Annotated in this window: 61 protein-coding genes (1 of these 61 running past the window's edge); 15 read left to right on the forward strand and 46 right to left on the reverse strand. The window is 33.0% G+C overall.

Annotated elements, in window-relative coordinates; translation table 11 throughout:
• Window positions 1–705: 705 nt before the first annotated feature.
• The 6 genes from ACWCL1_RS07670 to ACWCL1_RS07695 all read right to left on the reverse strand — a co-directional run bounded on the left by ACWCL1_RS07670 (window position 706) and on the right by ACWCL1_RS07695 (window position 7,461).
• On the reverse strand, window positions 706–1,080 hold the full coding sequence (locus ACWCL1_RS07670) for a DUF956 family protein (RefSeq protein WP_454546323.1): 375 nt from the start codon (window positions 1,078–1,080) through the stop codon (window positions 706–708).
• A gap of 30 nt (window positions 1,081–1,110) precedes the next feature.
• Window positions 1,111–2,037 carry a PTS system mannose/fructose/sorbose family transporter subunit IID gene (locus tag ACWCL1_RS07675; RefSeq protein WP_454546324.1) on the reverse strand — a complete coding sequence of 309 codons (927 nt, stop codon included), beginning with the start codon at window positions 2,035–2,037 and terminating at the stop codon, window positions 1,111–1,113.
• A gap of 22 nt (window positions 2,038–2,059) precedes the next feature.
• Entirely contained in the window at window positions 2,060–2,866 is an 807-nt protein-coding gene (locus tag ACWCL1_RS07680) for a PTS mannose/fructose/sorbose transporter subunit IIC (protein ID WP_454546325.1), read from the reverse strand.
• 15 nt (window positions 2,867–2,881) lie between these two features.
• The gene (locus ACWCL1_RS07685; RefSeq protein WP_454546326.1) at window positions 2,882–3,880 is read right to left on the reverse strand and encodes a PTS sugar transporter subunit IIB; all 999 of its coding nucleotides are present in this window, start codon (window positions 3,878–3,880) and stop codon (window positions 2,882–2,884) included.
• A 52-nt stretch (window positions 3,881–3,932) separates the two neighbouring features.
• Window positions 3,933–4,436, reverse strand: a complete 504-nt coding sequence (locus ACWCL1_RS07690; RefSeq protein ID WP_454546327.1) for a PTS system mannose/fructose/N-acetylgalactosamine-transporter subunit IIB — start codon at window positions 4,434–4,436, stop codon at window positions 3,933–3,935.
• Between the two features lie 214 nt (window positions 4,437–4,650).
• Complete coding sequence (locus ACWCL1_RS07695) at window positions 4,651–7,461, reverse strand: sigma 54-interacting transcriptional regulator (protein WP_454546328.1); 2,811 nt, start codon at window positions 7,459–7,461, stop codon at window positions 4,651–4,653.
• Window positions 7,462–7,665: 204 nt separating this feature from the next.
• On the opposite strand from ACWCL1_RS07695, the gene ACWCL1_RS07700 reads away from it, so the two are divergent.
• The 3 genes from ACWCL1_RS07700 to ACWCL1_RS07710 all read left to right on the forward strand — a co-directional run bounded on the left by ACWCL1_RS07700 (window position 7,666) and on the right by ACWCL1_RS07710 (window position 11,621).
• Window positions 7,666–9,429 carry an ABC1 kinase family protein gene (locus ACWCL1_RS07700; protein WP_454546329.1) on the forward strand — a complete coding sequence of 588 codons (1,764 nt, stop codon included), beginning with the start codon at window positions 7,666–7,668 and terminating at the stop codon, window positions 9,427–9,429.
• Window positions 9,430–9,525: 96 nt separating this feature from the next.
• A complete protein-coding gene (locus ACWCL1_RS07705; RefSeq protein WP_454546330.1) occupies window positions 9,526–9,957 on the forward strand; it encodes an Hsp20/alpha crystallin family protein in 432 nt (143 codons plus the stop codon).
• Between the two features lie 143 nt (window positions 9,958–10,100).
• Window positions 10,101–11,621, forward strand: coding sequence for an MFS transporter (locus ACWCL1_RS07710; RefSeq protein ID WP_454546331.1), 1,521 nt, complete (start codon window positions 10,101–10,103; stop codon window positions 11,619–11,621).
• A gap of 43 nt (window positions 11,622–11,664) precedes the next feature.
• Here ACWCL1_RS07710 and ACWCL1_RS07715 read toward each other — a convergent pair whose 3' ends face one another.
• The 3 genes from ACWCL1_RS07715 to ACWCL1_RS07725 are packed head-to-tail and all read right to left on the reverse strand — an operon-like array spanning window position 11,665 to window position 13,498.
• Window positions 11,665–12,303, reverse strand: a complete 639-nt coding sequence (locus ACWCL1_RS07715; protein WP_454546332.1) for a TMEM175 family protein — start codon at window positions 12,301–12,303, stop codon at window positions 11,665–11,667.
• A 41-nt stretch (window positions 12,304–12,344) separates the two neighbouring features.
• On the reverse strand, window positions 12,345–12,692 hold the full coding sequence (locus ACWCL1_RS07720) for a DsrE family protein (RefSeq protein ID WP_454546333.1): 348 nt from the start codon (window positions 12,690–12,692) through the stop codon (window positions 12,345–12,347).
• Window positions 12,693–12,706: 14 nt separating this feature from the next.
• Complete coding sequence (locus ACWCL1_RS07725) at window positions 12,707–13,498, reverse strand: TSUP family transporter (RefSeq protein ID WP_454546334.1); 792 nt, start codon at window positions 13,496–13,498, stop codon at window positions 12,707–12,709.
• Window positions 13,499–13,675: 177 nt separating this feature from the next.
• Between ACWCL1_RS07725 and ACWCL1_RS07730 the strand changes: the two genes are divergently transcribed.
• The gene (locus ACWCL1_RS07730) at window positions 13,676–14,683 is read left to right on the forward strand and encodes a D-2-hydroxyacid dehydrogenase (protein WP_454546335.1); all 1,008 of its coding nucleotides are present in this window, start codon (window positions 13,676–13,678) and stop codon (window positions 14,681–14,683) included.
• Between the two features lie 262 nt (window positions 14,684–14,945).
• Window positions 14,946–15,314 (forward strand): iron-sulfur cluster biosynthesis family protein, encoded by a 369-nt coding sequence (locus ACWCL1_RS07735; RefSeq protein WP_454546336.1) that lies wholly within the window; start codon window positions 14,946–14,948, stop codon window positions 15,312–15,314.
• A gap of 55 nt (window positions 15,315–15,369) precedes the next feature.
• Here the strand turns inward: ACWCL1_RS07735 and ACWCL1_RS07740 are convergent, their stop codons facing one another.
• The 12 genes from ACWCL1_RS07740 to ACWCL1_RS07795 form a co-directional block, all read right to left on the reverse strand.
• The gene (locus ACWCL1_RS07740) at window positions 15,370–16,731 is read right to left on the reverse strand and encodes an MFS transporter (protein ID WP_454546337.1); all 1,362 of its coding nucleotides are present in this window, start codon (window positions 16,729–16,731) and stop codon (window positions 15,370–15,372) included.
• A 14-nt stretch (window positions 16,732–16,745) separates the two neighbouring features.
• Window positions 16,746–17,816, reverse strand: a complete 1,071-nt coding sequence (locus ACWCL1_RS07745; RefSeq protein ID WP_454546338.1) for an ABC transporter substrate-binding protein — start codon at window positions 17,814–17,816, stop codon at window positions 16,746–16,748.
• A 4-nt stretch (window positions 17,817–17,820) separates the two neighbouring features.
• Window positions 17,821–18,630: an ABC transporter permease gene (locus ACWCL1_RS07750; RefSeq protein ID WP_454546339.1), complete on the reverse strand. Its 810-nt coding sequence runs from the start codon at window positions 18,628–18,630 to the stop codon at window positions 17,821–17,823.
• Complete coding sequence (locus ACWCL1_RS07755) at window positions 18,627–19,427, reverse strand: ABC transporter permease (protein WP_454546340.1); 801 nt, start codon at window positions 19,425–19,427, stop codon at window positions 18,627–18,629. The genes ACWCL1_RS07750 and ACWCL1_RS07755 overlap by 4 nt, the downstream gene beginning before the upstream one ends.
• 2 nt (window positions 19,428–19,429) lie before the next feature.
• Window positions 19,430–20,530 (reverse strand): ABC transporter ATP-binding protein, encoded by a 1,101-nt coding sequence (locus ACWCL1_RS07760; RefSeq protein ID WP_454546341.1) that lies wholly within the window; start codon window positions 20,528–20,530, stop codon window positions 19,430–19,432.
• 135 nt (window positions 20,531–20,665) lie between these two features.
• Window positions 20,666–21,331 (reverse strand): hypothetical protein, encoded by a 666-nt coding sequence (locus ACWCL1_RS07765; protein ID WP_454546342.1) that lies wholly within the window; start codon window positions 21,329–21,331, stop codon window positions 20,666–20,668.
• 108 nt (window positions 21,332–21,439) lie between these two features.
• Window positions 21,440–23,257 (reverse strand): LPXTG cell wall anchor domain-containing protein, encoded by a 1,818-nt coding sequence (locus ACWCL1_RS07770; RefSeq protein ID WP_454546343.1) that lies wholly within the window; start codon window positions 23,255–23,257, stop codon window positions 21,440–21,442.
• 349 nt (window positions 23,258–23,606) lie between these two features.
• Window positions 23,607–24,209, reverse strand: coding sequence for a DJ-1 family glyoxalase III (locus ACWCL1_RS07775; protein ID WP_454546344.1), 603 nt, complete (start codon window positions 24,207–24,209; stop codon window positions 23,607–23,609).
• Between the two features lie 43 nt (window positions 24,210–24,252).
• Window positions 24,253–24,741 carry a DUF805 domain-containing protein gene (locus ACWCL1_RS07780; protein ID WP_454546345.1) on the reverse strand — a complete coding sequence of 163 codons (489 nt, stop codon included), beginning with the start codon at window positions 24,739–24,741 and terminating at the stop codon, window positions 24,253–24,255.
• Window positions 24,728–25,378 carry a DUF805 domain-containing protein gene (locus ACWCL1_RS07785; protein WP_454546346.1) on the reverse strand — a complete coding sequence of 217 codons (651 nt, stop codon included), beginning with the start codon at window positions 25,376–25,378 and terminating at the stop codon, window positions 24,728–24,730. Before ACWCL1_RS07785 ends, ACWCL1_RS07780 begins: the two co-directional genes overlap by 14 nt.
• 89 nt (window positions 25,379–25,467) lie before the next feature.
• The gene (locus tag ACWCL1_RS07790) at window positions 25,468–25,917 is read right to left on the reverse strand and encodes a DUF805 domain-containing protein (protein WP_454546347.1); all 450 of its coding nucleotides are present in this window, start codon (window positions 25,915–25,917) and stop codon (window positions 25,468–25,470) included.
• Between the two features lie 83 nt (window positions 25,918–26,000).
• The gene (locus tag ACWCL1_RS07795) at window positions 26,001–27,341 is read right to left on the reverse strand and encodes an MATE family efflux transporter (RefSeq protein WP_454546348.1); all 1,341 of its coding nucleotides are present in this window, start codon (window positions 27,339–27,341) and stop codon (window positions 26,001–26,003) included.
• A 108-nt stretch (window positions 27,342–27,449) separates the two neighbouring features.
• On the opposite strand from ACWCL1_RS07795, the gene ACWCL1_RS07800 reads away from it, so the two are divergent.
• Complete coding sequence (locus ACWCL1_RS07800) at window positions 27,450–27,830, forward strand: type II toxin-antitoxin system RelE/ParE family toxin (protein ID WP_454546349.1); 381 nt, start codon at window positions 27,450–27,452, stop codon at window positions 27,828–27,830.
• Window positions 27,831–27,833: 3 nt separating this feature from the next.
• A complete protein-coding gene (greA, locus tag ACWCL1_RS07805; protein WP_454546350.1) occupies window positions 27,834–28,304 on the forward strand; it encodes a transcription elongation factor GreA in 471 nt (156 codons plus the stop codon).
• Between the two features lie 7 nt (window positions 28,305–28,311).
• Here greA and ACWCL1_RS07810 read toward each other — a convergent pair whose 3' ends face one another.
• Window positions 28,312–30,228 (reverse strand): heavy metal translocating P-type ATPase, encoded by a 1,917-nt coding sequence (locus tag ACWCL1_RS07810; protein WP_454546351.1) that lies wholly within the window; start codon window positions 30,226–30,228, stop codon window positions 28,312–28,314.
• A 170-nt stretch (window positions 30,229–30,398) separates the two neighbouring features.
• On the opposite strand from ACWCL1_RS07810, the gene ACWCL1_RS07815 reads away from it, so the two are divergent.
• Window positions 30,399–30,710, forward strand: coding sequence for an ArsR/SmtB family transcription factor (locus tag ACWCL1_RS07815; RefSeq protein WP_454546352.1), 312 nt, complete (start codon window positions 30,399–30,401; stop codon window positions 30,708–30,710).
• Window positions 30,711–30,735: 25 nt separating this feature from the next.
• Here ACWCL1_RS07815 and ACWCL1_RS07820 read toward each other — a convergent pair whose 3' ends face one another.
• Window positions 30,736–31,278 carry a TetR/AcrR family transcriptional regulator gene (locus tag ACWCL1_RS07820; RefSeq protein ID WP_454546353.1) on the reverse strand — a complete coding sequence of 181 codons (543 nt, stop codon included), beginning with the start codon at window positions 31,276–31,278 and terminating at the stop codon, window positions 30,736–30,738.
• 222 nt (window positions 31,279–31,500) lie between these two features.
• On the opposite strand from ACWCL1_RS07820, the gene ACWCL1_RS07825 reads away from it, so the two are divergent.
• Both ACWCL1_RS07825 and ACWCL1_RS07830 read left to right on the forward strand, forming a co-directional pair.
• Window positions 31,501–33,012, forward strand: coding sequence for an MDR family MFS transporter (locus ACWCL1_RS07825; RefSeq protein ID WP_454546354.1), 1,512 nt, complete (start codon window positions 31,501–31,503; stop codon window positions 33,010–33,012).
• Complete coding sequence (locus ACWCL1_RS07830; protein ID WP_454546355.1) at window positions 33,012–33,779, forward strand: DUF4811 domain-containing protein; 768 nt, start codon at window positions 33,012–33,014, stop codon at window positions 33,777–33,779. Before ACWCL1_RS07825 ends, ACWCL1_RS07830 begins: the two co-directional genes overlap by 1 nt.
• A gap of 209 nt (window positions 33,780–33,988) precedes the next feature.
• On the opposite strand, the gene ACWCL1_RS07835 is transcribed toward ACWCL1_RS07830, so the two are convergent.
• Window positions 33,989–34,144 carry a hypothetical protein gene (locus ACWCL1_RS07835; RefSeq protein WP_454546356.1) on the reverse strand — a complete coding sequence of 52 codons (156 nt, stop codon included), beginning with the start codon at window positions 34,142–34,144 and terminating at the stop codon, window positions 33,989–33,991.
• Between the two features lie 1,169 nt (window positions 34,145–35,313).
• Between ACWCL1_RS07835 and ACWCL1_RS07840 the strand changes: the two genes are divergently transcribed.
• Entirely contained in the window at window positions 35,314–35,550 is a 237-nt protein-coding gene (locus ACWCL1_RS07840; RefSeq protein ID WP_454546357.1) for a hypothetical protein, read from the forward strand.
• 95 nt (window positions 35,551–35,645) lie between these two features.
• Here ACWCL1_RS07840 and ACWCL1_RS07845 read toward each other — a convergent pair whose 3' ends face one another.
• The 6 genes from ACWCL1_RS07845 to ACWCL1_RS07870 form a co-directional block, all read right to left on the reverse strand.
• Complete coding sequence (locus ACWCL1_RS07845) at window positions 35,646–35,990, reverse strand: hypothetical protein (RefSeq protein ID WP_454546358.1); 345 nt, start codon at window positions 35,988–35,990, stop codon at window positions 35,646–35,648.
• A 21-nt stretch (window positions 35,991–36,011) separates the two neighbouring features.
• Window positions 36,012–37,007, reverse strand: coding sequence for a zinc-ribbon domain-containing protein (locus ACWCL1_RS07850; RefSeq protein ID WP_454546359.1), 996 nt, complete (start codon window positions 37,005–37,007; stop codon window positions 36,012–36,014).
• Between the two features lie 168 nt (window positions 37,008–37,175).
• Window positions 37,176–37,670, reverse strand: a complete 495-nt coding sequence (locus tag ACWCL1_RS07855; protein WP_454546360.1) for a hypothetical protein — start codon at window positions 37,668–37,670, stop codon at window positions 37,176–37,178.
• Window positions 37,671–37,746: 76 nt separating this feature from the next.
• Window positions 37,747–37,992, reverse strand: a complete 246-nt coding sequence (locus tag ACWCL1_RS07860; protein WP_454546361.1) for a PspC domain-containing protein — start codon at window positions 37,990–37,992, stop codon at window positions 37,747–37,749.
• An 11-nt stretch (window positions 37,993–38,003) separates the two neighbouring features.
• Window positions 38,004–38,969, reverse strand: coding sequence for a DUF4097 family beta strand repeat-containing protein (locus ACWCL1_RS07865; protein WP_454546362.1), 966 nt, complete (start codon window positions 38,967–38,969; stop codon window positions 38,004–38,006).
• Window positions 38,966–39,601: an HAAS signaling domain-containing protein gene (locus ACWCL1_RS07870; protein ID WP_454546363.1), complete on the reverse strand. Its 636-nt coding sequence runs from the start codon at window positions 39,599–39,601 to the stop codon at window positions 38,966–38,968. The genes ACWCL1_RS07865 and ACWCL1_RS07870 overlap by 4 nt, the downstream gene beginning before the upstream one ends.
• A gap of 248 nt (window positions 39,602–39,849) precedes the next feature.
• Here ACWCL1_RS07870 and ACWCL1_RS07875 point away from each other — a divergent pair, with 248 nt between their 5' ends.
• Complete coding sequence (locus ACWCL1_RS07875; protein ID WP_454546364.1) at window positions 39,850–40,104, forward strand: hypothetical protein; 255 nt, start codon at window positions 39,850–39,852, stop codon at window positions 40,102–40,104.
• Between the two features lie 40 nt (window positions 40,105–40,144).
• On the opposite strand, the gene ACWCL1_RS07880 is transcribed toward ACWCL1_RS07875, so the two are convergent.
• From ACWCL1_RS07880 to pnuC, 6 genes are all read right to left on the reverse strand, one after another.
• Complete coding sequence (locus tag ACWCL1_RS07880) at window positions 40,145–40,669, reverse strand: MarR family winged helix-turn-helix transcriptional regulator (RefSeq protein ID WP_454546365.1); 525 nt, start codon at window positions 40,667–40,669, stop codon at window positions 40,145–40,147.
• 56 nt (window positions 40,670–40,725) lie between these two features.
• A complete protein-coding gene (jag, locus tag ACWCL1_RS07885) occupies window positions 40,726–41,472 on the reverse strand; it encodes an RNA-binding cell elongation regulator Jag/EloR (protein WP_454546366.1) in 747 nt (248 codons plus the stop codon).
• Window positions 41,473–42,025: 553 nt separating this feature from the next.
• On the reverse strand, window positions 42,026–43,411 hold the full coding sequence (gene dnaB / locus ACWCL1_RS07890; RefSeq protein WP_454546367.1) for a replicative DNA helicase: 1,386 nt from the start codon (window positions 43,409–43,411) through the stop codon (window positions 42,026–42,028).
• A 16-nt stretch (window positions 43,412–43,427) separates the two neighbouring features.
• Window positions 43,428–43,877, reverse strand: a complete 450-nt coding sequence (gene rplI / locus ACWCL1_RS07895) for a 50S ribosomal protein L9 (RefSeq protein ID WP_454546368.1) — start codon at window positions 43,875–43,877, stop codon at window positions 43,428–43,430.
• A gap of 12 nt (window positions 43,878–43,889) precedes the next feature.
• On the reverse strand, window positions 43,890–45,917 hold the full coding sequence (locus tag ACWCL1_RS07900; protein ID WP_454546369.1) for a DHH family phosphoesterase: 2,028 nt from the start codon (window positions 45,915–45,917) through the stop codon (window positions 43,890–43,892).
• 212 nt (window positions 45,918–46,129) lie between these two features.
• A complete protein-coding gene (pnuC, locus tag ACWCL1_RS07905; protein WP_454546370.1) occupies window positions 46,130–46,888 on the reverse strand; it encodes a nicotinamide riboside transporter PnuC in 759 nt (252 codons plus the stop codon).
• Between the two features lie 207 nt (window positions 46,889–47,095).
• Between pnuC and ACWCL1_RS07910 the strand changes: the two genes are divergently transcribed.
• From ACWCL1_RS07910 to ACWCL1_RS07920, 3 genes are all read left to right on the forward strand, one after another.
• Entirely contained in the window at window positions 47,096–47,260 is a 165-nt protein-coding gene (locus ACWCL1_RS07910; protein WP_454546371.1) for a hypothetical protein, read from the forward strand.
• Between the two features lie 49 nt (window positions 47,261–47,309).
• Window positions 47,310–47,576: a DUF1002 domain-containing protein gene (locus ACWCL1_RS07915; protein ID WP_454546391.1), complete on the forward strand. Its 267-nt coding sequence runs from the start codon at window positions 47,310–47,312 to the stop codon at window positions 47,574–47,576.
• Window positions 47,577–48,000: 424 nt separating this feature from the next.
• Entirely contained in the window at window positions 48,001–48,438 is a 438-nt protein-coding gene (locus ACWCL1_RS07920) for a hypothetical protein (RefSeq protein ID WP_454546392.1), read from the forward strand.
• 59 nt (window positions 48,439–48,497) lie between these two features.
• Here ACWCL1_RS07920 and ACWCL1_RS07925 read toward each other — a convergent pair whose 3' ends face one another.
• From ACWCL1_RS07925 to ACWCL1_RS07970, 10 genes are all read right to left on the reverse strand, one after another.
• Window positions 48,498–50,792, reverse strand: coding sequence for a SpaA isopeptide-forming pilin-related protein (locus ACWCL1_RS07925; RefSeq protein ID WP_454546372.1), 2,295 nt, complete (start codon window positions 50,790–50,792; stop codon window positions 48,498–48,500).
• A 340-nt stretch (window positions 50,793–51,132) separates the two neighbouring features.
• Entirely contained in the window at window positions 51,133–51,780 is a 648-nt protein-coding gene (locus ACWCL1_RS07930; protein WP_454546373.1) for an LPXTG cell wall anchor domain-containing protein, read from the reverse strand.
• 30 nt (window positions 51,781–51,810) lie between these two features.
• A complete protein-coding gene (locus tag ACWCL1_RS07935) occupies window positions 51,811–52,143 on the reverse strand; it encodes a hypothetical protein (RefSeq protein WP_454546374.1) in 333 nt (110 codons plus the stop codon).
• Complete coding sequence (locus ACWCL1_RS07940) at window positions 52,088–52,300, reverse strand: hypothetical protein (protein WP_454546375.1); 213 nt, start codon at window positions 52,298–52,300, stop codon at window positions 52,088–52,090. The genes ACWCL1_RS07935 and ACWCL1_RS07940 overlap by 56 nt, the downstream gene beginning before the upstream one ends.
• Window positions 52,301–52,314: 14 nt before the next feature.
• Complete coding sequence (locus ACWCL1_RS07945; RefSeq protein ID WP_454546376.1) at window positions 52,315–52,800, reverse strand: M60 family metallopeptidase; 486 nt, start codon at window positions 52,798–52,800, stop codon at window positions 52,315–52,317.
• Window positions 52,801–52,808: 8 nt separating this feature from the next.
• The gene (locus ACWCL1_RS07950) at window positions 52,809–53,585 is read right to left on the reverse strand and encodes a hypothetical protein (protein WP_454546377.1); all 777 of its coding nucleotides are present in this window, start codon (window positions 53,583–53,585) and stop codon (window positions 52,809–52,811) included.
• Window positions 53,586–53,760: 175 nt separating this feature from the next.
• Window positions 53,761–55,722 (reverse strand): PTS fructose transporter subunit IIABC, encoded by a 1,962-nt coding sequence (locus ACWCL1_RS07955; protein ID WP_454546378.1) that lies wholly within the window; start codon window positions 55,720–55,722, stop codon window positions 53,761–53,763.
• 21 nt (window positions 55,723–55,743) lie between these two features.
• Window positions 55,744–56,658, reverse strand: a complete 915-nt coding sequence (pfkB, locus tag ACWCL1_RS07960; protein ID WP_454546379.1) for a 1-phosphofructokinase — start codon at window positions 56,656–56,658, stop codon at window positions 55,744–55,746.
• A complete protein-coding gene (locus ACWCL1_RS07965) occupies window positions 56,655–57,410 on the reverse strand; it encodes a DeoR/GlpR family DNA-binding transcription regulator (protein WP_454546380.1) in 756 nt (251 codons plus the stop codon). The genes pfkB and ACWCL1_RS07965 overlap by 4 nt, the downstream gene beginning before the upstream one ends.
• A 104-nt stretch (window positions 57,411–57,514) precedes the next feature.
• Window positions 57,515–57,671 carry the end of a Cof-type HAD-IIB family hydrolase gene (locus ACWCL1_RS07970; protein WP_454546381.1) on the reverse strand. 656 nt of this gene lie beyond the right edge of the window, so 157 of the gene's 813 nt are visible here — the last part of the coding sequence; its start codon lies off the right edge, out of view; it ends in the stop codon at window positions 57,515–57,517.

Raw genomic sequence — 57,671 nt, forward strand, 5'->3', positions numbered from 1 at the left:
GACTCATTTACTAGCGAATTGACTTCGCAAATATGTTTGCATTTCATTTTCATGAATTGCCCTGCACATTTGTTTATCGAAACGTTATTCAGTTTTCAAAGATCTACAACTTATTGTTATCTTAGTAACAACTCTTAAAATTATACTCTTTTAAAATTAAATGTCAACACCTAATTTTAAAAATATCAAAAACAAATTTTTAAAAGTTATGTCATTTCCTGACAACGATATTTATTTTACCAACTGAAAACACTATCGTCAAGGCGTTTTTTCAACTTTTTCAAAAAACATTTTTATCCAAACATTAAAGATTATCTAGTAACATTTTTTCGTTTTTTACTTTTTATAACAAATTTTAATAACTTTAAGTCCCATTACTAAAGTTAATTTCACGAATAATACTAAATACACATGCAATGTTAATCACTATCTTCCAATTCCTTAGGATGAAGACAAAGGCACTAGTTTTATTTAAAACTCCAGAAGATGCATTAAAAGCAATTGAAAACGGTGTTAATATTAAATGATTCAATAGCTCAAAGTTGCAGTTAACAAAGTGCTTTAAGACATATGACAAGTTATACGAAATGGGAGGTCCGTAAGACTCCAAGCGACTCTCCAGAAAATATGATGGAACTTGTTGATAAGGCACGTAAAGAATTTAAAAACAAAAAGCAGATCTTGATTTTCAAGACCTGCTTTTTGTTACTTATCTCTTTTAATTACACGTTTGATATTGCGCTTTAATACTTGGAAGAATGTAAGAGAGCGAACGATATTTTGAGGATCTACGTAATTTCTGCAAGCACGTAGTACTTTTTTTGGTTCTCTAGATGAAAAGATGTACATCCGTCCATCTTTAGTTTGAATTGCGTACCGTGGAATGCACTTTCCTTTGCGATAAATTGAAGCAATAATTTTATCAACTTCATCCCAGGGAATCTGAAGATAGTGATTAACATTGTCACCATAAAACTCGAAAGCTTTATTCCCGACCATTAACTTTCCATATGTACTTAGCCCATGATGGTACACTGCTTTTTCAACTACATCTGCTTTTGAATTTAACGATTGAACCATATATTTCCCTTTCTACATTCTTAGATTTTATTAAAGTAAGCCAACTGCGTGACCTGCAATACCTAAAGCGAATAATGCAATGATAATCCAAATTGGTGAAACTTTCTTTTTAAGTAACCACATGCAAAGCAATGTAAGAAGAAGACCTGCTAAACCAGGAATTAATTGATCAAACACATTTTGTAATGTTGTTACTTTTATATGAGATAATGCTAGACCATTACCATTATCATAAAGTTCTAACGCCTTTTGAATACCTGCATGACCTGATGGAAGTGAATTCCAATCAATATATGCACCTTTTTGTAATTCAACCTTTGAAATAATTGGTTTGAAATCAATTTTTACCCATCGTTCAATCAATGAGCCTAAAACGAACATCCCTAACATTGAAGCTCCACGAGTAACGTCTTGCATCATTGTACCGGACATATCATCTGTAATTGCTGAACCGGCTTTATAACCAAATTCTTGGGTATACCACATAAAGCCCCAACGGAACAAGTTCCAAACAACAAAGAATAAAATTGGTCCTAAAAGGTTTCCACTCATCGCAAGTGAAGCGCACAAAGCACCTAAAATTGGACGAACTGTAAACCAAAAGACTGGATCACCAACACCAGCTAAAGGTCCCATCATCCCAACTTTAACACCGTTGATTGCTTCATCATCAACCGCACCACCATTAGCACGTTCTTCTTCTAAGGCCAATGTAACCCCAAAGATTGGCGAAGCCATAAATGGTGTAGTGTTAAAGAATTCCATGTGACGTTTTAAGGCTGCTTGACGATCTTCATCTGTTTTGTAAAGTTTCTTGATTGCTGGAATCATTGAATATGCAAAACCACCATTTTGCATTCGTTCATAGTTCCATGAACCTTGCAAGAATTGAGAACGTGCAGCAACTTTAAGCCGCGTCTTTTTATCAAGTTTAATTCTGTTCTTTTCTTCAGCCATCTTTACTCACGCTTCCTTTCTATTAATAATCATCTAAAATGTCGCCAAGTGGATCGCCAGTATTGCTTGAGCCACCATTGTTACCACCGTTGCCACCTTTTTTGTCAAGGTTCAAGTAAATCAATGTGAAGGCAACAGCCAAAGCACCAATAGCTAACAATGTTAAATTACTTAAAGCTGCAATAACAAAACCGATAATGAAGAATGGCCATGTTTCTTTTGTAGCCATCATGTTAATAACCATAGCGTAACCTACAGCAACAACCATTCCACCACCGATTGTCATTCCATCTGATAATACAGGAGGAATTGCATTTAACATGTGTTGAACTGTACTTGTTGGGATGATTAATAATAATCCACAAGGAATAGCAACACGTAAACCTTGTAAAATAATAGCAATAATTTGCCACATGTTCATTTTTTTAAAGCTAACTTCTTCAGCTGCTTTATCCATAGCGTGGCTAATACCAACACAGATTGTTCGCACGATCATATTTAAAACTAGACCAGCAACCGCAAAAGGAACTGCCATTGCAACCGCCGTCATAACTCCTTTAGTACCTAAATTTCCCATTGCTAACACAATTGCAGAAGCAGTTGAAGCAAAAGCGATATCAGGAGCAACCGCAGCTCCGATGTTGGCCCATCCTAAAACAATCATTTGTAATGAACCACCAAGAATAACCCCAGCAGTCAAATTCCCTGTTACTAAACCAATCAATGTACAAGTAACTAATGGTTGATAAAATTGAAATTCATCTAAAATTCCGTCCATACCTGCTAGAAAGGCAATGATAAGGACTAAAATCGCTTGAATTGCAGACATATGATTTCCTCCTTACTATTTCTTTTCGGCTAATTCTTTACGAGCCTTATCAACAAGTTCCATCATATTTTCTGGAGAGTCACTTGGAACTTTACGTACATCAAACTTAACTCCCATTTCGTGTAACTTGTCATATGTCTTAACGTCTTCTTCATTAAGTGAAAGTACTTTGTTAACCGCAACTTTACCTTCAGAGTGAGCCATTGAACCGATGTTAAGAGTTTTAATATCAACACCGCCTTCAATTGCTTTTAATGCATCTTCTGGAGTTTCAAATAAAACTAATGCTTTCGTTGCACCGAAGCGAGGGTCTTTTGCAACTTGAATCATCTTCTTAATTGGAACAACATTTGCTTTTACTCCAGGAGGAGCAGCTTGAATAATCATGTTCTTTCTTAACTTGTCTTTTGCAACGTTATCTGAAACAACAATGATTCGATCAGGGTTAACTGATTTTGTCCATGCAGTTGCAACTTGACCGTGAAGTAAACGACTGTCGATTCGAGCTAAGCCATACTTGATATGGCCATCACCTAAAACAGTTCCTTCTGGAATGGTACTAGTTGGTTGTTTACTTTCTTCTTTAGCAGGTGCTTTTTCTGTCTTAGGTTGTAAACTCTCAGGTAATGTCTTGATACCATCTTTTCCTGAGTTTACGATTTGAGTGGCAATTTCACGAGCAGTGATGCCATCTTGTAAGCGTGCACCATAAGCTTCAATTAACATTGGCAAGTTCATACCTGTAACGATTGCCCATGTATCTTTGTGTTGTTCAAATAAGTTACTTGCTTGATTAAATGGAGTACCACTCCATAAATCAATCAAGAACAATACTTGTTCTGGATCATCAAAAGACTTAACGGCATCTTCCATTTTCTTGCGAATGTCATCTGGTCCTTCGCTAGGCTTAAGAACACAGGCTTTAACATTTTCTTGTTTACCGAAAATCATTTCACCTGATTGGTAAATACCTTCAGCGAAGCCACCATGGCTAGCAAGGATAATCCCTACCATAATATCTTCCTCCTTAAAATCGTGTCATTTCTTTGTTACAAAATAAATTAAACTACTCAACAGTAACCAAATGCTTATCAAGCATCAGTTTCCATAAATCCTTAGCTGAATCACTTGAAACTTTACGAATTTCAAGTTTGATTCCGTGTTGATGCAAGCGACTGAATGTTTCAATATCGTCTTTGCTAACCGATATAGCATCACTGATCATTTGTTTTGAACTATCAAAACTAAGCGAACCAACATTGATTTGAGAAACGCTGATTCCATTCAAGATCAGCCGCAAAGCATCCTGGGGATTTTCTACCAGTAACATGACTTTCGTTCCGTCAAAGCGACCGTCGCGGTTAATTTGAATCACTTTTTGCAGTGGAACAATATTAGTTCTAATTCCTGGTGGAGATGCTTGCTTAATCAAAGTCTTTCGAATATCATCATGTGCAACTTGATCAGAAGCAATAATAATCCGATCGATCTTCAAAACACGCGCCCAATTAGTTGCGACTTGTCCGTGAAGCAAACGGCTATCGATTCGAAGTAACTGAACTTGTAACATCTAAACCATACTTTCATCTATTAAGGTATCCGCTTTCAAAAATAATAATAAATAATTGCCATCACTCATACAGAAAACCGATACCAATTTATTTTGATTACACCTTACATGTAGCAAGAAGCGTGCCAACTTTGTGTATACCTCCGAAAACACCATCATATAAAGAAAAAATCACACTTATACACTATTTTTTAGTGTATAAATGTGATTTGTATTACTCAATTTCTTTTTGTGTATCAATTAATTTCTCAATGTAATAAACTTCTTCATCTGGGAGTTGCAAATTTAAGCTATCACTCAGCATTTGATTGGCCTTTTTAACTACACCATATAGTGGATGAGTTTGAATTTCATCCATATCAATTTGCGAGTGAATCGCAAGCGAACTGTTAGTTAAGATTCTTTCAATAACTCCTGCTAAGTGCATACTTAAATTAATTTTGAGAGTATTCCGTAATTCAAATGGCACTTTGCGTTCAATAATTCCACAGTATTCCCATAAAACATCACCGACTTTTTGTGGATTTAAAAATGTGAAATACTGTCCTAAATATTGATAAATTCGTTTTTTTGCTTCTTGTGGAGATGCCTCTAGCTCCATTCGAGCAGTCGTATTATTAGTATAATTTTCAACAATGGTAACAAACTGTTCGCCACCACCTTGAAGTAACTTTTCAAGTGAAATAAATGGTACACTTAATTTCGGCCGAACAATTCCAGTTACTGCAATTACTTGATATTCTTGTTGAATTTCAGCAATCGTTTGTTCCAAATTAATAACTGAAATTGGAAGCACTACAATGTCATCAATTAAATGATCTAACAAAATATTATCTAGCATCTTCTTAATTTTTACAGCAGTACCTTGCCCTGTGGAACAAATTGCCAAAATCGCCTTAGGTTTGCCATCAATTTTTTCAGGAATTGTGGGTGATAATACCTCTTTTTCATCTTGTTCTGAAGTTCGCGAATAACCGTTAAACTCAGATAATTCACGGTATACATTTTCAAGAGTACTATCAATTAATGCCGTCTTACGTGCAGTTTCTAATACTAGTGCGGTTGTAACCATATCAATTGTTTTAACTTTAATTCCAGTATGACGGGTAATTTTTTCGTCAAATGTACTTAGTGATCCCATATCAACAAGTAAAATTACTCCATTCCCATGATTTAACTGGCGTACTTTTTCTTCAATTCCTTTAAGTGCCTCTTCTGGATTCATATCCAATGACATATCAAAAGCACCTAAATTATCAGTATCCAGTAACTGATTGACTACTTGCACCATTGAAGAAGCCGTACTATTACCGTGTGCTGCTACTAAAACGCCCACTTTGCCATTTTGCTTTTCATCTTTTAATGAAATTAACAAAACTGCTAAGTAATATAATTCAGATTCTGGAACTGGCATATGGTAGTAGTTTTCAATTTCCTCTTTAACTGTTTTAGCATATTCAAGTTCTTGCGGATAATCTTGTACCATTGAAATCATATTAGGTTCGGCTTTACGCAACGGTTTACCAGATTCGATTCGCTTTATAAAGGAACTAATATGCAAACTCATCGCATATAAAAAGTTCCCTGTACTTGTGTATCCACTTACAACTAACTGTTTTTCCAATTTTTTAGTTAGTTCAATTACATCTTGATCAACAATGTCATGTAAATCATTTTGCCCTTTATCAAAGTGCTTGTCAGCATAAAAGCTTTTCAAGTGAACATTAATATCAGTCATTATAAAATTATTAATTGCATCATGATCCAATCCTTCTTCACTTAGTAAAGCTGCCTTGTCGCCAATAATTTCATACAAATTATATGGTAATTCATAGTTATCTCCATCTTTAGCACTAGTAGAATTATCCGGATCAATGATCATTTGAGGTTGTAAAATTTTAGCTAACTCTCCTAGTTGCTTTCGATCATTTGCTAACCGGGATAAGCCGTCTTTAATATTAGGCGGCAACTGATCAAAGCGTAAATGAATTGAATTGTGATCATCAATACTATTTAAAAAACCTTGAGCACACACTAATTGAACATTTGATTTTAACTGTCCCACATTTCCATAGGTAACACTTCCTAAAAGCGAGCGAACCACATCTTCATCTAAATAAATTCGTTTTTGAATTCGGTTGGCTTCGATCGTTAACATTTCTTTTAGTAACTTCAAACGTTCATGCATGGTACGCTCATTAAATCCTGGCATTTGAACTACAATGGGAATTCGCCGGACAAAAGTTGCTAATAAAGAACTTTCGGGATCTTCAGTGGTTGCACAAATTAACCGTACATTGGCCTTATGCGTTTTATTTGTTTCCCCTAACCGCGAATAAGTCCCATGATCCATTAAGTAAAAAATCATTTCTTGACCTTCTGGAGGTAGCCGGTGAACTTCATCTAGAAATAAAATTCCGCCGTCAGCCTTTTGAATCAATCCTTCTTGATCTTCGTTTGCTCCCGTAAATGCTCCTTTCACATAACCAAATAAATGTGACATTAACAATTGCGGATTATGAGCATAATCAGCACAATTAAATGTTGTTAAATTTTGTTTAGCAATAATCTTTTTATTCCATGCGAATTGATTCATTGCATGTGCAAAGTATGTCTTCCCTGATCCAGTTGGTCCTGTGATTAATACATTTAATCCATGGGGAGGATATAAAATTGCCGCTTTCGCCTGTTCCACTTGATTTTTCAACGTTCCTTCACGTCCAATCAAATGATCAAAAATTATTTTTTGTTTCACTATATTTTGAGTTGGACTCTTAGATTTTTTAGGAACACTTTGAGCAACTGTTTTAGGAGAAGTTGAAGGTTTTTCATTGGCAAAAAAGTATTTAACTGGTCGCGTAGCACTCTTGGCTAATTTTCCTTCTTTTACAAGGATATTTAATTCTTTACTTACATTAGTTCGTACTAAATTTAAATCCATTGCAATTTTAGAAGTCGTCAATCCATTTTCAGATTGCGGTAATTCTCGTTTTAAATACTTCCAAATTTCCTCTTTGCGTGTCATTAAATATGCTCCTTATCTTTTGTGTATTATTTATTCTGTATTATTACTATTTCCAATAATGATAGCGTTTCACTATGTAGTGTATCATTGTTACTTTCAGATGAAAAGGCTTTATTTTAAATTGTGTATCATGCTTCTTTTTTCACAAACTTATTTTTCAAATGTTAAAATGAAAGTAAATCTATTAAACGGAGTGGACATTTTATGACAGAAACAGCAGTTACCATTACACGCAAAGATAAACGTACACGTTTGCTGCGAATCATTCGGATCATCCGCAATTATAATATGATCCATGATTTCGTCCACCAAACAAATCCTAAAGAATTCCGGATGGCTTTAGAAGAGCTTGGACCGACATTCATTAAAGCGGGACAAATTTTATCAACTCGTCCGGATCTAGTTTCTCCAGCATACATTCATGAATTGCGCTCTCTTCAAGATAATGTACCAGTTGATGACTACGCAACTGTTGTTCAAACTTTTGAAAAGCAAACCGGTCATACTATTGAAGAGACTTTTAAAACCTTTGACAAAAAGCCATTTGCTTCGGCTTCGATTGGCCAAACTCACCATGCTACTTTAAAAGATGGCACTAAGGTAGTCGTTAAAATTCAACATCCTGCAGTTGAAGAACTTGTACGCACTGATTTGGCATTATTTCGCAAAGCCTTAAGTATCATCAAATTTGTTCCTGACATTGAAGTAATTGATGCTAAGGAAACTTTAGAAGAAATTCGCACAGCACTTCTCAATGAAATTAATACAGAAGTAGAAATTAAAAATGGAATCGAATTTTACAAGTTAAATAATAATGATGACATTATTCAAGTTCCCAAAGTTTACCAAGAATATTCCGCACAAAAAATACTTGTAAATGAGGCAATGGAAGGTAAAAGTATTAAGTATTTGATTCAACAAAAAGCGAATCCTGAAACTAAAGAAGCAAAAAAACTAACTAAAACTAAAAAATATGTGGCTCGGATTTTAATTCAAAATTTTATTAAGCAAGTTTTTGTTGATAACTTCTTCCATGCCGATCCTCACCCGGGAAATATTTTATTTCATGAATTAAGTTATTCTGAAGAAGTTAATGAAAAACACAATTATGAAACCATTCATTCCTATGCACAAAATTTAGGGCCAAATGAAATTGAAGTTAAAACTGAAAAAAAACTTCCGCCTTATCGGTTAGTGTACCTTGATTTTGGAATGATGGGACGCCTTTCTCCTGGACTGATTGATGGCATTGCTAATATGGTAATGGCTTTAAATACACGTAATCCACGCACAATTGGCGAAGCGGTTTTAAGTGTATGTAACCGCACTGGCGAAGTTGATGAGGAAGATTTTTATGAAGACTTAGGTTTATTTATTACTCCCTACTTAAAAATGGGAGTGGGCCAAATTGATTTTGCCGAAGTTTTATACCGGATGATGTCACTTTGTCATCAAAATAATTTACAAATCAAACCTGAAGTCACCTTACTTTTTAAAGCCTTTGGAACCCTTGAAGGAATCGTGGCTCAATTAGATCCAGATTTATCTTTAATGGATGTAGCTCGTCCCTTTGGCAAACAATATTTAAAAAGAAAATTTAATTGGCGCTCTTCACTTGATGATATTGAATGGCAACTATATTCAAACGCTAAAGAACTACCTAGTATGCCACAAAAAATTGGTCAATTACTTGATATCATGAATGCAAGTCAAGCACGTTTAACATTAAAACTAAAAGATCAAAATAAAATCATGTATCGCATTGATCAAATTGTGAATCGGATTATGGTAACGATTATCCTTGCTGCAGTAATTTTAGGCTCATCCATGTTGGTCCAAGGCAGTCACGAGCATTCCCCTGTTTATAATATTGGAGTGGCTGGATTTATTATTTCTTTAATCGTAATTTTTCTAATGTTAATTGGCGCAATTCACCGACACTTAAAAGATAAAAAACACTTAAAATAACCCAAGATATTTGCAATCAAATTTTTTGAATTTAAGTTCTTCTGGCGCTATGATAATAAGTGTAAGGAATGTGAATTATAGAAAGGGAGAAATACCATGAGTAATGATTTAATGGATCGTTTTAACAAACTTGCTAATAGTGATGATTTCTTCAATCACTTCGGTCGTTCATTTTTCAATAGTTGGAATAATGAAATGAAACCACTCAAAAGTGATATTAAAGAAACTGATAAAGAATTCATCATCAAAGTTGATATGCCAGGTGTCGACAAAAAAGACATCGCTGTTAATTTCAAAGATGATGTGTTAACAATTGATGCTAAACGCGAATCATTTAGCGATGATGACGACAAGAAAGGTAACGTAATTGCAAGTGAACGTGATTATGGCACATATAGTCGTTCATATCGCTTACCAAAAGTTGATAGTAAGAAAATTTCTGCTAAATACGAAGACGGCGTATTAACAGTGATCTTACCTAAAACAAAAGAAGAAATTGACAGTAACCATAGTATTGAAATTAACTAGTAACTTTAGTTTTTAAATTTAAATCTGACTTGGAAAACGAGGTTGCGACATTAGTCGCAACCTTATTTCTATATATGAATTTCAAAATCATTATTTCAATGACTTTGAAATTTTTTACTTTAATTTGAAAAGAGACACTATTTATGAGTAAAACAAAAGCAAAACAAAATAGCTGGATGGTTTTAATTGCAATTGGAATGGGTGTTTTAATGGCAATGCTTGACGTTACAATCGTTAATGTCGCTTTGCCAACAATTCAACGTGAATTTCATACCAGCTATGTAAATACACAATGGGTAGTCAATGCATATACATCAACTTATGCCATTTCAATTTTATTGATTAGTAAGTTGGGCGATATGTACGGTAAAAAATTATTTTTCATCTTATCAATGGTTGTTTTTACTGCTGGATCGTTACTTTGTTCAATCGCCCCTTCAAGTTTAATTTTGAATATTTCTCGTGGAATTGAGGGAATTGGTGGTGCTGGAATTTTAGGACTATCAATGGCATTAATTGGTGATAACTACGAAGGAAAACAACGGGCATTTATTCTCGGCATTTGGGGAAGTATTGTTGGTTTTGGAACCTCTGTAGGTCCACTAGTCGGTGGAGTTTTAGTTCAATTCTTTAATTGGCGTTCAATTTTCTTGATCAACATTCCAATTGGAATCATTGCAATTTTAATCGGAATTAAATTCATTACTGAAAAACATCATGACGTTGATCATCACATCGATATTTTAGGAATGATTCTAAGTACTGCCATGGTCTTTTGTTTAGTCTATGGACTTTTAAATAAAGAAAATAATATTAATGCAAGTTGGTTTACTCCTAATATTATGGGATGGCTTGTCAGCGGAATTATTTTGTTATTGATTTTTATTCTCTGGGAAAAACATACTGCTCATCCAATGATGAACTTAGCTTTATTTAAAAAATCATCATTTGTAGGTTCTTGTGTGGCTGCTTTCACCATTACGTTAGGTTTATTTTCATTTTTTACCTACTTAACCATTTTGCTTCAAGATTATATGGGATATACACCTCTTGAAGTTGGCTTACAACGATTACTAATCAGTATCTTTCCACTTTTCTTAGGTGCATTTGTTGGTTATTTAGTTGGTAAAATTGGAAGCAAAATCGTTACAACAGGTTCCTTATTCCTTGAAGCTATCGGAGTTTTAACAATGAATTTAATGCTTGGCTATCATTTAAACTGGGAATTTTTAATTCCCGCATTTATTTTTATGGGATTAGGAAATGCTGGAATTAACCCGGCAATTTCAAATGCTGCATTATTAGATATTGAACCTGAAAATATGGGAATGGCATCTGGGATTAACAGTGTTTTTCGTCAATTTGGGAATTGTTTAGGAATCGTCATTCAAGGATTAATCGTAGGAGATGGTTATCGGAGAAGTTTATTGCAAAATCTTGGAAACAATCATTTAAGTCAACAAATTATTAAAGCAGGACCATTTTCAGGAATGGAAATCGCTTCAAAATTACATCCCATTCCTCATATTATTACAACCATTCAACATGCATATTATGACGGAATTCATGAGTTACTTTGGCTTTCGTTAATTTTATTCATTGTTGCTGGAATCATTTGTTGGCTCCTAATTAAAAATCCCGTAAGTAAAGACGTTAATAATTAAAATTTAAATAATGATATAAAAATAGACTGTGATTATACACAGTCTATTTTTTGCGTAAATGAATTCGAGTTTCGGCAGGAAAGAAGAAATGAATTGCCGGTAGCGAAAGATATGCATAAATCATAATTTTCGGAAAGTTAAATGATAACACAATATAAAAAACATTGATCACAAATAGAATCATGGATCGGATACGCACAGATTTGCTTTCACGCTCTTGAATATCCTGATCTTCACTAACAATTAGTTGAAAAACAAAATGCCGAATAATTAAGCCAACCAACTCAATTATCATGTACATTACACCATAGTTAATGACCGCTAATGAACTTGGATTTTCAATGATCCATTTAGTTAAAATTGGCATAACTGATAAACTAACAAGATAAAGTAAGTCTGAAATAATGATTCCTTTAGTAGCATATTCAATGCTTGCATATATCTTGTTTAATTCATACCAAAAATCTGCAACAATAAAAAAACTAATGATGAATACAACAATAGAATTTAAAAAGTTCCAGTAATCACCAATTCCATGCGGTGCCGGAATTTCAAGCACCAAAATTGTCATGATAATTGCAATTACTCCCTCATTTAAAGTTTCTAAATGAGTCATCATCTTGCGTTGACGTTGCTCATTTAACTTTTCAAGTTCTTCTTTGCTATATGTTTTATTTGGCAATTAAATCCCTCATTTTATATTTACTTTCACTTCATTTTACATTAAGGCTTAACGTATGCAAATCCTTCTTCTTGCTTAGTTGCAATCTCCAATAAACCTGCTGGGACAATTTCAACAAATGAAAATACATCATCTGGCGCAATCTTGAAATGATTTAGTGAATTATTGCATCCCATAATCTTAAAACCTGCTTGCGTTGCTTCTTTTAATTGTTGATACAATTTTTCATCACTTAAACTATCAACTAAATCACGAATTGCTTCACCAGTAACTACTACTTCAATTTCTAAATCTGGACGAATATTTTTTTTAGCATCTGCCATATTTTTCAAATTACTTGTAACTGCATTCCATCGTTCAGATTGATCAATATGAATTAAAATTTTCATGAAAATCACTCTTTCTATAAAATTCCTGCATAATGAGCGGTATTAAATAGTGTTACCCCCACTAACGCAATTAATAAGATATTATATATTCGATTTAAAACTTCACAAGAAGCATGGCGATTAATCCATGTTCCTGCTAGTGCACCAATAATTGCAGCAATAATAACTGCAATCATTACTGAAATACTAATAGGTGGTTTAACACTTTCAAATGCAATCGTACACATTTTAGTCAGTTGAGCAAAGAAAATAATTCCAACTGAATAAACCGCAGCTTCGCGCAATGAAAATGAAAATAAAAACATTGTGATTGCTACATTAATTGGTCCACCACCGATTCCTAAATAAACTGAAAAAGTTCCTAAACCAACTCCTACAATAAAAATCAAAAAAGCGTTATTAAGGTGAAAACTAACAAGGCGTTTTTTCTCAAAGTTATAAATCAATACAAAAAGAAGCATTAAAAAAAGCATTAGTGATTGAATAACTTTAACTTTACTTTCAGGCAAACTTTGAACTGTTAGTAATAATAGTTTTTGTCCTAAAAAACCACCCAAAACTGATCCAAGTGAGATGGTGATTAAATCTTTAAAATTAAACTTAAATTGTTTTTTTAACTGGCGGTATAACGCTACAATTGACATTACAAAAACAGCTAATGATGAATAAAAGTTGATCGTTGCTGTTCCTGCACTACTCACAATGTCAAAAAGTGGTTTAATAACTACACCACCACCTAATCCAGTTGATGAACCTGATGCAGTTGCAATAAACACAATTAATGCATAAATAATTAACTCTCCCATTTTAACACCTCCTTTAATTTCAGTATATCGACTTGGTCCGTTAAATACATAATGCTTTGCTTACTAAAATGCTTGGTTTATATTTTGTATAAAAAAAACGCAATATCTTTGTTTTATGGTTTTAAAAAAGTGTATAATCGAATTTGTACAAACAAGTTTTGAATTGGAGGATTCATTATGCCAAAAATTTTTGCTTACAGTATTCGTAAAGATGAAGCTCCTTATGTTGAAGAATGGAAAGAAGCTCATCCAGAAGTCGAAGTTGAATATACAGATGCTTTATTAACACCTGAAAACGCAAATCTTGCTCAAGGAGCAGATGGGGTCGTTACATACCAACAACTTCCATATAAAGCTGACACTGTTCAAGCTTTACATGATGCTGGAATTGACAAATGGTCATTAAGAAATATCGGAATTGATAATATTGATTTGAAAAAAGCTAAGGAACTTGGATTTACTCTTACTAATGTTCCTGTGTACTCACCAAACGCAATTGCTGAACACGCAATTGTTCAAGCTGCCCGCATTTTACGCCAAGATAAACGCATGGATGATAAAATGGCACGTGGCGATATGCGTTGGGCACCAACAATTGGACGCGAAATTCGTGATCAAACGTTCGGAATCATTGGTACTGGTCACATTGGACGGGTATTTATGAACTTAGTTGAAGCATTTGGTGCTAAAATCGTTGCTTATGATAAGTTTCACAATGATGAAATTGAAAAGAAAGGTTACTACGTTGATTCACTTGATGAATTATACGCACAATCTGATGTGATTTCATTACACGTACCATCATTACCTGAAAACATTCATATGATTAACGATGACACTATTGCTAAAATGAAAGATAACGCGGTTATCATGAATGTGTCACGGGGCGATTTAATTGATACAGATGCATTACTGCGGGGCTTAGATAGTGGTAAATTATTTGGTGCTGTCCTTGATACTTATGAAGATGAAGTGGGAATTTTCAATGAGAATTGGGATGGTAAAGGTGTTCCAGATGCCCGCTTAAATGACTTAATTCACCGTGATAATGTCTTAGTAACACCTCATACTGCTTTTTACACTACTCATGCTGTGCGTGAAATGGTTACACAAGCATTTGATAACAACCTTTTAATGATCGAAGGTAAGGCTCCAAAGACTCCTGTTGACTTATCAAAATACTAAAATAAATTAAATTTGGAAAAGACTGTGACATAAGTTGCAGTCTTTTTTATATACGCTTGTTTAAGTGCTTTTTCACATCTTATTTAGAATCGGGCTCCAAAAGCAACAAGCTAAGCATAAGTACGAAACGCTTTGGATGGTTATGCATCCATGCGCATTTCTCGCTTATGCTACGCTTGTTTGAATGCTTTTTTCACACCTTATTTATACCCAACTTACAAAAAGTAAAGTATAATTTATACTATACAAGGAGGAATTTACTATGGAATTAACAGTTACTCCGACAGCTCAAATGCGGTTGGCAAAATATTTTGATGATCCGAATGCAATTGTTTTACTTGATTTTGATGATGGCGTTGGTTATCAACCCGAAGTTGCCGTTTCATGTACGTTAAATCAAGAATTTCGCTTACTGGTAGTTAATAAAAATAGTGATCACCATGAATACAACAAAATTTTAAAAACAGATTTGGGAGATTTTTATTACAAGGATTATTCCGAAACTTTTATGGATGAAAAAATGCGCATTGATGTTAAACCTAATGGCCAACTTACTCTTAAAGGCATTTATCGCGGCGAACTAACTCCTGCTTTAAACGTAATCGATTTAAGAAAAGAAAAAAATGATTAAAAAATAGCAAAAGCTTTTCTTAATAAGGAAGCTTTTGCTATTTTTATATAATAATTTATCGACTTTTAACTTTTAAATACTTAATAAATAAGACCATCATTACTAGCGTTAAGATCAATGTGATCCACATTGAAAGTTGCATTCCTAAAACAAATGAATGTGGAATTTCACTCACAACGATTAATAAAGTAACTGATACAGATCCAAAAATTTGTCGTAATGAATTATTTAGTGCAGTTGCATGACTAATTTCTTTAGGTGCTAAGTCATTGAAAACTTCTGACATTACAGGTGAAAATACTAATGCATTTCCCATCATTCTAATTGTGTATGCAACTGTCATTAACCATACTGGCATTGATGCTTGAATGAAAACAAATGGAACGGTTCCTAAAATCATTAAGGAAATTCCACTTAAAACCAAATGCCGGGGACCCAATTGGTCATATAATCTTCCTACAAAAGCCGCTGTAATAGCATTGATCGCTGCTCCTGGAAGTAATACCATTCCGGCTTGCATACTAGATAAATGCGTTACATCTTGTGCAAAAATTGAAACCATTTGTTCTGTTCCAAGCAAAACCATAAATGCTAGAATTGCAATTAAAGTCATTAAACGAAATGATTGCACTTTAAAGATTGTGACTTTCAACATCGGATTTTTCAATTTCAATTGCCGTTTAACAAACACATAAATTAAAAGTACGCCCACAACTAACATTGCTAATCCTAACACTAACTGTTGTTGCATTATTGTCAAACTTGCTAATGCTAAAGCAGATCCTATTAAGGAAATTATAACCGATGCCATATCAATTTTAATGTCGCGGGGGTTTGAAAAGTTTGGAAACATTAAGATTCCAATCACTAAAATAATTAACATGATTGGTAACACTAAAATAAACAAATACCGCCAACCTAACCAACTTAAAACAAATCCAGCTAAAGTTGGTCCAATTGCAGGTCCAAAAGCAACTACTAAACTAGAAATCCCCATAATAGTACCTCTTTTTTCAAGGGGATAAATTGTTACCATCGTCGTCATTTGAAATGACATTAAAATTCCACCAGCAGCTGCTTGAACTAACCGAGCAAGTAAGAGCATCCAGAAATTTTGGGCAATACATCCTAAAATCGTCCCTAAAGTAAATGTACTAATTGTTCCAATAAAAACTTGCCGGTTAGTAAATTTTTCATACATATTAGACGATAACGGAGTGACAATCCCAATTAAAAGGGTATATCCGGTTGTTAACCATTGAATCGTGGTCATTGCTTGATGCATTTCGCTTTGAATCACAGGCAAGGCCGTTACCATCATTGTTTGACTCATTAAACAAATAAAATTTGAAATCAACAGAATTGCTGAAACAATAATCCTTTTTTTAGGATCAATCGTATGTGCAATATCTTGCATTTCACCATCCCTTTCTAATGTTTCATTTTCAATTCTAAAAATAAATCATTGTATTTTTGAAGCATTTTTGCATCTAAATTTTGATAAACTTCCATTTTATCAAGCTGAGCTTCACTTGGATAAAAAGCTTGATTATTAGTAATGGTTTTACCAAGCAGTTGCTTAGCTGCTTGATTAGGTGTGGAATAACCAATATACCGTGCATTTTGAGCAGCATTTTGTGGTTCACACATAAAATTAATAAATGCATATGCTCCATTAATATTTTGCGCATTTTTAGAAATTACCATATTATCAAACCACAAGTTGGTTCCTTCTTTTGGCAAGACATAATGTAGATGCTTATTTTGACTTACCATATCATGTGCTTCACCAGAATATGTTACTGCAATTTGAGCTTCTTCAGTGATCAAATAATTTTTGATTTCATCTGAAACAATTGCTTTAATATTAGGCATAAGCTTCAATAATTGGTGGTAAGCTTGTTGCAACTGATGGGGATCTTTACTGTTAATTGAATTTCCATTATAAGTTAATCCAATGCCCATTAATTCACGGGCACCATCAATCATCATAATTTTATCTTTAAACCATGGTTCCCATAATTTCTTCCATGAATCCACATCATTTTTAGTATACTGTTTATCATTATACACAATTCCAAGAGTTCCCCAAAAGTATGGAATTGAATATTGATTATGTTCATCAAATGAAAGATTCATAAAGCGCGAATCGATGTACTTTACATTGGGAATTTGCGTCAAGTCAATTTTTTGTAATAATCCACTTTCTTTGAGCTTTTGAATCATATAGTCACTGGGAATAACAACATCATAATGAGTACCGCCTTGTTTTAGTTTTGTGTACATTGCCTCATTAGAATCAAAGGTTTCATACTCAACTTGATATCCTGTTTCTTTTTCAAACTTTTTAACCAAGTCAGGATCAATGTAATCCCCCCAGTTATAAATTGTTACTGTATTTTGGGTAGTTTTATTTTGTTTCTTTTGAATTTGAATGATACCAAAATTCAAGATGATAATAATACCAATAATACTTCCTAAAAAAACTTTTAGTCTTTTCATTCTCCTATTCCTTTTCCTTAACTGGTTGATTCTGATGACTAATAAAGTAATACCCTACTACTAAAAGAAGTGCAAAAATAAATACAAGTGTGCTTAAAGCATTAATTTCTAAACTAATTCCTTGACGTGCACGTGAATAAATTTCAACTGATAAAGTAGTAAAGCCCCCACCAGTTACAAAAAATGTTACGGCAAAGTCATCTAGTGAATATGTAAAAGCCATAAAATATGCTGCAATAATACTAGGAGTTAAAAATGGCAAAATTACTTTTGTCATTACTTGATGTGGAGCTGCTCCTAAATCATATGCAGCTTGAATCATGGAAATAGGTAATTCTTGTAACTTAGGTAAAATCATCAAAACTACAATTGGAATGCTAAAAGCAATATGTGATAATAATACCGTCCAAAATCCCAATTGCAATTTTGAAAAGTAAGTGCCTAAAACTGTAAATAAAATCAAGAAACTTGAACCAATAATTACGTCAGGTGATACCATTAAAATATTATTTAATGTTAACAATGCTTTTCTATGAATTTTGCGCTTAGTATAACGAATTGCCATTACTCCACCCAATCCAATTATCGTGGCAATTAATGCTGCCAAAAAAGCAAGCATAAATGTGTTCATTAAAATTACTAACATTCGCGTATCATTAAAAAGCTCCGTAAAATGACGAAAAGAAAATCCTGTAAATCGATTCATGGTATCAGCTTGATTAAAAGCATAGTAAATTAAATATCCAATTGGTAAATATAGAAAAATAAATAGTCCAATTAAATATATTTGTACTAAATGTGCCTTAAGTTTCATTTAACTGACCTCTTCTTTTCAACTGTAACATACATAATCATAATCATCGCAATAATTAAGATAACTCCAATTGTAGAACCCATTCCCCAATTTTGAGTAACTAAAAAATGTTCCTCAATTGCAGTTCCAAGCGTAATTACCCGATTACCACCAATCAAACGTGCAATCATAAATAACGATAATGAAGGAATAAAAACTGCTTGAACTCCGCTTCGAACTCCTGGCAATGATAATGGATAAATTACATGCCAAAAAGTTTGTAATCTGCTTGCTCCTAAATCATAACTTGCCTTAATTAATGACTGATCAATTTCAATTAAAGCATTATAAATTGGCAAGATCATAAATGGAACTTCAATATAAACTGCAACCATTAAGAAACTAAAGTTTGTAAATAATAATTGTTGCGGTGCAAATCCTAAAAATGAAATGAATTTATTTAAACTTCCATGCAGTCCTAAAATTCCCATAAAAGAATACGTTTTAAGAAGTAAATTAATCCATGTAGGTAAAATGATTAGTAGTAACCATAAATCCCGATACTTTAATTTTGTTAGCATATATGCAGTAGGATAACTAATTATTAAAGTTAAAAATGTAACAAAAAAAGCATACCAAACAGAATTTAACGTCATTAATAAATATTTTGGTGATGTAAAATATTGTTGATAGTTTGCCAATGTGAAATTGCCATTTAAATCTAAAAATGAATGAAACAAAATCAATGCTACTGGCATAATTACAAAAAGAATAATCCATAAAAAATATGGAATTACAAAAAGTCTCCTAGTTTTCATCTTTATTCTATCCGTTCTTCATATTGACTTAAACGTGCATTAAAAGCTTCCTCAGATTCGTTATATCGCATCACATGAATTGCTTCAGGTTCAAATGATAAACTCATTTGAGCTCCAATTTTAACCTTTTGCGTGGAATGTACCCGCCATCGGTAATTCATTTGATCACGACAAATAATTTCATAATAAACTCCTTTAAATAATTGCCGTTCAATTTTAACGTTAATTGTTTCACGTGAAATCATCGTTTTTAAAACCAAATCTTCTGGACGTAAGACCACTTCAACTTCTTCATTTGGCTGCATCCCCGCATCCACACACTTAAATTCATGTCCCGTAAATTCAACTAAGAAGTCTTTTTTCATCACTGCTGGCAAAATATTACTTTCACCAATAAAGTCAGCCACATAATGATTTAATGGTTCATCATAAATCGCTAACGGACTTCCTTTTTGAACAATATTGCCATTATTTAAAACAAAAATTTCATCACTCATTGTCAGTGCTTCTTCTTGATCATGTGTTACAAATACAAAAGTAATCCCCAACCGTTGTTGCAATGCTCTTAATTCATATTGCATGGCCACTCTTAATTTATGATCTAATGCTGATAAAGGCTCATCTAAAAGCAAAATTTGCGGTTCATTTACAATCGCCCGTGCAATCGCTACTCGTTGCTGTTGACCCCCGGACATTTCTCTAATATTTCGCTTTTCATAACCTTCAAGATGAACCATTTTCAACGCTTCTTTAACTTTAGTTTTAATTTCACTGTTTTTTTGTTTTTTTAACTTCAATCCAAAAGCAATATTTTCAGTAACATCCATATGCGGAAAAAGTGCATAATCTTGAAAAACTGTATTGACTTGACGTTTATTAGCAGGAATTGCATTTATATTTTGCCCATTAAAAATAATTTGGCCACTCGTTGGTTTTAAAAATCCTGCAATTAATTGTAAAATCGTAGTTTTACCACATCCAGATGGTCCCAACAATGTATAAAATTTACCTGCTTCTAAAGTAAAATTAATCTTCTTTAAAACCACGGTTTCATCATATGATTTAGTCACATTTTTTAATTCAATAATTGGTTGTGTTCTCATAATAGCCTCCTTAGTATCAACATGAATTTTATAACCGTATCAATATACACTATTTACGTCTATAAATAAAGAGGAGTTGCATAAAAACACCCTAAATTTTAGATAAAATTTAGGGTGATAATTTTTGTATATTTGTTATTTTTGAGTTGCTTTATTAATTACATCATCAGGACTATTTCCAGTTACTGTATGAACTTGGTTGCCTTCTTGCCATGTTAATTGATAAGTATCAGTAGCAATATCAAACATCCCCGTTCCTTGATTTTGAGGTGCTGGTAAATATACTTTTTCAAGTATGCTTACAATTTTTTTAGCGGTTGGAAGGGGATCTTGACCATCAACAGCTGACGCTCTCACCGTAAAGGACCAATTTCCTTCATTCCAATGTAAATACTGTTGTCCAGCTCCTGAATCAATTGTCCCGGTAATTCCATAACCTAGATTAACAATTGGTAATCCTTGAGTTTCAGCAGAAGTCTGATAGCCTTGATTATCAACATAACTTGCTGCTTGCTTATCATCACTAAATTGTTGTGCTTCTTCACTTTGACTTGATGCTACTTTTGAAAATTTTTCACTAACATTTTGTGAATTTACTTGTTCAGTTGTAGAAGTTTGTTGGTACGTTTCACTTAGACTAATCTTAGATGAACCTTTTTTTACTGCCGACTGCTTAGTTTGCTCTGTTTTTGCTTGCGTTGATTCTTTATAATGTTGGCTTTGAGCAGTTGAATTGCCACATCCTGCTAATACTAAAGCTAAAATTGCAACTAATGTTAAACTTGCTTTCTTCTTTTTCATCCTAATCTCCTCATAGACTTTTACATCTTAATTATACTCCCAAGTACTATAACCACAAAAATAAAAAAACTATGATTGGACTATTTTCCAACCATAGAATAAATTATATTAGTCACGCCGTTTATATAATGTAATCATTCCTGCAGTAGCTAGTAATGATATACCTAATATAACAATTACAATATTAGATTTTTCACCTGTTTGTGGAATTCCATGACCATAGCCTTTTCCGTGCCCTGAACCTTTACTAAAGTCACTACCACTATTATATGTCACCAATTTATTTCTCTTTAAACTTGCATTGCTTGATAATGAGCTACTTGATGAAACAACTGATGAACTTACACTGCTCAATAATGAGCTACTTGATGAAACAACTGATGAACTTACACTGCTTGATGATGAGCTACTTGATGAAACAGCTGATGAACTTACACTGCTCGATGATGAGCTACTTGATGAAGCAGCTGATGAACTTACACTGCTCGATGATGAGCTACTTGATGAAACAGCTGATGAACTTACACTGCTTGATGATGAGCTACTTGATGAAACAGCTGATGAACTTACACTGCTTGATGATGAGCTACTTGATGAAACAGCTGATGAACTTACACTGCTTGATGATGAACTTACACTGCTTGAATTTTCCATAAATACATAACTAATAGGAAGTTTCAATGTTTCAGTTGCCAAATTAATCATATTTTGATACTTATTTCCAGCAATTGATGAACTAGCATTTAAGTCCACCGGTGAAAAATAATGTGATTCTGCTACTTTTTCGTAATCAATATTGAAATATTGTTTCTTATTTGCGGTATTCAATGTTTTAGCTTTTAAATAGTATGTGTGATTAGGTAATAATGCTGTCACAGGCTTACCAGTTGCGCTGTCAAATACTTGAATATTTGAATCCAAATTTGATACAGCAATACTACCATTATACCCTGAAAATTCAAACTCTTGACTCTTCAAAGTTGTAGGATCAATTGTTAATGGATTATCTGCTGAAATATCATTCCCATTAGATTTCACAACTAGATTATCAGCTTTAGCTGTTTCTTCGTTTAATGGGTGAGATTGAGCATAATTCAATAATTGTTTACAAAAATCTGTGTGCATTAATAAAGATACTTGATCACCCTTATTAAAATCACTCATTCCACTAATAGCCCAAATTACAGTTTGAGTACAATCTTGTTCAAATTGATCTAAGCTATAATTATCCGGCAACATGATTCCTTGTTGTTGACATGTAGTTTTAAATTGGTCAAAACTATCTTGTGCTGTTTGTTGGAAAGCTTGTGAGACTTCCCATTTTCCAGTATCTTTATTTAAATGATATCCAGCCATCAATGCAGCAGAAGCTTCTTGAGCTTTTTTTTGCCCTGCCGTAGTATTCATCTGTTGCCAATATTCATATCCATTATACTCTTGACCTGGTCTATCAGGCGCACTTAATTGCCAATCATAACAGTAACATTTGCCAATATCATCATTTACACTAAAATGATCTACCAACCCATTATTAGGACTAGTATCCGGATTATATGCACTTTCTGTAGTTACCTGATACTTTCCCATATATCCTGATGTATTAGAATCATCATTAGCGCGAGGCATAATTGTTGTATTACTTGATTCTGGTGAGCTACTTGAAATCACTGATTCACTTGATTCTGATGAGCTACTTGAAATCACTGATTCACTTGATTCTGACGAACTACTTGAAATCATTGATTCACTTGATTCTGATGAGCTACTTGAAATCACTGATTCACTTGATTCTGATGAGCTACTTGAAATCACTGATTCACTATTATTTATGCTAATAGCTAATACACTAGAAACAAATATGTTAATAGTAAGCAATACAGTACTTACTACGGAAAATACATAAAGCAACCAATGCTTCTTTTTCATTTTACATCCCCCTATAAATTTGGAATTTTTGACTAATTAACCGTCCTTTTTAAGGTATCATAATATGAAATTACGCACTACTATTAATAGTATCTTTTTAATTATTCTTATTATCTTTTTAATCATTCTTATTATCTTTTTAATCATTCTTAAAAAACAATAACTAAGATGTAACAAAAAAGGATGCTACTGCATCCCATTCATTTTTTATTATTAAATTAAAAAATTGTAAAGAAATAAACTCCTAACTAAAATTCAATTCTCACATCAATCTCTTTAGAAAAATTTTTCTTACTTTAAATTTTAATATATAAAATTATTTCAAAAACTATGCTTTTAAACTTTATATCTACTTCAATTGATTATCTAATTCATTATCGTACATTTCTGTTTGTAAGTAATTATATAGCATCGCTTCTTTTTGTGAAGCTGGATTCATCCCTAAAATTTCAGCAATTTTAAAAGCATATGCCATTGCTGTAGCTGGTCCGCGACTTGTAATAATTTTACCATCTTCATCAACTACCACAATATCATCTAAATGAGTTGCATTTTTAATTTTGTCTTCAAATTGTTTTTCAACGCCAGGGAAGCATGTATATTGATGGTTATCTAATAAACCATAACGTGCAAACGCAATTGGACCAGCACACATTGCTGCATTCCACATGCCTTTTTGATTTCGTTTTTGAATTAAGTGCATTAATTCATCACTATCACGCAAGTTTTCTGCTCCCTTTGATCCTCCTGGAAAAATGACAATATCATAGTTCAAAAGTTCTTCACTCATAACTTTGTCGCATGTTAATTGAATTTGATGAGCACCTAAAACGTTAATATCATACAAGCCAACCATATCAACGTTAACACCTAATCTTCTTAAAACATCAACAGGTGTTAAGGCTTCAATTTCTTCACATCCAGGTGCAATCATTACAGCGGCACGTTTCATAATTATCGCTCCTTTTCATTATATTACTTCTATTATAACCTACTTACCGTTTTTGACGTAATATCGTGTTTTCTTTACTCCGAGCGAAACGATCACTTGGGCAAAGACAAAGGTAAGTTTGAATTACTAGCATTAAACATAGAATCATTCCAAATACTAAATTTTTTTGAGCTCTAAAGCATATGACTAATCCCCAAAAAACTAAAGTCCAAATGATAATGGGCATTATTTTAAAACCAATATCATGAAAGCGACGAAACATTACTGCTAGACTTGCGATTAATAACCCGATACTAATTGCCATTGAAATTACTTGTCCTACAAAAATAATTCCACTGTAATCTAAAACTGCTCCTGCCTGGAAAAAAGCATATAAAATCGTAATTTGAATTAAAATTGCAATTAGTAAGTTAAGTTGGGCCCACCAATACCCTGAAACTGTAGAGTAACCGTTAAAACTAAAAAGACCTTGCCAATAATTTTTAATTGCTTGTACAAAATTAACTTTCCCAGTTTCTTTAATGCTTTTCATTTTTCCCTTGCTCCTCAACCGTACCATCTGGATAAATGATAATATTTGGTTGTTCAACTTTTTCAGTTGATTTGGGACTTTGTGTTTCCTTCTTCTTTTCAACCCAGAAATTTACAAAACGATTTGAACTACTTGTCCGACAAGCATCTGAAGGTAAACAAGTTAACACAAGAGTAATAATTCCACATGCTAACATAATCAATACTTGAATCAATATTAAAAAGACCGTTGTTCCACTCATATTGACAAATACCATACATGTAATAACCATGAGAATAGTTAATCCTAAAACTAGCGGAATTAAAATCAATGCTAAAATTGCAGATAATTTTAAGCCAACATCACGTAATCTTCTAAATAAAACTGCCATTTCACCAATCATTAGTACACAAAGTCCGACCCATAGTGCCAATGTTAAAATGAACATAATAGGAATTCCCACAATTGGAATAATCATTCCAAAAGTCATTAGTGCCATTGCACAAAGTAGTAACACAAATTGTGTAATAAAAACATTCAATATAGCCCACCAATATCCCGCAACTGTTGAACGTCCGCCAAAGCTAAATAAGCCGTGCCAAAAATCAACTACCGCAGTTTGAAAACTAATACTTCCTGTTTCTTCAATTCTTCTCATTATTAAATAAAAATCCTTTCTGATAATAAACTATTTCGAGTATAACATAAATTCAACCGTCTATTATCAAAAAGAATTTTAAGTATACACTATTCTGAGATTCTTCCACTTGGAATGCACCATACAATTAATGAAATTCCCAAACTAACACAAAAGGCTGCTAATATAAATGCAATAGTTGGAAATAAAATAAATAAAATATAAATTGCATAATCAAAAATTACAAGTAACGTAATCCAAAGTGTCTTCATTCCTGCATCTTTTAATCGCCGAAAAATTAAAGCAGTAAGCGGAATTATCAAAATAATTGTAATTCCATATAAAATCGTATTTAAAATTGCTCCACTTACTCCACCAGCGTAACTTTCACTTAAAGTTCCAAAAATTAGATTATTAAGTATAATTGCTACAATCCATTCAATGATACCAATCCAAAATGCCTTGCGGGTACTTTTTCCATTGAAACTGAAAAATCCCTTCCAAAAATCCAATAAACTATCCTTAACGCTAATATTGCCTTGTTCGATAACTTGTTTCATATTCTCTTTCCTTTCGTTCAAAACATTATCTTTATTTATTATATGGGACAAAAAAGAAATAAATGTGATCTTTATGTTAAAAATTACTCAACTGCATTTTCTTGCATCCACTTATGAAAATCTCCACGATATAAAAGCAGACCAATTCCAAATGTAATCACATCAGCTGCTGGTTGCGCCCAAATCACACCATGATATCCTAAAAGACTTGCACAAATAAACATTGTGATTACGTAAACAAATCCTTGGCGTGCAAATGACATTGTAAATGCACTCCAAGCTTTCCCAGCAGACTGGAAAACAGTTGTAAATACTAAAATTGCTCCAATAAATGGAGTTGTACTTAAACATACTCGCAACATATAAGTCCCTAATTCAATAATTTGCGAATCATTCATGAAAATTTTAATTAATATCGGTGCAAACAACATTAAAATAACTGAGAAAATAATTGCATAAACCACCTCAATTAAAAGATCAAAGTGAAGTGCTTCCTTGAACCGCTTAACATTTTTAGCACCATAATTATATCCAATTAATGGTTGAGCTCCAAACGCAAAGCCAATCATTACCAGGGAAATAATTGAAGCAATCTTTTGAGTAATTCCCATCGCAGCTACTTCTGCAGCTCCATATGAAGCTAAATAATTATTTAGTAAAGCAATTCCAAAACTTTGCATTAAATTAGTGATTGAAGCGGGAATGCCAATTGCTAAAACATCCTTTACTTCTGCGATATTAACATGTGCTTTTTTTATATCAACATTAACATGTTCACAATCGTGTACAGTATAGTAAATCAATACTCCTAATTCAAGTGCGTATCCTAAAATATTAGACACTGCCACTCCTGCAGTTCCCCAATTAAATCCAAAAATAAAAATTGGATCCAAAATCAACGATAAAATAATTCCATAAATCGTCGCCATCATACTTTGCTTAGCAAATCCTTCGGTACGAATGATATTTGTCGGAACTAAAGTGGTAATTACAATTGGTGAACCAGCTACAAAAATACGATAAAAGTCAGCAGCATATTGATAAGTTTCTTCAGTTGCTCCTAATAAATGTAAAATTGGTTTTTCAAAAATCAACATCAAAATCATCACGATGATGCCTAATACAATTGAATAGTAGAAGCAAAAACTACTAATCCGTGCACTTTTTTCATACTCTTTTTGGCCAAATAAACGCGAAATTAAGGAACTCCCTCCAATTCCAAAAATATCTCCTAAAGCAAGCATAAACATAAATAGCGGTGTACAAATCGTAATTCCTGCAACCAAGTCGGTATTATTGGTTTTAGCAATAAAAAAAGTATCCGCTAAGTTATACACCATACTGGCAAGCATGGCCATTACTACTGGCAAAGAAATTTTAAAATAAACTTGCTTAATTGGCGCTTTTTCAAATAATTCGTCCATTCTAATATTTCCTTTCTAGTGGTCCTTTTTAAACTCTTCAAGCGTTCATGATATAATAATGTTAATTATATCAAGGTAAAAATTAGATTAATAGAGGAGATTTTGAAAGTGGCAATTTATCTTTATGAAGATAAGCGTGGTAAAATTTTGTTTCTAGACTGGTATTATAAAATTAAAGAAAAAGATCCAAGCATTTATCGCAAAGTTAATGATATGTTAGATCAAATGCGCAACCAATCCTTGCCACTGACTCGTCCTACTGTTAAACGGATGATTTTAAGATTACCTTATCGTCATCTTTATAAAATTAGATTAGGGAAATACCGTTTGATGTTCATTGCTCAAGATGGTGATTACTTTATCATGCATGCATTTCGCAAAACAACTCAAAAAACACCTGATAAGGAAATTCATCAAGTTGATCGTGAAATTAAACAACATCACTACATTCTTCTAAAATCAAAAATGTTAACAGAAAGTGAGTACTAATAAATGGCAGAAGTATATTTTCAAAAAATGACTCCTGAAGGATATCAGCAAATCGTTGATGAAATTGAAGCTCTTAAAGCTGATCGCCCAGCTAAAATCAAACAACTTCAAGAAGCACGTGCACTTGGTGATCTTTCCGAAAATGCCGAATATAGTGCTGCTAAACGTGATTTACGCCATTTAGAAAATCGGTTGCGCTACTTAAATAAGCAACTTCAATACGCTCAAATTATTAAGCCTGAAAACAATGGTAAAGTTGATATTGGCACAACTGTAAAATTACGTTTTGAAGATGATGATGAAGTTGAAACTTATCATATTGTGGGTAAGCAAGAAGCTCGGGTAGAAGAACACAAAATTTCATTTGATTCCCCAATTGGACGGGCCATTATGCATCAAAAAGCCGGCACAACCGTTAATGTTGTTGCACCGGCTTCATCATATCAAGTAACAATTGAAGATGTTTCTTTATAATTAGTCATTAATTAACTGCTTTAGCAGTTGATTGGTGACTTTTTTTATGTTCGGTTTCAGTTTTAATCTTCTTTTTACGCAACAATCTTAAAGAATTAAGTACCGCAATTAATGTTACTCCAACATCTGCAAAAACAGCTTCCCACATTGAAGCTAATCCAAATCCACCTAATACTAGAAAAATTGCTTTCATTCCTAGTGAAATTGAAATGTTTTCGTAAACAATTGTTTTAGTTTTATGTGCTAATTGAATTAATTTTGGTAAAACAGCAGGATCATCGTGAATCAATACTACATCTGAAGCTTCAATCGCTGCATCAGATCCTAATGCTCCCATAGATACACCAACATCTGCAAGTGCTAAACTTGGAGTATCATTTAATCCATCGCCGACAAAAGCAACTTTTTCATCCGGATGTTCCTCATGAAACTTCGCAATTTCACTAACTTTATCTTGTGGCATTAAGTTAGTTTTTACTTCAGCAATCCCAACTTCATGAGCCATTTTTTCCCCAACATTTTTATCATCGCCTGTAAGCATCATAATATTATCAATTCCAATTTCTTCTAAACGTTCAATTGTTTCCTTAGCAGTTGGTTTCAATGTATCTTCAACTTTAATTGAGCCTAAATAGCGGCCATCAATCGCCACAAATACCATCGTTCCTTTGAACTTAGGAATATTAAACCCTTTAATATGATATTTTTGCATTAACTTGGCATTTCCTACATAAACTTCGCACCCATCAATTCGTGCTTTCACTCCTAATCCGACCAATTCTTTAACACATTCAACTTTTGAATCGAGTTTTCCTGCATAACTTTTTACGACTGCTTGTGCAATTGGATGAGGAGAATGTTGCTCTACTAAAGCTGCCAAGCGTAAAACTTTTTCTTCTGTAAATCCATCTTGAGCATATACTTTAGTAACCATAAACTTTCCTTGAGTTAAAGTTCCCGTTTTATCAAAGATCACCCCATTAACTTGTGCAAGAGCTTCTAAATAGTTACTTCCCTTAACTAAAGCTCCCATCTTTGAGGCTGCTCCAATTCCACTAAAGTAGCTTAAAGGCACTGAAATTACCAATGCACATGGACATGAAATTACTAAGAAAATCAATGCTCGTGAAATCCATGGTTGTATTCCTGTGTGCATAAATAATGGTGGAATAACCGCTAATAATACTGCCGCAGCAACTACAATTGGGGTGTAAATTCGGCTAAACTTTGTGATAAAGTTTTCCGTTTTCGCCTTGCGACTTGAGGCATTTTCAACTAAGTCTAAAATTTTAGCAACTGTAGAATCAGCATAAGCATGAGTTACTTTAACTTTTAAAACACCATCTTCAACAATCATTCCACTTAAAAGATGATCATTAAGTTCTAAATGCCGTGAAACTGATTCTCCAGTCAAAGCGGCCGTATTAACATCGGCTTCTCCTAAAATAATAATTCCATCAACGGGAACCTTATCTCCCGGTTTAATTACTAAAGTATCCCCTACTTTTACACTTTGTGAAAGAACTTGTTCTTCTTTTCCATTAACAATTCGAATTGTTTTAGAAGGACGATTATCCAATAAGTTAGTTACTGACTCTTGTGAAGATTTAACCGCAGTATCTTGGAAAAATTCTCCAACTTCGTAAAGCAAAATTACCATCACCGCTTCTGGATATTGGTGAATTGCAAATGCTCCTAAAGTTGCAACTAACATCAAAAAGTTTTCATCAAAAACTTGCCCATATAAAATATTCTTTAAAGCTTTCCATAAAACTTGATATCCAACTATAATAAACGCAACTAAATAGATTAAGATTGCAATTGAATTTTGAGGCATTAAATACGCAACTAACGTTAAGATGGCACTAATAACGATTCGAATCACGGTTAATTTTTCTTCGTAATCTAATTTTTTTAATTTCATCGCAAGTCCTCCTCGTCTACCTATGTAAATATATGAACATATATTCATATCTTTGATACGTTTATCATATTCCTTTTAGATCTCAATTGCAAGAATTTCTTTGATTTGCCAAAATTTCTTTGCTGGAATACAATAACGTGTAAAGGATCTTTGGAAAAGCGGTAATTATTATGGAACAAGAAACAAGATTAATTTTACCAACTGCAAAAGAAACTGAGCAAAGCGTTCAAATCTTTAAAGCTTTTGGTGATCAAACCCGTTATCGAATCTTATTTTTACTATTTGAACAAAAATTATCAGTTAACCAAATTGCCAAAACCATTGGCATTTCACAGTCAGCTGTTTCTCACCAATTAAAAATTTTACGTCAAACCAACTTAGTTATCGGCCAACGCGATGGTCAAAGTGTTATTTATGAACTTGCTGACCGTCATATTATCAATATTTTTAAGCAAGTTAAGGAACATATTGCGGAAGACTAAAAAAGACTGGAAAAAATTCCAGTCTTTATTTTTTTATATTTCTTTCATATAAAGCAATTGCTTGATCTACCAAATCAACCACATCATTAGCAATTTTTTCTTTATTCTCTTTAATTTTTCCATTTACATAAGCTTCAAAAACGCCCCCAATTCCCGCTGAAATAAAATGACTAACAGCCGGATCATTATCTTGTCCATATCGTTCTTCAAAGCGTTCTAAAATATATTGTTGAATTTTTTTACGAATGGGAACTGAGCCTCTTCCGTTATAAAAACGTTCAAACAAATCATGATGGCGATCACAAAATTTCAATGCCTCAATATAAAAATATGTGGGCTTTTTTTCTGGCATTGAACACACTTTTTCTCTAAATGCATCTAAATGATCCTTTACAATCACATCTAAAAGTTCATATTTATCTTTAAAATGTAAATAAAAAGTTTTCCGCTCAATGTCAGCTGAATCACAAATCATTTTAACTGTAATTTTGCTAAAATCTTCTTTTTTCAACAATTCAATAAAACTATCCTTGATTCTTCTAACAGTTCGTACAACCCGTCGATCCATTCATAGCCACCTCCTAGTTATGATTCCAAGCATTAATACTCACGTGTGAATAAAATTGTTGCATTTATTCCTTTCTAGGTTTATTATATATAAGCGTAATAAGAAACACAAGTGTAATAGTATACATTTGTTGATTATTAATTAAATAAATGCTTATTAATTACATATTATGTAAACTTGCATAATAATATAAGATATCAGTTAAATTAGGGAGGCTTTTTAATGGCAACAAGTACAAATGAACATCAAGCTCTTGATGTCAATGGTAAACCATATAATCGTGGGCTATTAATGCTTACTATTATTGTTGGGTTATTTGGAACTTTCTTAGCTGGAACAATGCTTGCGACCGCATATCCAACGCTGATGCATGATTTTGATATTAATGCTAGTACCGTTCAATGGTTATCAACTGGCTTTATGTTAGTTACTGGGATTATGATTCCAGTCACTGCATGGATGATGAACCGTTTCAGTTCCAAAATCTTATATATTACTGGAATGAGTTTATTTTTTATTGGTAACATCATTTGTTTTGCTGCAAGTGATTTTGCCATGCTTTTAACCGGACGAATTGTTTCCGCTTTAGGTGGTGGAATTTTAACACCATTAGGACAATCTATTGCGATGTCAATTTTCCCACCTGAAAAACGGGGAACTATAATGGGCATGATCGGGCTTGCAATTGGAGTTGCTCCTGCAATTGGACCAACACTTTCTGGTTGGATCATTGATAGTTGGAATTGGCGTATGATCTTTGGAATTACGCTTCCATTTATTGGATTGGATTTACTTTTAAGTTTCTTCTTTATGAAGAAAGTTTTACAAACATCCGACGTTAAACTCGATGTTTTATCAGGAATTTTATCAATCATTGGATTTGGTTCATTACTTTACGGGACATCTGAAGCTGGAAATAAAGGATGGACATCCGCAGTTGTTATTTGGTCCATTATTATTGGAATTATTTTTATTATTCTCTTTTGCTGGCGCCAATTTAAATTGGAAACACCATTCTTGGATATTAGATTATTAAAAGATTGGCACTTTACTTTGCCATCATTACTAGGTTCAATTGCTCGAATTACTTTAGTTGGAGTTGAGTTAGTCCTTCCATTGTACATTCAAATTGTACGAGGCGAATCTGCCTTCCACTCTGGTTTAATGCTTTTACCAGGTGCTTTGTTAATGGGATTGATGAGTCCTCTTTCAGGAATGTTATTTGATAAATTAGGAGCCCGGACTCTTTCCATTGCAGGGTTAATTTTACTTACACTTGGAACTTTAAACTTTACAACATTAACAACAACTACTCCAATTATTGAAATCATCGTACTATACGCTGTTCGGATTATGGGGATTTCACTTGTAATGATGCCATCAAACACTGCTAGTTTGAATGCATTGCCACTTGAAAAGATGAATGATGGAACTGCAATCAACAATACGTTAAGACAAACTCTTGGTGCAATTGGGACTGCGATTTTCACTACAGTTTACTCAAATATTCAAAATGCACAAATGCCAAGTAAATATCTTCTCCAAAATGCACCATTACAATACAAGCATGATGCAATTACGGCCGCTTTAAATGGATATCATGCTGCTTTCTTTACCGCCGTATTATTTGGAATTCTTGGTTTAATTCTTGCATTTTCATTAGAAAAAAATGCTGGATTAGTCAAAAAAGATATTAATAAGACGGCTAAAAACACTGTAAAGGAGGCGCAATAATGGTTTTATGGGTTTTACTAATTAGTATGGCACTATTTGCCATTACATTTATCGCCTTTGTTAAAAAGCCAGTGCTACGCTATACAACTTCAACGGTTTTCTTAATTTTATCAGTAGCATGCTCAGTTACATTAATGTTAAATGATACTCATCATTTAGGAATGAAGAAAACTACTACTATCGAAACACAAAAATTAGTTTCTACTACTGGAAAAGATAGTGCTTTAAAAATAACAGTTTACAAGTCACTTGGTTCCGGAAAAGAAAAAGTTTTCGTTTATCGTACCGCTGAAAAGCCAAACAAAAATCAAAAAACTGAGGTAGACTATAATGTAACTACTAAAGTTGAACATAGTAATACTAAAACTGCTCAACTTGAAATCAAAAAACAACACTATACCTACCAAAATAATTTTTGGAAAGTTATGTTTGCTGGACTAGGGTTAAATGATGAAACTCAACATTATACTTATATTTTCAAAGTTCCAAATGATTGGTTAGTACTAAGTACAAATCAACTTAAAGACATGCAAAAACAACAAGCAGCTTCTAAAAAACAACTTGAAGCTCAAATTAAAGAACAATTACCTGCACTTGTTAAAGCCAAAATGGCAGAAGCACTTCAAAAAGATCCATCAATGAGTGCTGCTAAAAAAGCGCAGTTAGAAAAGCAAATTACAAAAGAACAAGAAAAGGTTCTTGTTCAAAAACTTGAAAAACAAATGCTTACTAAACTAATTCCTCAACTTCAAAAAGAATTATCGTAAAAGGGCTTAAAACAAGAAAAAGGCTGTGACAATTATGTCACAGTCTTTTTGTTTACTCCCTTTTCATTTCCTGTGTATCTGAGTCTAATTTAGTTTCAATGATTTTAAATCCATGTTTTTCATAAAATCGAACTGCATTTTGATTTTTTCATAAACTTCAAGCGTTAAAACTTGGTGAGTTTGCTTTGCATTATTAAGAAGTTGTTTTCCTAAGCCATGATGGCGTGCATTTTTTGAATAAATAATCCTGCAATATAATCATTAATTAATCCAATAAAAAGATGGTCATCACAGTTACTTTCATACCAAATTTGCATAATCACTGACAGTTCATTTACATCATTTTTATTAAATTGTTTAATCATCTTAATTCTCCTTCTTAATTTTGTATATCATCAACTTGACTTATCCTCAAATTTGTATATTATTATTTTATGGAGATTTATTAAGAATAAATTAACTGTTTAATATTTTCTTAAATATCTCCACTTATATCCAAAGTCGAATAGTTTTGGAAGGATGGTGAGTCATTTTAACTATTCGGAAAGTTCGCTTTAAATTTTTGGTTGCGGCTTCAACAATCTTTTATATCTTACTTTTCTGTTTGAAATTTGGCAAACGGTTTTTAAAGCTTTAACCAAACTTGCCCAATTTGGTTAAAAAAAGCATCATTCAGCAATTTTTCGGGTCATTACAATCACTGAACGATGCTTCACCTAGTAAACCATAAAAATATAATAACTAATTTTGATTAAAATTTAATTATCAATAATTTTATAGCTGATTTTATTTTAACATTTAACACAATAATTATAAATTACTTATTAAAAAAATATCAATTTGAATTCCTTATTTTATCTTTATTTCATCATGCCCAATTAGAATAAAGATATTTCTCAAATTTAAACGACAATTTGTTAACCCTAACAATTGTTAAGTACTTAATTGAAATGCCCTCACTCATTTCAATCTTATTAACCGGATATAAAATCAGTTTCTATTAAAATTAACGATATTATCTTTTAGTCAAAATTTTTATAATATCATGAAATGAGTTCGGTATATGTACGTCTTACTAAATAATAACAATGAGATATTAATTGAAGAAACAGATTTATTAACTGACTCAAAAATTTATTTTTTTGCTAGTTTTAAATCCCTTGATAGCATCAATAGTTATCGTAATAAATCTGCAAAAATTAAATCCTTTTGGATAAAAGTTCCTTATCCACATTATCATTGGGTTAAAAAACGTGACTTATTTCAATAAATATTAAGCATTTAAACATTTTAATATTACGCTTTGTAGCCATTTATTGCGATTTGGCTTAATCATTTTATTTAAATCTTAAAGAGTTTTAATTTTATCTTCGTTTTATTACGAACATATAAAGTTCTTAGCTTTTAGATTAATATGATTAAAATTATCTATTATTAAGGTCGTTGTTCAACATTTAACGAATTTTTCTTAGTATAATTTAGATACATTAAGCGTTAAGCTAAATATTCATACAATATTAAGGAAGAAATTATTATGTACGTTTTACTTGATGATCAAGGAAATGTTCTGATTGAGGAAATAGACTTTGCGACTGGGCATCGCATTGAAAGATTTATTGAACCAGAAAAGATTAAGGCTATTAATACATACCGCAACAAAGATGCACGTATTAAAACCTTTTTCCCATGGTACTCATTCAAGAACGATTATCATTTGGTAAAAAAGAGTAAGTGGCTTCGTAGTATGGAGCAAAACATTGCTTTATCCTAACGAAATAAAGTGGCTGGGAGAGCCACTTTTCCTTTTATTTTTAAAGAAAAAACCTCCACTAAGAGTAGTTTTATTACTTTTAGTGGAGGTTTTTATTAACCTAATTTTTTAGTTGAAAGATATAAATTTGAATCATCAAAATTATTTGCCGTAATTAATGTTTTGCCAGTTACATCTTTCATTTTTTGACCATATTTACGTGCTAAATGTAATGTTAACTTATTAGGATCTTTTTGAGCATTTTGCAACATTTCATTAACATTTGACATGAATGTTTTCTTTTGAATTTTAGATTGACTTGCATTTAATTCTTTTAGCTTTTCACCAACTAATTCATAAGCTTCACTTACTAAAAATGGCTTTTTCAAATCTTTACCACTATATTCTGCAATCGCTAAATAAATAACTTGGTTACGGTTTAATTCCGCTTGTAAACTCATCATCTCACTTTCTTTCTGTTTTTATTCAGTATATGTTGTACTTACTGTTTCCCATTCGTCACCTGATTTTTCTTGCAACGCACCATTTTCATTTACCCGATAAGTTGTATCCATTACACTGTTATCATGATCATGAATTGTCACTTCTGCATAATTATTACTACTTACCCCGTTGTATTCAACTGATAAATCATCATCAGCTGCACTTGCATATGTATCCTTAAAAGTTTGTAGTGCCCAATTTTCTAATTGTTGTTTATTTAATTTAGTTGTATCAATATTATTAGACGCACTACTTTCATCATAGCAATTATCTTTTATATGCACTCCATTGGCAGTATTTCGAACCGTTTGGGCTGCCTTTTTTTGGTTAATCGTATCAACAATTGTCTCTAATGAAACTGATTCTTTAGGATCTTGAACTCCGTTTGAACCTCCATTAATTTGATAAATATTAACAGTTTTTCCATTACTTGATAAAGTGTATTCACTATAACCATCACCGATGGCACCAAACCAATACGTCACTCCTGCTCCTTTATTAGAAATATCTTCATCTGTATTATTAGTAATGTACACATTATGTGACATTTGTTCGGTTGATAATGCACTCCATGCCAAACTATTAGTTCCTTGATAATAAGCAATTGCGGTAGCAGTTTGTTCAGGTGTTAAATTACTTGCTGATAAATTAGAAGTATTTGCATCCGCTTGACTTGATTGTGCCGATTTTGCACTTTGTTTTTTTGCCACTTGAGTACTTTTAGGAGCATCTTCTTTACTTTTAGTTGTTGGTTTACTTCCAATTACTGCTCCAACAATAAACACTAGAATGATAATGATAATTACTAAAAGTGTCACTATCCATGGCCACCTTTTATTGGGCGGCGGTGTTTGATTATTATTAGCATTTTTTGTTCTTGATAAATGAAAGTCTGTGTTTAACGCTGCTCCACATTTCGAACAAAATTTAGCATTATCATCATTTTTCGCACCACATTGAGAACAATATTTCATAAATTAGACCCTTCCTAAACTCATAATCTCCTTTTCACACCTTATATTATTTTAATGCTTTTATTTATCTACCTCAATCCTAAATTACATGAATTTTATTTCCTTGAAATAATAAAAAACACTCAATGTTAACACATTGAATGCTTCTTTATCATCTAAAACTTTTTATTATTTTACTGGATAGTAAGTTTTCACTACTAACGTTTCATTACTATTGTGAGCAAACTTGCATAATTGATTTTGGTCATCATTGTCCCAAACCATAAATGCATCTTCATCTTCCCACTCATTAAGTAATAAAAATTTAAAATCATCATCAAGGGCATGCAACAAGATACTTGAATCTAACCCTGCTGGACGTTTTTCTGGTGATTTCCATGAATTAAATATTGATTTAAAAACTTTTTGTTCATCTTTATTTAATGTAAGATACCGACATTCCAAGTAATCTTGTGGGAATTCACCTGGATTAATTTCATTAATAATATAGTAATCTAAATCAGAATGAAAAATTGATTTTTTTCCTGAACAATCTAACAACATGTATTCGGTTTTATCACCAGTTGAATGAAACAACTTAAATTGGCGATCAGGGTTGTCATCAATAATTTGTTCTAGTCCTTTTTTTGGACCGATTGTCAAACTGATTCTTTCATCAATCATAGCTCAAGCTTCCTTTCATATCTCAATTCAAATTAATTATAGCATTTATCTTATATTTTTAATTAAGATAACCCTTTTACTTTTCGCGAAATTCTCCTTCAATCACATCTGACTTATCTTTATCATCAGAATCTGGCATTACTAAGACCGCAATAAAGTATAATAAGATTCCTGCAAAAATACTTCCGGGAAAAATAATTAAAAATGCACCAATAATCCGTACAATTGCCTTATCCCAACCAAAATATTCTGCAATTCCGCCAAAGACGCCACATACCTTCTTATCTTTTGATTTTGTTAGGCGTTTCTTTTTTGTTGCCATATAAATCCCTCCTATTTAATTACATTATTACCATTTGTGACGGTTAAACTCAAGGTATTTATATTGTGAGCATTTTGCTTTGAAAACTGTGATTTACGTTGCTTGCCAAAAGCTTGATTATTTCCATTTTTAGCCGTTAATGTATAGTTTTCTACTTGAGTTTTTTGGACTGTATTATTTCCATTTTTAGTATCAATTAAGTAACCACTAACTAATTCAACTTTACTTAAAGTTGTATTTCCAAAATGAGTGTGCGTCGTTCCACCATCAAGCGTTAAATTTTCAAGTCCAACACCGCCATGATCACTATCAATTGCAATATTTTTAATCGTGCCCCCATTAACATTTAAATTAGTATCTTTGTTTTGAATTTGGCCATTCTCTAAATCAACGTTTTGTAAATATATATCTTTCCCTGCATTTGCTTCTAAGTCAATTGCATCTGTACTTAGATTTTTGAGAACAACTGCTCCTTCCATTTCAGTCACTTCAAGCATTGCAGAATTTACTCCTAAAATGCTAGTGTTTCCATAGTTATTAAAAACTTTGATTCTTTGTAACTTAGTATTTTCAGGAACTGTGATCTTGATTACAGTATTGTCACGCTCAATCCTTCGTGCTTCTTTCCAATGGATCGTATTTTCTGTACTGGTTAAAACATTATTGGTTTGACTAATGATTAAATGATTATTTTCAATTTTTACTGCCGGTAGATTTGAACGTCTCCCAGCATATTCAACTTTAAAATGCTTGCCATAAGCAATTTTTACCTTAGCACGTTTCACATCAATTTCAATTGAGTTAAATTTTTGATTTGTAATTGAATTTGATAGTTGGCGTTCTTTTTCAGGAACAACTGGCTTGATCCCAATAAATGCAATACTTTTAACTCCATTATTTAAAGCACCGAAAATTGCACAAAATAATCCAACGATTAAAATCAGCGTACCGATCTGAATATTTCGTTTGATTTTCATGATTCAGTCTCCTTTTGCTTTTTCAATTTTTTAGTCCAACGGCATTTAAGTTCATCATAAATATGACTTGCAACTTTACTTAAACTAGAAAAAATCACAATGTAAGTCTTATGAATTAGAGGAACCGTATAAACAATAAATGCAATAAAAATTAATCCAATTCCTAAATGAAACATGCCAACTGCAAAGGAACTTGCCATTGTCCCAATTCCTGCATATATCATAATTGCACCTAAAACAGTGGCTGCAGCAATTCCTACTAATAAAATTGCCCCCACTATAAAAATCAAAATTGCTAAAAGTAAAAGTAAACCCATTTTTAAGTTCCCAACTAAATAAGTTGTGGGGGAACCTAAAAATGCTATTATCATCATAAAAAAAGCATGCCAATCTACTGAAATTAATTGCTGATGATGCTTTTTCATTTCTTTTCGAACTTCAAGTGCATTGTCAGCTAAAATCAAATTACTCAATTGGCGTGCTGTACCTAAATATTCTTCAATTTCTTTTTGATCAACTAACTGAGCATCCGTAATCACTTGCTCATAATGAACGATAATTCGCTTTCGTTCATCTTCTGGAAGCTGATTTAAATAATGTTCCAAATCCACCAAATACTTTTCTTTATCCATAATTACTCCTCAAATATCACTTGTTGATTAACAAGTTTTGTTCAGCTCCTCTCCACTAAACAATTATATTCACCTTAGACTTCAATGTAAATCAATTTTTTTATATAATTTTACAAATTTTGTCCATAAAATTCGAACTTTTAGTATTCAACTTTTAACATCAAAAACATATATTCTTCACAAAGATGCTGTAAAGTAATGAGTATAGAAGCGAGTAAGAATTTTAAAATAGAATTGAGATGTTTACTATGACAAATAACCAAAACATTGCTCTAGACAAAGAAATCGTTTCTGCTCAAATTATTAAATTGAAAAAGAATAAGATTATCGTAAAAACTGAAAACGGCGAAAAAATTACAATTAAATATCCTAAAAGTCAACGAAATGATGCTAAACGCACTGCCTTATTTACTAAAATTTTAAAGGATATCTGGCATCATCATTTATGGATTCCCGTTAACTTAAAAACTAATCAAATACTTCAATATGATTGGTTAAGTTAAAAAAAGAAGGTTGTGATAATTATCACAACCTTCTTTTTTTTTAATTTTCAGTTTCTAATTCTTTACTTTTATGAATTCGGTCTGCATATCTTAAATGACTTTCATCATTTTCAATAAGTTGTTGGTTTAGTCGACTTAACTTTTTAGAAATATCTTTTAAAGTCGCAACACTTTCTTGATATTCACTTGGATCCATATCAATTGATCCAAATGAATCTTCAACTGCTTTTTTCACCTTTTTTTCTTCTTTTTTAGCCTTATCAGTTAATTCCAAATAAACTCTTCGGCCATCAATTCCGGAACGTGCTCTTGTGATCCATCCACTATATTGAAGTCGTTTTAATAGTGGAGTTAATGTCCCCGTATCAAGTTGTAAACGTTCCCCAAGTTCTTTGATCATCATTGGACGGTGTTCTTCCCACATAACCAATAATGTAATATATTGCGAATAAGTTAGTTTAAATTCTTTTAAAGCTTCACTATAAAATTTATTATAATTTTTTTGTGCAATGTAAATTGCAAAACATAGTTCATCTTCAAGATGATGAGGTTCATGTTTAAGCATATTTTACCCCTCCAATTAGCCCCTCTATTATCATCTAATTTTATCTTACCACAAATTTATTTAAATTTGGGTGCAATCACTATATAACGATAAGGATCGTTCCCATGAGATTTTGCACGAATATGATGGTTTGATGCTAACGTTTTATGTACAATTTTACGTTCTGTTGCTGGCATTGGTCCTAATTTAAATGCACGCCGTTCAATAATTGCACGTTGAGCTAATTCAAGCGAAATCTTTTTTAATTCTGCCTGACGTTTTTCACGATAATTATCAACGTCTAATAAAACCCGATACCGTTGCTTAATTTGTTTATCTAAAAAAGCTTGCGCAAGAATTTGCAATGCATTAATGGTTTTGCCATGCTTTCCAATTAAAAGTCCGGGTTGACTAGTTTCAAAGTCAAAATAAATTTTACGATGACTTACTGTAACTGAAATATCTGCATCGATTTTTAAAATTGCAGTAATTTCATTTAAGTAATCTCCCAAATTTCGAATCGCTTCATCTAATTCCAATGTATTTTCTAGATGTTTCTTTTCCTTATTTTCATCAGTTTCATTTTCTTCGCTCTTTTTAATTTCAGCAGTAATTTGATTTTCAATTTCACTAGAATATTCATCATCAATTTGATCACTAGGAGTTAAAACATTAATTTCAACTGCGGCTGCTTTTTTACCAATTCCTAAAAAGCCTTTGCGTCCTTCACTAATTACCGTTACTTCAACTTGACTGCGACCTACATTTAAATCTGCTAGTCCTTTACTTAAAGCCGCATCGACTGTGTCTCCGGTATATTTCATCAATTGTCCCTCCGTTTATGATTCTAAATAAATATTATAACTTATTATTCATAAAGGGAGCAAACACATTATTAGCAAATTAATTTTTACAAAATAAAAAACGGTACGCTTACTTGGATTCAAATACCATTCATAATCGCACCGCTTATTTATTTCGAGTTAGTTCCAATAATATATTAATAGCCTCTTGATAACTAACCTTGCTTTCATGCATAACTGCTTTGATCAACTCTTCTGTTGACATTTTTGCTGAAATCGTCATTGCAATCCTCCACTTCAACCGAACGTTCGTTCACATCTCTGCTTACTTGAACTATTTTAGCGCTGATTTTATCAAAATAAAACCCCTAAAATTATTTAAATTTTTTTACTTGACACATTTTTGCGCGCGACATTACGGTTTAACCTCCATAAAAAAATTTTACTTCGACAATTTTCAAATTTTTTATAAAATAATATCAAGGTGTAACAAAAGCTTTTAAAACCAGCGGGGCATAAGCAAGAAATGCATAAAAAAGACTGCAACTTATGTTACAGTCTTACAGATAATTTACTACATTTCTTGACGTGTTGTCATATTGGCAAATTTATTATGTGATTTAATGAATAATAAATTAACAGTCCCGCGTGAACCAGCCCGGTTTTTTTCAATAATTAATTCTACTGGACCTGCATCGGTGGCATTATCTTCAACTGAATTTGCGCCTTCATCATCGTCACTACCATCTTGGCGTTCATAATAATCATCCCGATACAAAAAAGCAACAATATCTGCATCTTGTTCAATTGATCCAGATTCCCGAATATCAGACAATACTGGCCGCTTATCTTGACGTTGCTCTACTCCACGAGATAATTGTGATAAAGCCAAAATTGGCACACTTAATTCCTTAGCTAACTTCTTTAATTGACGTGAAATTTCAGAAACTTCTTGTTGCCGACTTTCCTTATTAGATCCTTCAATCAATTGTAAATAATCAATCACGATCAATCCTAAGCCATTTTGTTCTTTTGCTAATCGTCGACATTTTGCCCGAATTTCAGACATTTTAATTCCAGGAGTGTCATCAATAAAAATATTCGTGTTTGCTAAAGTACCAATTGCGACTGTTAAATTACGCCATTCTTCATCTGTTAATTGTCCATTGCGCAAGTGATTAGCCGTAATTGAACCTTCTGCACAAATCATCCGGTTAACCAAAGATTCCGCACTCATTTCAAGTGAAAAAATTGCAACATTAGTTCCTACAACTTTTCCCACATTTTGTGCAATATTCAATGCGAAAGCAGTTTTACCAACCGCGGGCCGAGCAGCTAAAATAATTAAATTATCTGGCTGTAAACCTGAAGTCATTGCATCAAAATCATGGTAACCAGTTGGCAATCCGGTGATGTCTTCTTTTTGTTGTGATAATTCTTGTACATCGATTAATGCTTGATCTAAAACTTGATTAATTGGCCTAAATCCAGCACTATTACGATCTTCTGTAATATCCATAATTTGACGTTCAGCACTATCTAAGATTGTTTCTGCTGAATCACTTTGATCCTGTGCTTGGTCAATAATATTTCGTGCAGCATTAATTAAACGCCGCAAAGCGGATTTTTCTTGGACAATTTTAGCATACTCTCGAATATGAGTACTGGTAGGAATATTATCCATTAATTCACCTAAATAAACCGGTCCGCCAGCATCTTCCAATTGATTAGAACGCTTAAGTTCTTCAGAAACTGTTAACGGATCAATTTTGTCGCCATTATCATCTAATGCAATCATTGCTTTAAAAATAACTTGATTAGCACGATTATAAAAGTCTTCTGGACTTAAAAATTCAACTGCGTCGGCTAGGGTATTACCATCTAAAAAAACTGATCCTAAAACTGCTTGTTCTGCCCGCGCATCATGCGGGATCACATTTTCTAATTCTGTATTATCCACCCCAACTTACCCTTTCTTATTGTTCAGCAATGTGTACTCGAATTTTAGCTGTCACTTCATTGTGTAATTTTACGGGAACATTTACATATCCCATTGAACGAATTGGTTGTGCCAATTCCATTTTGCGTTTATCAATTTTAATGCCGTATTGTTTTTGTAAAGCCTGTGAAATTTGTTTAGAAGTAACTGAGCCAAATAAACGACCATCTTCACCTGCTTTAGCTTTGAGTTCAACTACGTATTTACCAGATTCAAGTTTAGCTTTAGTTTCCTTTGCTTCAGCTAAAATTTCAGCTTCCTTCTTAGCTTCTGCTTTTTGTTGTCCGCGTAATTGACTCATTGCAGCAGCATCTGCTTGCTTAGCTTTGCCGCTTTTAATTAAAAAGTTTGCATAACCATCTGCCATTTCTTTAACTTCACCACGTTTACCTTTACCACGAACATCTTGTGTAAAAATAACTTTCATTTTAAAATCCTCCTACTCATTGTCATTAACTGGTTGTGGCTCTTTTTCAGCTTTTAAGATATCAAGCAATTTTTGTCGGGCCTCATCAACAGTAACGTCTTTAATTTGGGTAGCTGCGTTAGATAAATGACCTCCGCCGCCCATTTCTTCCATAATTACTTGTACATTAATTGAACCATCACTACGCGCTGAAATTCCTACAGTATCGTTGCTGTGCCGTGTAATAGCAAAGGTTGCTTGAATTCCGCTAACTTGTAATAATGAATCCGCAGCTTGAGCAGTAATTACAGAATCGTAAATTTTATCTTCTTCACCCACACAAAGTGCAATATTTTCAATAAATTCAGTGCGATCAATTAAGTGATTGCGTTGCATGTAGCTACTTTCACTTTCTTTCATGAAATGTCGTGCCATTGTCAAATCAGCACCCATCGAACGTAAGTAACTTGCTGCATCAAACGTACGTGTTCCTGTTCCATGTGAAAATGATTGTGTATCCACAATAATTCCCGTTAACATGGCGGTTGCTTCAATTGAATTAATCGGCTCGCTATCACGTGATTGATATTCAAACATTTCTGAAATCAGCTCACAAGTCGAACTTGCATATGGCTCAATATATACCAAAATTGGATTTTCAGGAAATTCTTCACCCCGCCGGTGATGATCAATAATAACAACTCGATTAGCGAGTTTACCATATAAATCCTTACTAATTGTAATAGATGGTTTAGAATGATCTGCCAAAACAAGTAAACTATTAGGAGTAACTTTTTCAAGTGCTTCTTCTGGCGAAATGATACTATCTTTAATTTCAGGATAGTGATCCAATTCATCAAGTAAACGTTGAACATCAGAATGAATGTTATCTTTATTCAATACGATCCAACATCTTTTACCATTCATTTCTGCAATTCGGCGAATTCCCATACATGCTCCAATTGCATCCATATCAGGACGTTTGTGTCCCATTACAAAAACTTGATCAGATTGTCGTAGTAATTCACTTAAAGCTTGTGAAATCATCCGTGCACGTACCCGCGTACGTTTTGCCATCGGATTAGTTTTGCCTCCGTAAAAACGAGCTTGACCATCAGCTTCGCGAACAACAACTTGATCGCCACCCCGTCCAAGTGCCAAGTCTAAATTAGATTGTGATAATTCAGTTAATACGTTTAAATCATCTTCACCATAAGCAATCCCAATACTTAAAGTGATTGGAGAATTACTCTTGAAAGTTCTTTCTCGAATTTTATCAAGAATTGCAAATTTATGTTCTTCAAGTTTTTTCAACGTTCCAGTATAACCAATCATAATATAATGATCTTCATCTACTCGTTTTAAAAACATTCCAAATTCTTTTGCCCAATCAGATAACGCACTCGTGACAAAGTTAATTAAGTTTGAAATATCCTTGTCACTCATTGACTTAGAAACTTCATCATAGTTATCTAAAAAGATTTGGCCAATCATTACATGTGAATTATTATACTTTTCTTGAATCTTGGCATAATGTGTTACATCCATCATATATGCCACATTAATATCATCTTGAATCAATAAATCAAATTCATGATTACGCCATGAAACCTGCTGACTATCCTTATCTTTACGGTGTTTCTCAATAATTTTTGCTAAGTTCTCATCAACATCAGCCAACCGCTTTCCTAAAACATCTTCTTTACCAAAATAATGTTGTAAATAAGGATTAATCCACTCAATTTCCATTGTATCATTAAAGAACAGTGTTCCTATTGGCATTCGAATTAAACTATCTTGTCCTCCTCGTTTTAGTCGATATGATAAATCGGAAATATATTCACTTGTTTCTTCTTTCAAATGTTGCAAAGTAACATACCCTACTACAATTGTAATGATTACAAAAATCAAAACAATAATTCCGGTGATCGGACTTACAAAAAACGCTAGACCATCGCTAACCACAGCTAATCCCAATAAAAATAATGCAATCACGCGCATGCGACTATCAAGCATAAATTCAGGAAAATGCCATGTTTTATTTTCTTTTTTCTTTTCCATAATTTCCTCGTTTTTATTATCCTAGTTAATATTTTCTTTTTATTTATAACTGTTGTATATTTTACCACATTATTCGATTAATATTTGCCAAGCAGAAAAAAGCCTCGGAAATCCCGAAGCTTTTTCTGGTTATGAGTTTGTTTGATTGTTTATAGTATACAATTAGTTGCACGATTTGTCATGAATTTTAATAAATCTTTATGATTAATCTTTTATGCTTCTGTTCTGAACCATCCTTTTCGACTAAAGAATGCATACATATCATTTAAGAAGAAAATTGAATAACTAAAGATCAACGCAAAGTTACCAGCACCTTCAAGCATTGTTTGAACCCATAATGCAATTGTGATTACTGAAGATAATGTCCACACAAAGTATTGCTCCCTTTTTCGATTTAATTCTAAAAGCGAACCTGTCACTGACATTGCTAAACTCATACTATCTAAAAATACCCGTGGATCATTTGTTAAACTGAAAATATAGTGCAAAACTGCCCATGAAATTAGAAAAAATGCTCCATATTTAAGCCATTCTGTCCAACTTTCAAATTTTTCAGCCTGAATATCATCATTCCATTTTGGATCCAAAATACAAAAAATATCTAAAAAGACAATGTATCCAATTTGTTCCCAAGCATTCGCATAATTATGAGCAATAAATGCAGTTGTTGCGATACAAAGCGCACTCACTAAGCCTGCCCACCCTTGAATTCCAGATCGATTGGAAATTCCGACAACACATGCAACGGATAAGTTCCCACCAATAAATGCAATTATTGACGTTACTGGATGTACACTAAAAGATTGAATCAATGAAATTACTTGTAAAATAAAGTTAAAAATCAATAATCCATAACTAAATTTTCCCCAACCTTTGCATTGATCAATTAACCATTTAAAGTAACCCTTCCGAAAAACATTTTTTGAATATTCTGGTAAATGCGTTAATACATCTTTATAACGTTCAAACAAAATATGTACCTCTCTTCTAAAAAATTTATTGTAAAAAACAACGCTTTTAATTATACATATATATAGTGATATTTTCAATAGAGAAACACAATATATTGTGATATCATTTTCGTAGCAAATTCAATCTTTCTTTACATTTTTTCATTTAAAAAGTGCTAAAAATCAATTTAATTTCATTTGAAAGGACTTTTTTATAAAAAACACAAATTGATTATTGGAACTACAAGTATTGTCTTAATGTTTGCAATTTGTTTTTCATCAACTTCAAATGCATTTGCAGGTACATCAACTCTAAATCATGCTTACGTTGTTTATGGTACTGGAACTTTAAATGAGGTTCGTTCAAAACTAGATAATATTTTTTGGAGTTGATTCTTCTTTAAAAAAATTAACTGCCACTGCTACTGATTATGATAAATATATCGCAAATGGAAATTCATCAATTACAAATACTATAATGATTAATTCAGTCACAATTGCTCCTGCTGATCCAGGATCAGGAGTTAAGGTCAATATTGAAAATTATGAAGGGGATAATAATATTACCGAAGTAACCACACAGCAATATGCAATGGTTGCTCAAATAGCTGGAGTGACATGTAACTATTGTTGTCCTACCTCAGGCAAATTTGCTTTAGCTGGAGTTTATAAGGCACTTGCTGCTGATGAAGTAAATTTAAATACTTGAAAATACCGCTAGCGCTAATAAAATGCTTAATGCTACTCAAGTTGCAGTTGATGCAAATAAAACAGACCTCTAATAGTCAAAAACAAACCATCATTAATGCTCTTATCAGCTTTCAAAATTCATCAATTGCTGCTGATAAATCATATACACAACAGTTAATAATACCGTTAAAAATGTTAAAGACTCAACTAGAAATTTAATGAACAAGGCGAAAAACTGGATGAATAGCGAAACTGGACAAAATTTCTTATCTCAAATTCAAAATTGGCTTGATCAATTATTTAACTGGATTAGAAATTTATTTAATTAAATTTACGCAAAGAGATTGGGCATTGATTTTAAGCCTTTTTGCTTCCCGTCAAATGACAATCGATATACTTTATAGATGAAGGGTTAGAGCCTTAATATATAGATTGGGAGTGTTATCATGGATTACGCAAAAAGACAACTTAAAGCATTAAGTCGTATTTCTAAAAAAATTATGGATGCAGAAAATCACTTAACTAAAATCGAAGATGGCGTTGATGAAAAGAAACACCGAACAGCTCAACATGAAACCATCAAAGATATCAAATCAATTTTAAAACATGCAGTTAAAGTTGATAAAGATGAAATCAAGATTATGGTTCATGATAATGAAGGACATAAAGATTCGACACAAAATCATTATGTTTATGTTGAAGATGAAGAAAGCGTCATTAATCATTTACGTGAGGAATTCGATGCATTGGATGATAAGTTAGCTCAATTAAAAGGATCTGAAGGTTATGAAGTTAAAGCATTCTTAGCTGAAAAAGATTATCTTGAAAAAGCTAAGGAAATTTTAGTTGAAGCACATAAATTCGATCCTGAAGACGAATAAATAATTTTTTAAACAAAAAAAGATTGCGATTCAAAATCGCAATCTTTTTATTTTACAATTTATTTTCTCTTACGTAATGTAACTGCAACAGTCACACATGCTAAAATTGCAAAACCTGCAAGAATTGTAATTGCAGTTTGTTCTTCACCGGTTTGTGGTAAACCTGAACCGTATCCATTTCCTTGGACCTTACCGTTTCCTTGACCATTGCCATTTCCATGGTTGTTGTTATTGTTTGATCCAGTTACAACTACGTTACCATTATCTTCTTTTGATGATGAAGATGATACTACTGATGATGAGTTCATTTTGCTGCTTGATGAACTTTCAACGTTTGATGATGAGTTCTCTTGACTGCTTGATGAACTTTCAACGTTTGATGATGAGTTCTCTTGACTGCTTGATGAACTTTCAACGTTTGATGATGAGTTCTCTTGACTGCTTGATGAACTTTCAACGTTTAATAATGAGTTCTCTTGACTGCTTGATGAACTTTCAACGTTTGATGATGAGTTCTCTTGACTGCTTGATGAACTTTCAACGTTTAATGATGAGCTCTTCACTAATGATGAACTTGATTCTTTGCTACTTGATGAGCTCTTCACTAATGATGAGCTTGATTCTTTGCTACTTGATGAGCTCTTCACTAATGATGAGCTTGATTCTTTGCTACTTGATGAGCTCTTCACTAATGATGAACTTGATTCTTTGCTACTTGATGAGCTACTTTCTGTTGCCGACGAATCGGTTTTATTATCAATAACTTTATTATCTGTTAAATCTGTAGTTACTTTTCCATCTTTAATAGTAACAGTGTACTTAGTAGAATTGATTTCATATCCATTTGGTGCATATTCTTCCTGTAAGGTATACTCTCCATCTGACAAGCCACTAAAAGATACTGTTCCATCTGATGATGAAATTGCAGAATATGAATTTCCATCACTTGATGTTAACTTAAATACTGCTCCTACAACAGCCTTATCGTTTTGATCTACTTTTTTAAACTCAAATCCAGCATTTTGTTCATCATAAATAATATTAGCATCTAATTTATTACCTGATAACGTTAAAGTCCCCACTTTACCATCTTTAACCGTAAACGTATATACATTAGAATTTAATGAATATCCATCAGGTGCTTCTTTCTCTTTAAGATAGTAAGTCCCATCTGATAACCCTGTAATCTCTGCAACTCCAGACGAATTAGTTGTAACTGTTTTAGAATTAGTAAAATCATCGGACGTATCATATTCAAAAACAGCTCCCGATAGTGACTTCATATTATTAGCATCTAATTTTTGAATAGATATACTTCCATTCTTAGTACCTGTTATAGTTCCTGAAGCATTCATATTTTGCGTAGTTGCAACATCAGATTCATCAAAAGGCACATCATCTTTATCAGTACCTGTCAATTGCCCCTTGTTGGTATATGTTGGAATATCAGAACTTTCTTCGGATTTAGTGTTATAGGATAAATGCAAGCACATATTCTGTAACTTAGATGTATTAAAATGTAAAACAATCTTATTATCTTGCACACCTGAATCTGAAGTTACTATTCCTTTATCTATCAAATCAGATAAAGTATATGACTTTCCTGCGACTAATCCACTTTCAGAGTTAGCTGATCCAACAACATCGAATTTTAAAGAATCTGCATCAATTGTTAAACCATTACCTGGATAATCTGTAAATGTCGCTTCTTTTAAAGTTGTAACCGAAATTTGTACGTTCCATGTTTCTACATTGTCCTTATTGCTTCCTGCACTTTTCGTTACAAATGGTTTCGACGTATCTATGATTGTTGATCCATTACCTACTACAGCTTTATTAATAGTTACATCTACATTCCCAACAGAAGATGTTTCACTATCCGAATTATTATCTGGCAAAAAAGATACAGTTTTATCTACAGTATCTGAAGATCCCATATCTGTATACATATAAGCATAAGCCTTTATAGTTCCGGAAACAGTGTCAGGTTGTAAATTATTTATTGAATCTAAAAAAGTTAATGTTATACCTTCGTGTGTTACTTGCATATTAGCAATAGGCGTCCCATCTGACGTTTTTAAAATGTCAGAACTTTCATACCCCTGAACCCATACATTCGAATCTGGGAAAGGAATATACATCGTGTCTCCTGCTTGTATAGGATTGTCTTTATTATCTTTCCAATCATAAGAAACACTAATTTTTTGTCCATTGGTAAAACTAGAAGGATTTACCTGGACATTTGTAATATAGTCATTAGGATTTAATTCTTTAGCATGTATTCTTTCTGTAAAAATTATAAAACTAAAGAAAATCGTTATAATAAGTATGACCTTATTTAGTAATTTTTTCATAAAAAAGCTCCCTCTAGAATGTTAATTTTCAGCTTTCAATTTTAACACATAAATATATAGCGCACAATCTTTTTAGGGACGAAATATTTCATACTTACTAAATACATTTCTTGTATAACTTATTTTCTCCATAGTAAGACGGAGGTTCTCCATTTACTTTCATACCCAATCTAAAGACATAGTATAAAAATCACAGTAGCTCAACATTACTGTAGACCAAAAATTAAATTTTACTTTCGTTAATATTCATATCTCCTCATTGCATTATAACTAATGAATATTGTAAGAAAAATTATCCAATTATATTGAAAAACAAAATACATTAATTTTAATTCCAAAATTATTTTCTCCGTTTTAAAATCTTTATAAAACTAATTGCAAAAAATATTAATATTCCTGTAATATTAGCTACTATGGTTATATTTTCACCTGTTTGAGGTAAATTTTGTTTACTCTTAATTGTTCGTTCACTTGTATCTTGATCCATATTTGTTCCATCTATATATGTCCCTATTTTTGAGGATGAGCTATCGCTTGAATCAAATGATGAATTATTTATTGTTTCTTTTAATGATGATCTCACGCTTGATGCTATCTCACTTGATGAATTTACAACTAAGACACTATTACTTGTCATTTCGTTTGATGAACTTGCAATTGGGGCACTGCTGCTTGCTACTTCGCTTGATGAACTTGCAATTGGAGTACTGCTACTTGCTACTTCGCTTGATGAACTTGCAATTGGAACACTGCTACTTGCTACTTCGCTTGATGAACTTGCAATCGGGACACTGCTGCTTGCTACTCCGCTTGATGAACTTGCAATTGGGACACTGCTGCTTGCTACTTTGCTTGATGAACTTGCAATTGGTATACTGCTATTTGTTGTCACTTTACTTGATGAACTACTACTTGATGATAAAGAACTTGATGAACCATCATTCTTAACGTTTGTTGTATTTGTAAATTCTAGATCATTGTATTTCACTGTTACATAGTAGTATCAACAGTATGATTATTATCTGGTAATACAAGTGTATATGTTCCAACTGGGACACCTACAATTTGTGCCTTGCCATCTGGTCCAAATTATAAATTGGCCTTGAACTTGATCACCATTCATCAATGTAGCTGCTTTGCCACCCCAATCATTTGGTAAGTCATTAAATTCTAATGTTGTTGACCCATATAATCCAAGTTTTTCCATTTGATCTGGAGTTACTAATATGTAGTTTGATTGGAATACTAAGTTAGGCATTAAGTACCACAAGAAGTTAACTGCCTGAGTTTGAGCATCACGTGCTGCTTGTGTTTTCAGCTGAATGACTTGTTGTAAGCCATCCCATTTCATCCATAATAGCATTATAATCATAGCCTTGCTTAGCCACAGCTTGTGAAACTAAATCGTATAAGTTTTGTGGATTTTCAGGGTTTGCATTGTTATAGTATTGAACACGATTTGCTTGGTAAACTTCTGTCCACGCATCAAAGTCCATCTTTTCAACCATATTGTAAAGTAAAATCACCCCAATATTTTTGAGAATCCACCTAAGTTCTTACCATCTGGTAAGATCGTATTCCATTGCCAATTATATTGAAGATCATTCAAAATGCCATTCATCTTAGTTTCAGTAGCTTTCTTGTCACCATTGAAGAACCTATCGGCTAATTCAAGATTATCTTTATATAAAATATGATAATAAACATAGCCTGCAAGAATATTGTTAGTTACTTCACCAGTATGATCATCGGGATTTTTCAATGAATTTGATTGGTATCCATGACCTGTTTCGTGGAAAATCACCCATTCTGGTTGAAGCCACTGCCACCCACGATAACTATACACTTCTGTGCGACTTGCAGTATAGCTTGCACCACCAGCTCCATGTGAATCTGCAGTATAGAAGTACTTATAGTTAACTAATTGATTATAAACTTCATCTGCATCTTCTGATAAACCGACTAACTTATTGTATGTTGGGAATAAAATATCATCATATAAATGCAATACATCATTTAAGTTCCGACATACATATTCGCACCTATGGCAACAGAATTCCCGTTTTTGTCAAATCCTTTAGGCGCCTCATTCATATTTTCTACATACTCACGATCATCAGTTGGAAGCAAGATTTGGAAAATTTTCCCTTCAATAATTGCATAACTGTCACCTTCTGCCCAGTTTTTCAAAAATTCTTCTTGATCATCATTTTCATAATTATAAACGGGAACTTTTTTATGTGAACCACTTAAACTAAAATCAATTGAAATTTCAGTTGGTAAGTCTCCTTCAGGTGTATTAATGAATGGAACTAAATCCACATCATTAGCTGAGCCCACTGCTTCGCCCTTAGAATTAGTATGTTCTACTGGCGGGTTAAGTGCTGTAATTGTAGCATTTTGATGTGGTTTTATAGTTATTGCCTTGGGCATGGCTTGTGAATCGTTTGTCCATAATGTAATTACAATTGGAGTATCACTATTATTTGTAATCGTCAATTCCGCACCAGGTTGCATAATATATCCTAATGCTTGGCGATCTTGACTTGCTCCTCTTGGCATACTTACATTTTTATATGGTTGTTTGGGTAAAGTATAAATTGATTTTGTTCCAGTGATGGCTTCGCTTGATGAAACATATGAAACATCAATTGCTTGTGAAGTATTTGCACTTGTAATAATATCCGATGAAGCAAATACTTGTGCATTGAAAATTGGTGCAGATGTGGCTACACCGATTGTACTTATTCCTAAAACTGCCATCGTTTTAGTTAAAGTCTTATTTAGAATCATATCCTTAAACCATTCTTTTCATATCTCGCCAAAATCAAATTATAAAGTAAAAATATATTAATATTCAAGAATAAATCACAAACATTTTTATAATTTTACTTAAAAATAAAAAGCAGTTAAGGACGTAACGAATATCAAATCCTTTAACTGCTTTTTTTGTTAAATTTTATTATTTTTATTCATATGGATCTTCAGAAACATCTTTCTTTACAAATCCTAAAATTAAACCAGCAATAATTGCGCCTACGATTGTGGCAACTACATATCCAATCCAGTTAGTTGCTAATGGAGTTACCCATAAACCACCGTGAGGAGCAGGAACACCAACTTTAAGTAATCCAACAATTGCGCCACCAACAGCTGAACCTACAATGCATGATGGAATTACTCGCAAAGGATCAGCAGTAGCAAATGGAATTGCACCTTCTGTAATGAATGAGAATCCTAATACCCAGTTAGTTACACCAGCTTGACGTTCTTGTTTTGTAAATTTCTTCTTGAATAATGCTGTTCCAATAGCAGTAGCAAATGGAGGAATCATTCCACCTACCATAACTGAAGCCATTAAAATTGCAGCTATTGCTGAATGAGGATCATTTGCAAATGCACCTGAAGCAAATACATAAGCTGCCTTGTTTACTGGACCACCCATGTCAAATGCCATCATTCCAGCTAACAATGTAGTTAACAGTACTAAGTTCCCTGTTCCCATACTGTTTAAGAAGTGAGTAATTGCTAAGTTAATTCCTGAGAAGATTGGATTGATAATGAAGTACATGATCAATGCAATAAAGAGTAATCCTAAAATTGGATACAATAACATTGGTTTCATACCTTCAAGTGATTTAGGTAATTTAGCAAATAACTTCTTCAAACCAACCATAATATAACCAGCAATGAAACCAGCAGCAATTCCGCCTAAGAATCCAGCAGATGCACCTGCAGAATGATGAATATTAGCAATATAGGCTCCACCAAAAGCACCTTTGTAAGCCATTGCCATGAAACCACCAACAAAACCTGGCATCAAGGCTGGTTGATCACCGATTGATTCAGCAATATATCCTGCTAACACTGGAACCATAAATGCAAATGCCATATTTCCAGCGTTATTTAAGAAAATAAACGCCTCAGAATTAGGACCACCCATGTAGTTTTCAACTACAAATGAAAGGGCCATTAAAATCCCACCACCAATAACAAATGGAAGCATGTGGGAAATCCCATTCATCAATTGTTTGTAGATGTTAGCCCATACTCCGCCTGCCTTTTCCTCAGTACTTTCTTCAGCATCATCACCTGCAGAATGATATATTGGTGCTTTGCCATCTAACACTTCTTGAATCAATTTTTCAGGTTCTTTAATTCCGGCTGTAACTGGACGATTCACTAATGGTTTATCATCAAAACGAGACATTGCAACTTTCTTATCAGCAGCAACAACAACACCTTTTGCACGTTTAATTTCATCAGCAGTTAATTTATGCTTGATACCTTCAGAACCATTTGTTTCAACTTTGATGTCAACCCCGAGCTTTTTAGCAGCTTTCTTCAAGTTTTCTTCTGCCATGTATGTGTGTGCAATTCCGTTTGGACATGCTGTAACAGCTACAATATATGGTTTATCTGATGAAGTTGCATTTTTTTTAGCTTCTTCTTCAGCTTTATTTTGTGCCTCTTTTTCAGCAATTGCCTTTGCGAAAATATCTTGCACTTGATCTGGAGTTTCCGCTTTCTTCAATGCAGCTACTACATCTGGATTCATTAATACTTGTGATAATGCAGCTAAAGCTTGCAAGTGAGTATTATCTGCACCTTCTGGAGCTGCAATCATAAAGAATAAGTGCGTTGGTTGACCATCCATTGAGTCAAAATCAACTCCAGCTTTACTTCTAGCAAACATTACAGCAGCTTGTTTAACTGCTTTATCGTGAGCATGCGGAATTGCAATTCCATCGCCCATTCCAGTTGAGCCTTCTGCTTCACGCTTTAAAATATCTTTCTTGTATAATTCTTCATCATCAATGATGCCTTTTTCATAGTAATTATGAACCATTTCATCAATTACGCCTGCTTTAGTCGTTGCTTTTAAGTCCATAATCATGATGTTTTTCATCAACAATTTACGAATGTCCATGCTAACACTTCCTTATTAAACCTATTTATATTCTGTAATTTTAATTTGTGGTAAAATTTCATCAATTTTAGCACGAGTTGCTAAATCTTCTGAAAAAGCAGTTGCAGAACCTGAAGCTAAACCATATCGAAAAGCTTCAACTACATCTTTTGTTTTAGCAAATGTACCAGTAAATCCTGCAAGCATTGAATCTCCTGCACCAACTGAATTAACAACAGTTCCCTTAGGAGCAAGTGAACGATAAACTTTATCCTTAGTAACCATTAAGCCACCATCACCTGCCATTGAAATCAACACATTTTGTGCACCCATTTCAAGTAACTTTTTAGCATACTTTACAATGTCATCGATTCCATTAAATTGGACCCCAAACATATCTGCTAATTCATGGTTATTAGGTTTTACAACAAGAGGATGTTCTGGCAAGGTTTTTAATAAACTATCACCAGTTGTATCAATTACAAATTGAGCACCTTTTTGGCGAATGATTTTGATTAAATCAAAGTAAAAATCATCCCCTAATCCTGGAAGTAAGCTTCCTGCAAAAATAACAGTATCATCTTCTGTTAAATGATCAAATTGTGCTTTAAAGGCTTCTAATTCAGCATCATTTAATTTAGGACCTTTACCATTGATTTCAGTTTCTGCTTGCGCTTTAATCTTTACGTTAATTCGTGTATTTCCTTGAATTGAAGTAAAGTTAGTCTTTAATCCGATTTTTTCAAGCGAATCTTTCACAAAATCACCGGTAAAGCCACCTAAAAATCCCCATGCAACACTATCGTGACCAAGTTCTTTTAGGATTCTAGAAACATTAATTCCCTTTCCACCTGGAAGCATGTTGTCGTAATCCATTCGATTAACTTCGCCTAATGTTAGTTCTTTTAACTGCACAATGTAATCAATCGATGGATTAACAGTAACTGTATAAATCATCGTTTGACCTCCTCAACTGTTGTTTGTTTCGTAAATGAACGAAGCAACTTTGCAGATGTTGGCTCAATAATTAAAGTTGCTGCATTGAGTGGTGCAACTTGCATAAATGATACCTCATTTAATTTAGAAGAGTCTGCTAAAACAAATGTATGTTGTGATTTTTGCAACGCAAATTCTTTAATCGCCGCTTCATCTGGATCAGGAGTGGTATATCCATCAAGTGGATGCACTCCATTTATTCCGAGAAAAGCCTTATTAAAGCGTAACTTACTTAATTGCTCAATTGCATTAATTCCAACAATTGCTTTAGTTGTTGCTTTAAGTTGTCCCCCTAACAAAATTGTTTGAATATGTCGTTCTGCAAGCGCAGATGCATGCAAGATGCCATTGGTCACAACTGTAATTCCCTTATTTTGGGGCAAATAATCAACCATTGCTAATGTAGTTGTTCCAGCATCCAAAAAAATTACATCCTCCGAATTAATGTGCATGGCAGCATGTCTTCCAATTGCTTCTTTTGCATTTGGATTTTGCAATGCTTTTCCAAACATATCTGGTTCGTTTTGTAAGGCATAATTAATTTTAGCTCCTCCATGAACACGTTCAAGCAATCCCCGTTCTTCAAGGACTTGTAAGTCTCGTCGAACCGATGATTCTGAACAATGTGTGCGTTTGCAAATCTCTTGAACTTTAACAATTCGATTGGATTTTAGCATATCTAAAATTATTTGTCGCCGTTCTTCTGCAAGCATTTTCATTCCCTCCGTAATTCATTCTATCATCATTAATAATCACTTTCAATCACATTCAGTCAAAAATAATCAATTTTATGATCAATTTTTAGTCTACTTATTCATTAAAGCACATACTTTTCAACTACTTTTCCTAAACCATCATGATTATTATCATCAGTAATAACTGTAGCAACTTCTTTTATGCGCTGATTACCATTTCCCATCGCAACACTTAAATCAACTTCTTCAAGCATTGTTAAATCATTATTTTCATCACCA

This window comes from Ligilactobacillus sp. LYQ135 (assembly GCF_053711055.1).

Bases quoted from the DNA above. Each gene is read 5' to 3' on its own strand.
- ACWCL1_RS07690 (WP_454546327.1), bottom strand. From the start codon at position 4,436: ATGTTACAAGTTCAGTTACTTCGAATCGATAGCCGTTTGCTTCACGGA.
- ACWCL1_RS07835 (WP_454546356.1), bottom strand. From the start codon at position 34,144: ATGATTAAACAATTTAATAAAAATGATGTAAATGAACTGTCAGTGATT.
- ACWCL1_RS07965 (WP_454546380.1), bottom strand. From the start codon at position 57,410: ATGCTTGCAGAAGAACGGCGACAAATAATTTTAGATATGCTAAAATCC.
- ACWCL1_RS07940 (WP_454546375.1), bottom strand. From the start codon at position 52,300: ATGGTTGAAAAGATGGACTTTGATGCGTGGACAGAAGTTTACCAAGCA.
- ACWCL1_RS07755 (WP_454546340.1), bottom strand. From the start codon at position 19,427: ATGAAAACTAGGAGACTTTTTGTAATTCCATATTTTTTATGGATTATT.
- ACWCL1_RS07825 (WP_454546354.1), top strand. From the start codon at position 31,501: ATGGCAACAAGTACAAATGAACATCAAGCTCTTGATGTCAATGGTAAA.
- ACWCL1_RS07935 (WP_454546374.1), bottom strand. From the start codon at position 52,143: ATGAAATGGGATGGCTTACAACAAGTCATTCAGCTGAAAACACAAGCA.
- ACWCL1_RS07880 (WP_454546365.1), bottom strand. From the start codon at position 40,669: ATGCTTAAACATGAACCTCATCATCTTGAAGATGAACTATGTTTTGCA.
- ACWCL1_RS07705 (WP_454546330.1), top strand. From the start codon at position 9,526: ATGAGTAATGATTTAATGGATCGTTTTAACAAACTTGCTAATAGTGAT.
- ACWCL1_RS07815 (WP_454546352.1), top strand. From the start codon at position 30,399: ATGGAACAAGAAACAAGATTAATTTTACCAACTGCAAAAGAAACTGAG.
- ACWCL1_RS07675 (WP_454546324.1), bottom strand. From the start codon at position 2,037: ATGGCTGAAGAAAAGAACAGAATTAAACTTGATAAAAAGACGCGGCTT.
- ACWCL1_RS07760 (WP_454546341.1), bottom strand. From the start codon at position 20,530: ATGAGAACACAACCAATTATTGAATTAAAAAATGTGACTAAATCATAT.
- ACWCL1_RS07795 (WP_454546348.1), bottom strand. From the start codon at position 27,341: ATGGACGAATTATTTGAAAAAGCGCCAATTAAGCAAGTTTATTTTAAA.
- ACWCL1_RS07670 (WP_454546323.1), bottom strand. From the start codon at position 1,080: ATGGTTCAATCGTTAAATTCAAAAGCAGATGTAGTTGAAAAAGCAGTG.
- ACWCL1_RS07845 (WP_454546358.1), bottom strand. From the start codon at position 35,990: ATGAGTTTACAAGCGGAATTAAACCGTAACCAAGTTATTTATTTAGCG.
- ACWCL1_RS07950 (WP_454546377.1), bottom strand. From the start codon at position 53,585: ATGATTCTAAATAAGACTTTAACTAAAACGATGGCAGTTTTAGGAATA.
- jag (WP_454546366.1), bottom strand. From the start codon at position 41,472: ATGAAATATACCGGAGACACAGTCGATGCGGCTTTAAGTAAAGGACTA.
- ACWCL1_RS07860 (WP_454546361.1), bottom strand. From the start codon at position 37,992: ATGGCAACAAAAAAGAAACGCCTAACAAAATCAAAAGATAAGAAGGTA.
- greA (WP_454546350.1), top strand. From the start codon at position 27,834: ATGGCAGAAGTATATTTTCAAAAAATGACTCCTGAAGGATATCAGCAA.
- ACWCL1_RS07720 (WP_454546333.1), bottom strand. From the start codon at position 12,692: ATGAAAATTTTAATTCATATTGATCAATCTGAACGATGGAATGCAGTT.
- rplI (WP_454546368.1), bottom strand. From the start codon at position 43,877: ATGAAAGTTATTTTTACACAAGATGTTCGTGGTAAAGGTAAACGTGGT.
- ACWCL1_RS07955 (WP_454546378.1), bottom strand. From the start codon at position 55,722: ATGGACATTCGTAAATTGTTGATGAAAAACATCATGATTATGGACTTA.
- ACWCL1_RS07850 (WP_454546359.1), bottom strand. From the start codon at position 37,007: ATGAAATATTGTTCTCAATGTGGTGCGAAAAATGATGATAATGCTAAA.
- ACWCL1_RS07780 (WP_454546345.1), bottom strand. From the start codon at position 24,741: ATGAAAAGCATTAAAGAAACTGGGAAAGTTAATTTTGTACAAGCAATT.
- ACWCL1_RS07865 (WP_454546362.1), bottom strand. From the start codon at position 38,969: ATGAAAATCAAACGAAATATTCAGATCGGTACGCTGATTTTAATCGTT.
- ACWCL1_RS07785 (WP_454546346.1), bottom strand. From the start codon at position 25,378: ATGAGAAGAATTGAAGAAACAGGAAGTATTAGTTTTCAAACTGCGGTA.
- pfkB (WP_454546379.1), bottom strand. From the start codon at position 56,658: ATGATTTATACAGTTACTGTTAATCCATCGATTGATTACATTGTGCAG.
- ACWCL1_RS07810 (WP_454546351.1), bottom strand. From the start codon at position 30,228: ATGAAATTAAAAAAATTAGATTACGAAGAAAAATTAACCGTGATTCGA.
- ACWCL1_RS07685 (WP_454546326.1), bottom strand. From the start codon at position 3,880: ATGGTAGGGATTATCCTTGCTAGCCATGGTGGCTTCGCTGAAGGTATT.
- ACWCL1_RS07870 (WP_454546363.1), bottom strand. From the start codon at position 39,601: ATGGATAAAGAAAAGTATTTGGTGGATTTGGAACATTATTTAAATCAG.
- ACWCL1_RS07770 (WP_454546343.1), bottom strand. From the start codon at position 23,257: ATGAAAAAGAAGCATTGGTTGCTTTATGTATTTTCCGTAGTAAGTACT.
- ACWCL1_RS07900 (WP_454546369.1), bottom strand. From the start codon at position 45,917: ATGGAAAAGAAAAAAGAAAATAAAACATGGCATTTTCCTGAATTTATG.
- ACWCL1_RS07695 (WP_454546328.1), bottom strand. From the start codon at position 7,461: ATGACACGCAAAGAGGAAATTTGGAAGTATTTAAAACGAGAATTACCG.
- ACWCL1_RS07790 (WP_454546347.1), bottom strand. From the start codon at position 25,917: ATGAAACAAGTTATCGAACAAGGCAATATTAGCGTTAAGGATAGTTTA.
- ACWCL1_RS07700 (WP_454546329.1), top strand. From the start codon at position 7,666: ATGACAGAAACAGCAGTTACCATTACACGCAAAGATAAACGTACACGT.
- ACWCL1_RS07745 (WP_454546338.1), bottom strand. From the start codon at position 17,816: ATGAAAAGACTAAAAGTTTTTTTAGGAAGTATTATTGGTATTATTATC.
- ACWCL1_RS07730 (WP_454546335.1), top strand. From the start codon at position 13,676: ATGCCAAAAATTTTTGCTTACAGTATTCGTAAAGATGAAGCTCCTTAT.
- ACWCL1_RS07765 (WP_454546342.1), bottom strand. From the start codon at position 21,331: ATGAAAAAGAAGAAAGCAAGTTTAACATTAGTTGCAATTTTAGCTTTA.
- ACWCL1_RS07830 (WP_454546355.1), top strand. From the start codon at position 33,012: ATGGTTTTATGGGTTTTACTAATTAGTATGGCACTATTTGCCATTACA.
- ACWCL1_RS07855 (WP_454546360.1), bottom strand. From the start codon at position 37,670: ATGATTGATGAAAGAATCAGTTTGACAATCGGTCCAAAAAAAGGACTA.
- ACWCL1_RS07725 (WP_454546334.1), bottom strand. From the start codon at position 13,498: ATGGGAGAGTTAATTATTTATGCATTAATTGTGTTTATTGCAACTGCA.
- ACWCL1_RS07735 (WP_454546336.1), top strand. From the start codon at position 14,946: ATGGAATTAACAGTTACTCCGACAGCTCAAATGCGGTTGGCAAAATAT.
- ACWCL1_RS07775 (WP_454546344.1), bottom strand. From the start codon at position 24,209: ATGAAACGTGCCGCTGTAATGATTGCACCTGGATGTGAAGAAATTGAA.
- ACWCL1_RS07875 (WP_454546364.1), top strand. From the start codon at position 39,850: ATGACAAATAACCAAAACATTGCTCTAGACAAAGAAATCGTTTCTGCT.
- ACWCL1_RS07925 (WP_454546372.1), bottom strand. From the start codon at position 50,792: ATGAAAAAATTACTAAATAAGGTCATACTTATTATAACGATTTTCTTT.
- ACWCL1_RS07840 (WP_454546357.1), top strand. From the start codon at position 35,314: ATGTACGTTTTACTTGATGATCAAGGAAATGTTCTGATTGAGGAAATA.
- ACWCL1_RS07750 (WP_454546339.1), bottom strand. From the start codon at position 18,630: ATGAAACTTAAGGCACATTTAGTACAAATATATTTAATTGGACTATTT.
- ACWCL1_RS07740 (WP_454546337.1), bottom strand. From the start codon at position 16,731: ATGCAAGATATTGCACATACGATTGATCCTAAAAAAAGGATTATTGTT.
- ACWCL1_RS07680 (WP_454546325.1), bottom strand. From the start codon at position 2,866: ATGTCTGCAATTCAAGCGATTTTAGTCCTTATCATTGCCTTTCTAGCA.
- ACWCL1_RS07710 (WP_454546331.1), top strand. From the start codon at position 10,101: ATGAGTAAAACAAAAGCAAAACAAAATAGCTGGATGGTTTTAATTGCA.
- ACWCL1_RS07820 (WP_454546353.1), bottom strand. From the start codon at position 31,278: ATGGATCGACGGGTTGTACGAACTGTTAGAAGAATCAAGGATAGTTTT.